Origin of the sequence: Corallibacter sp., from assembly GCF_048381695.1 — a bacterium.
Taxonomy (GTDB): domain Bacteria; phylum Bacteroidota; class Bacteroidia; order Flavobacteriales; family Flavobacteriaceae; genus Corallibacter; species Corallibacter vietnamensis.
In genome coordinates, this window is record NZ_JBLXHI010000012.1 from 1 (window position 1) to 57,671 (window position 57,671).

58 protein-coding genes are annotated in these 57,671 nt (G+C 31.8%); 27 read left to right on the plus strand and 31 right to left on the minus strand.

Features of this window, described 5'->3' with window-relative positions; translation table 11 throughout:
• From ACN5J3_RS12775 to ACN5J3_RS12800, 6 genes are all read right to left on the minus strand, one after another.
• On the minus strand, window positions 1-1,482 hold a 1,482-nt coding region (locus tag ACN5J3_RS12775), incomplete at its 3' end, for a DUF3987 domain-containing protein (protein WP_418511985.1).
• Window positions 1,479-2,387, minus strand: coding sequence for a BT4734/BF3469 family protein (locus ACN5J3_RS12780; protein WP_418511986.1), 909 nt, complete (start codon window positions 2,385-2,387; stop codon window positions 1,479-1,481). The genes ACN5J3_RS12775 and ACN5J3_RS12780, both read right to left, overlap by 4 nt.
• Window positions 2,374-2,670 carry a helix-turn-helix domain-containing protein gene (locus ACN5J3_RS12785; RefSeq protein ID WP_072349425.1) on the minus strand — a complete coding sequence of 99 codons (297 nt, stop codon included), beginning with the start codon at window positions 2,668-2,670 and terminating at the stop codon, window positions 2,374-2,376. The genes ACN5J3_RS12780 and ACN5J3_RS12785 overlap by 14 nt, the downstream gene beginning before the upstream one ends.
• A 2-nt stretch (window positions 2,671-2,672) precedes the next feature.
• Entirely contained in the window at window positions 2,673-2,969 is a 297-nt protein-coding gene (locus ACN5J3_RS12790) for a helix-turn-helix domain-containing protein (RefSeq protein WP_093026613.1), read from the minus strand.
• 211 nt (window positions 2,970-3,180) lie between these two features.
• On the minus strand, window positions 3,181-4,185 hold the full coding sequence (locus ACN5J3_RS12795) for a DUF6617 family protein (protein WP_418511987.1): 1,005 nt from the start codon (window positions 4,183-4,185) through the stop codon (window positions 3,181-3,183).
• Entirely contained in the window at window positions 4,178-5,290 is a 1,113-nt protein-coding gene (locus tag ACN5J3_RS12800; protein ID WP_125466316.1) for a site-specific integrase, read from the minus strand. Before ACN5J3_RS12800 ends, ACN5J3_RS12795 begins: the two co-directional genes overlap by 8 nt.
• A gap of 1,010 nt (window positions 5,291-6,300) precedes the next feature.
• On the opposite strand from ACN5J3_RS12800, the gene ACN5J3_RS12805 reads away from it, so the two are divergent.
• The 3 genes from ACN5J3_RS12805 to ACN5J3_RS12815 all read left to right on the plus strand — a co-directional run bounded on the left by ACN5J3_RS12805 (window position 6,301) and on the right by ACN5J3_RS12815 (window position 9,051).
• Window positions 6,301-6,480, plus strand: a complete 180-nt coding sequence (locus ACN5J3_RS12805; protein WP_418511988.1) for a hypothetical protein — start codon at window positions 6,301-6,303, stop codon at window positions 6,478-6,480.
• Window positions 6,481-6,990: 510 nt separating this feature from the next.
• Entirely contained in the window at window positions 6,991-7,854 is an 864-nt protein-coding gene (locus ACN5J3_RS12810; RefSeq protein ID WP_417291185.1) for a DUF5694 domain-containing protein, read from the plus strand.
• A 54-nt stretch (window positions 7,855-7,908) separates the two neighbouring features.
• Window positions 7,909-9,051 (plus strand): alpha/beta hydrolase-fold protein, encoded by a 1,143-nt coding sequence (locus ACN5J3_RS12815; RefSeq protein ID WP_418511989.1) that lies wholly within the window; start codon window positions 7,909-7,911, stop codon window positions 9,049-9,051.
• Between the two features lie 83 nt (window positions 9,052-9,134).
• Here ACN5J3_RS12815 and ACN5J3_RS12820 read toward each other — a convergent pair whose 3' ends face one another.
• From ACN5J3_RS12820 to ACN5J3_RS12830, 3 genes are all read right to left on the minus strand, one after another.
• Window positions 9,135-9,716 carry an MCP four helix bundle domain-containing protein gene (locus ACN5J3_RS12820; RefSeq protein WP_417291187.1) on the minus strand — a complete coding sequence of 194 codons (582 nt, stop codon included), beginning with the start codon at window positions 9,714-9,716 and terminating at the stop codon, window positions 9,135-9,137.
• A 174-nt stretch (window positions 9,717-9,890) separates the two neighbouring features.
• Window positions 9,891-10,517: a PAQR family membrane homeostasis protein TrhA gene (trhA, locus tag ACN5J3_RS12825; RefSeq protein ID WP_344730749.1), complete on the minus strand. Its 627-nt coding sequence runs from the start codon at window positions 10,515-10,517 to the stop codon at window positions 9,891-9,893.
• Window positions 10,517-11,194 (minus strand): DUF4294 domain-containing protein, encoded by a 678-nt coding sequence (locus ACN5J3_RS12830; RefSeq protein ID WP_417291188.1) that lies wholly within the window; start codon window positions 11,192-11,194, stop codon window positions 10,517-10,519. Before ACN5J3_RS12830 ends, trhA begins: the two co-directional genes overlap by 1 nt.
• 114 nt (window positions 11,195-11,308) lie before the next feature.
• On the opposite strand from ACN5J3_RS12830, the gene ACN5J3_RS12835 reads away from it, so the two are divergent.
• The 9 genes from ACN5J3_RS12835 (at window position 11,309) to ACN5J3_RS12875 (ending at window position 20,529) form a co-directional block, all read left to right on the plus strand.
• Window positions 11,309-12,397: a M42 family metallopeptidase gene (locus tag ACN5J3_RS12835; protein ID WP_418511990.1), complete on the plus strand. Its 1,089-nt coding sequence runs from the start codon at window positions 11,309-11,311 to the stop codon at window positions 12,395-12,397.
• A gap of 43 nt (window positions 12,398-12,440) precedes the next feature.
• Window positions 12,441-12,995, plus strand: coding sequence for an NUDIX hydrolase (locus ACN5J3_RS12840; protein WP_418511991.1), 555 nt, complete (start codon window positions 12,441-12,443; stop codon window positions 12,993-12,995).
• A 24-nt stretch (window positions 12,996-13,019) separates the two neighbouring features.
• Window positions 13,020-13,703: a PrsW family intramembrane metalloprotease gene (locus ACN5J3_RS12845; protein WP_418511992.1), complete on the plus strand. Its 684-nt coding sequence runs from the start codon at window positions 13,020-13,022 to the stop codon at window positions 13,701-13,703.
• A gap of 40 nt (window positions 13,704-13,743) precedes the next feature.
• The gene (locus tag ACN5J3_RS12850) at window positions 13,744-15,663 is read left to right on the plus strand and encodes a DUF294 nucleotidyltransferase-like domain-containing protein (protein ID WP_418511993.1); all 1,920 of its coding nucleotides are present in this window, start codon (window positions 13,744-13,746) and stop codon (window positions 15,661-15,663) included.
• Entirely contained in the window at window positions 15,663-16,328 is a 666-nt protein-coding gene (locus ACN5J3_RS12855; protein ID WP_418511994.1) for a PolC-type DNA polymerase III, read from the plus strand. The genes ACN5J3_RS12850 and ACN5J3_RS12855 overlap by 1 nt, the downstream gene beginning before the upstream one ends.
• 75 nt (window positions 16,329-16,403) lie before the next feature.
• Complete coding sequence (locus ACN5J3_RS12860; RefSeq protein WP_417291200.1) at window positions 16,404-16,886, plus strand: biotin/lipoyl-containing protein; 483 nt, start codon at window positions 16,404-16,406, stop codon at window positions 16,884-16,886.
• 1 nt (window position 16,887) lies between these two features.
• On the plus strand, window positions 16,888-18,357 hold the full coding sequence (gene accC / locus ACN5J3_RS12865) for an acetyl-CoA carboxylase biotin carboxylase subunit (RefSeq protein WP_418511995.1): 1,470 nt from the start codon (window positions 16,888-16,890) through the stop codon (window positions 18,355-18,357).
• A gap of 203 nt (window positions 18,358-18,560) precedes the next feature.
• Window positions 18,561-18,863: a GIY-YIG nuclease family protein gene (locus ACN5J3_RS12870; RefSeq protein ID WP_418511996.1), complete on the plus strand. Its 303-nt coding sequence runs from the start codon at window positions 18,561-18,563 to the stop codon at window positions 18,861-18,863.
• A 124-nt stretch (window positions 18,864-18,987) separates the two neighbouring features.
• Complete coding sequence (locus tag ACN5J3_RS12875) at window positions 18,988-20,529, plus strand: acyl-CoA carboxylase subunit beta (RefSeq protein ID WP_418511997.1); 1,542 nt, start codon at window positions 18,988-18,990, stop codon at window positions 20,527-20,529.
• Between the two features lie 92 nt (window positions 20,530-20,621).
• Here the strand turns inward: ACN5J3_RS12875 and ACN5J3_RS12880 are convergent, their stop codons facing one another.
• The 6 genes from ACN5J3_RS12880 to ACN5J3_RS12905 all read right to left on the minus strand — a co-directional run bounded on the left by ACN5J3_RS12880 (window position 20,622) and on the right by ACN5J3_RS12905 (window position 25,504).
• Window positions 20,622-21,002, minus strand: coding sequence for a hypothetical protein (locus ACN5J3_RS12880; RefSeq protein ID WP_418511998.1), 381 nt, complete (start codon window positions 21,000-21,002; stop codon window positions 20,622-20,624).
• 8 nt (window positions 21,003-21,010) lie between these two features.
• Entirely contained in the window at window positions 21,011-21,403 is a 393-nt protein-coding gene (locus ACN5J3_RS12885; protein WP_418510092.1) for a GreA/GreB family elongation factor, read from the minus strand.
• 16 nt (window positions 21,404-21,419) lie between these two features.
• On the minus strand, window positions 21,420-22,715 hold the full coding sequence (locus ACN5J3_RS12890; RefSeq protein ID WP_418511999.1) for a Glu/Leu/Phe/Val family dehydrogenase: 1,296 nt from the start codon (window positions 22,713-22,715) through the stop codon (window positions 21,420-21,422).
• A 12-nt stretch (window positions 22,716-22,727) separates the two neighbouring features.
• Window positions 22,728-22,907, minus strand: a complete 180-nt coding sequence (locus ACN5J3_RS12895) for a hypothetical protein (protein ID WP_344730760.1) — start codon at window positions 22,905-22,907, stop codon at window positions 22,728-22,730.
• A 186-nt stretch (window positions 22,908-23,093) separates the two neighbouring features.
• Window positions 23,094-24,407 carry a sigma-54-dependent transcriptional regulator gene (locus tag ACN5J3_RS12900; protein WP_417291205.1) on the minus strand — a complete coding sequence of 438 codons (1,314 nt, stop codon included), beginning with the start codon at window positions 24,405-24,407 and terminating at the stop codon, window positions 23,094-23,096.
• Window positions 24,404-25,504: a sensor histidine kinase gene (locus ACN5J3_RS12905; protein WP_418512000.1), complete on the minus strand. Its 1,101-nt coding sequence runs from the start codon at window positions 25,502-25,504 to the stop codon at window positions 24,404-24,406. Before ACN5J3_RS12905 ends, ACN5J3_RS12900 begins: the two co-directional genes overlap by 4 nt.
• 98 nt (window positions 25,505-25,602) lie before the next feature.
• On the opposite strand from ACN5J3_RS12905, the gene ACN5J3_RS12910 reads away from it, so the two are divergent.
• The gene (locus ACN5J3_RS12910; protein ID WP_418512001.1) at window positions 25,603-26,829 is read left to right on the plus strand and encodes a multidrug effflux MFS transporter; all 1,227 of its coding nucleotides are present in this window, start codon (window positions 25,603-25,605) and stop codon (window positions 26,827-26,829) included.
• On the opposite strand, the gene ACN5J3_RS12915 is transcribed toward ACN5J3_RS12910, so the two are convergent.
• On the minus strand, window positions 26,804-27,436 hold the full coding sequence (locus tag ACN5J3_RS12915; protein WP_418512002.1) for a MarC family NAAT transporter: 633 nt from the start codon (window positions 27,434-27,436) through the stop codon (window positions 26,804-26,806). The two genes, ACN5J3_RS12910 and ACN5J3_RS12915, sit on opposite strands and share 26 nt — an antisense overlap.
• 133 nt (window positions 27,437-27,569) lie before the next feature.
• On the opposite strand from ACN5J3_RS12915, the gene ACN5J3_RS12920 reads away from it, so the two are divergent.
• The 4 genes from ACN5J3_RS12920 to ACN5J3_RS12935 all read left to right on the plus strand — a co-directional run bounded on the left by ACN5J3_RS12920 (window position 27,570) and on the right by ACN5J3_RS12935 (window position 31,048).
• A complete protein-coding gene (locus ACN5J3_RS12920; RefSeq protein WP_418512003.1) occupies window positions 27,570-28,202 on the plus strand; it encodes a hypothetical protein in 633 nt (210 codons plus the stop codon).
• Window positions 28,203-28,284: 82 nt separating this feature from the next.
• Window positions 28,285-29,052, plus strand: a complete 768-nt coding sequence (locus ACN5J3_RS12925) for a TIGR02757 family protein (RefSeq protein WP_418512032.1) — start codon at window positions 28,285-28,287, stop codon at window positions 29,050-29,052.
• A gap of 120 nt (window positions 29,053-29,172) precedes the next feature.
• Window positions 29,173-29,469 carry a hypothetical protein gene (locus ACN5J3_RS12930; RefSeq protein ID WP_418512004.1) on the plus strand — a complete coding sequence of 99 codons (297 nt, stop codon included), beginning with the start codon at window positions 29,173-29,175 and terminating at the stop codon, window positions 29,467-29,469.
• Window positions 29,470-29,560: 91 nt separating this feature from the next.
• On the plus strand, window positions 29,561-31,048 hold the full coding sequence (locus ACN5J3_RS12935; protein ID WP_418512005.1) for a S10 family peptidase: 1,488 nt from the start codon (window positions 29,561-29,563) through the stop codon (window positions 31,046-31,048).
• 52 nt (window positions 31,049-31,100) lie between these two features.
• Here ACN5J3_RS12935 and ACN5J3_RS12940 read toward each other — a convergent pair whose 3' ends face one another.
• A complete protein-coding gene (locus tag ACN5J3_RS12940; RefSeq protein WP_418512006.1) occupies window positions 31,101-32,993 on the minus strand; it encodes a peptidase M61 in 1,893 nt (630 codons plus the stop codon).
• A 103-nt stretch (window positions 32,994-33,096) separates the two neighbouring features.
• Between ACN5J3_RS12940 and ACN5J3_RS12945 the strand changes: the two genes are divergently transcribed.
• The 5 genes from ACN5J3_RS12945 (at window position 33,097) to ACN5J3_RS12965 (ending at window position 38,341) form a co-directional block, all read left to right on the plus strand.
• Complete coding sequence (locus tag ACN5J3_RS12945; RefSeq protein ID WP_418512008.1) at window positions 33,097-34,104, plus strand: glycosyltransferase family 2 protein; 1,008 nt, start codon at window positions 33,097-33,099, stop codon at window positions 34,102-34,104.
• A gap of 72 nt (window positions 34,105-34,176) precedes the next feature.
• Entirely contained in the window at window positions 34,177-36,099 is a 1,923-nt protein-coding gene (locus tag ACN5J3_RS12950; RefSeq protein ID WP_418512009.1) for a vWA domain-containing protein, read from the plus strand.
• Window positions 36,096-37,349 carry a dihydroorotase gene (locus ACN5J3_RS12955; RefSeq protein ID WP_418512010.1) on the plus strand — a complete coding sequence of 418 codons (1,254 nt, stop codon included), beginning with the start codon at window positions 36,096-36,098 and terminating at the stop codon, window positions 37,347-37,349. The genes ACN5J3_RS12950 and ACN5J3_RS12955 overlap by 4 nt, the downstream gene beginning before the upstream one ends.
• A gap of 5 nt (window positions 37,350-37,354) precedes the next feature.
• The gene (locus ACN5J3_RS12960) at window positions 37,355-37,681 is read left to right on the plus strand and encodes a DUF4870 domain-containing protein (protein WP_417291216.1); all 327 of its coding nucleotides are present in this window, start codon (window positions 37,355-37,357) and stop codon (window positions 37,679-37,681) included.
• A gap of 9 nt (window positions 37,682-37,690) precedes the next feature.
• A complete protein-coding gene (locus ACN5J3_RS12965) occupies window positions 37,691-38,341 on the plus strand; it encodes an alpha/beta hydrolase (protein ID WP_417291217.1) in 651 nt (216 codons plus the stop codon).
• Here the strand turns inward: ACN5J3_RS12965 and ACN5J3_RS12970 are convergent.
• Window positions 38,338-38,847 carry a hydrolase gene (locus ACN5J3_RS12970; RefSeq protein WP_418512011.1) on the minus strand — a complete coding sequence of 170 codons (510 nt, stop codon included), beginning with the start codon at window positions 38,845-38,847 and terminating at the stop codon, window positions 38,338-38,340. The two genes, ACN5J3_RS12965 and ACN5J3_RS12970, sit on opposite strands and share 4 nt — an antisense overlap.
• A complete protein-coding gene (locus ACN5J3_RS12975; protein ID WP_418512012.1) occupies window positions 38,847-39,608 on the minus strand; it encodes an MBL fold metallo-hydrolase in 762 nt (253 codons plus the stop codon). The genes ACN5J3_RS12970 and ACN5J3_RS12975 overlap by 1 nt, the downstream gene beginning before the upstream one ends.
• A 92-nt stretch (window positions 39,609-39,700) precedes the next feature.
• On the opposite strand from ACN5J3_RS12975, the gene ACN5J3_RS12980 reads away from it, so the two are divergent.
• A complete protein-coding gene (locus ACN5J3_RS12980) occupies window positions 39,701-41,155 on the plus strand; it encodes a TonB-dependent receptor (RefSeq protein WP_417291220.1) in 1,455 nt (484 codons plus the stop codon).
• A 34-nt stretch (window positions 41,156-41,189) separates the two neighbouring features.
• On the opposite strand, the gene bcp is transcribed toward ACN5J3_RS12980, so the two are convergent.
• The gene (gene bcp, locus ACN5J3_RS12985; RefSeq protein WP_418512013.1) at window positions 41,190-41,642 is read right to left on the minus strand and encodes a thioredoxin-dependent thiol peroxidase; all 453 of its coding nucleotides are present in this window, start codon (window positions 41,640-41,642) and stop codon (window positions 41,190-41,192) included.
• A 125-nt stretch (window positions 41,643-41,767) separates the two neighbouring features.
• On the opposite strand from bcp, the gene ACN5J3_RS12990 reads away from it, so the two are divergent.
• Window positions 41,768-42,424, plus strand: a complete 657-nt coding sequence (locus ACN5J3_RS12990) for an endonuclease III domain-containing protein (protein ID WP_418512014.1) — start codon at window positions 41,768-41,770, stop codon at window positions 42,422-42,424.
• Between the two features lie 248 nt (window positions 42,425-42,672).
• Here the strand turns inward: ACN5J3_RS12990 and ACN5J3_RS12995 are convergent, their stop codons facing one another.
• On the minus strand, window positions 42,673-43,257 hold the full coding sequence (locus ACN5J3_RS12995) for an RNA polymerase sigma factor (RefSeq protein ID WP_417291223.1): 585 nt from the start codon (window positions 43,255-43,257) through the stop codon (window positions 42,673-42,675).
• Window positions 43,258-43,496: 239 nt separating this feature from the next.
• On the opposite strand from ACN5J3_RS12995, the gene uvrA reads away from it, so the two are divergent.
• A complete protein-coding gene (gene uvrA, locus ACN5J3_RS13000; protein WP_418512015.1) occupies window positions 43,497-46,277 on the plus strand; it encodes an excinuclease ABC subunit UvrA in 2,781 nt (926 codons plus the stop codon).
• Here uvrA and ACN5J3_RS13005 read toward each other — a convergent pair.
• Window positions 46,274-47,359 carry a DUF3667 domain-containing protein gene (locus ACN5J3_RS13005; RefSeq protein WP_418512016.1) on the minus strand — a complete coding sequence of 362 codons (1,086 nt, stop codon included), beginning with the start codon at window positions 47,357-47,359 and terminating at the stop codon, window positions 46,274-46,276. The two genes, uvrA and ACN5J3_RS13005, sit on opposite strands and share 4 nt — an antisense overlap.
• Before the next feature lie 170 nt (window positions 47,360-47,529).
• Here ACN5J3_RS13005 and ACN5J3_RS13010 point away from each other — a divergent pair, with 170 nt between their 5' ends.
• Entirely contained in the window at window positions 47,530-48,204 is a 675-nt protein-coding gene (locus tag ACN5J3_RS13010) for a hypothetical protein (protein WP_418512017.1), read from the plus strand.
• A 104-nt stretch (window positions 48,205-48,308) separates the two neighbouring features.
• On the opposite strand, the gene ACN5J3_RS13015 is transcribed toward ACN5J3_RS13010, so the two are convergent.
• The 3 genes from ACN5J3_RS13015 to ACN5J3_RS13025 all read right to left on the minus strand — a co-directional run bounded on the left by ACN5J3_RS13015 (window position 48,309) and on the right by ACN5J3_RS13025 (window position 50,306).
• Window positions 48,309-49,124, minus strand: a complete 816-nt coding sequence (locus tag ACN5J3_RS13015; protein ID WP_418512018.1) for an alpha/beta hydrolase — start codon at window positions 49,122-49,124, stop codon at window positions 48,309-48,311.
• A gap of 63 nt (window positions 49,125-49,187) precedes the next feature.
• A complete protein-coding gene (locus ACN5J3_RS13020; protein WP_417291228.1) occupies window positions 49,188-49,760 on the minus strand; it encodes a sugar O-acetyltransferase in 573 nt (190 codons plus the stop codon).
• A 159-nt stretch (window positions 49,761-49,919) separates the two neighbouring features.
• Window positions 49,920-50,306, minus strand: a complete 387-nt coding sequence (locus ACN5J3_RS13025; protein ID WP_418512019.1) for a VOC family protein — start codon at window positions 50,304-50,306, stop codon at window positions 49,920-49,922.
• Window positions 50,307-50,492: 186 nt separating this feature from the next.
• Here ACN5J3_RS13025 and ACN5J3_RS13030 point away from each other — a divergent pair, with 186 nt between their 5' ends.
• Window positions 50,493-51,512 carry a hypothetical protein gene (locus ACN5J3_RS13030; protein ID WP_418512020.1) on the plus strand — a complete coding sequence of 340 codons (1,020 nt, stop codon included), beginning with the start codon at window positions 50,493-50,495 and terminating at the stop codon, window positions 51,510-51,512.
• 46 nt (window positions 51,513-51,558) lie between these two features.
• Here the strand turns inward: ACN5J3_RS13030 and ACN5J3_RS13035 are convergent, their stop codons facing one another.
• The 6 genes from ACN5J3_RS13035 to ACN5J3_RS13060 form a co-directional block, all read right to left on the minus strand.
• Window positions 51,559-52,164 carry a hypothetical protein gene (locus tag ACN5J3_RS13035; protein ID WP_418512021.1) on the minus strand — a complete coding sequence of 202 codons (606 nt, stop codon included), beginning with the start codon at window positions 52,162-52,164 and terminating at the stop codon, window positions 51,559-51,561.
• A 141-nt stretch (window positions 52,165-52,305) separates the two neighbouring features.
• Window positions 52,306-52,560 carry a hypothetical protein gene (locus ACN5J3_RS13040; protein WP_418512023.1) on the minus strand — a complete coding sequence of 85 codons (255 nt, stop codon included), beginning with the start codon at window positions 52,558-52,560 and terminating at the stop codon, window positions 52,306-52,308.
• A gap of 65 nt (window positions 52,561-52,625) precedes the next feature.
• A complete protein-coding gene (locus ACN5J3_RS13045; protein WP_418512024.1) occupies window positions 52,626-53,030 on the minus strand; it encodes a hypothetical protein in 405 nt (134 codons plus the stop codon).
• 170 nt (window positions 53,031-53,200) lie between these two features.
• Window positions 53,201-55,156, minus strand: a complete 1,956-nt coding sequence (locus tag ACN5J3_RS13050) for an ATP-binding protein (RefSeq protein WP_418512025.1) — start codon at window positions 55,154-55,156, stop codon at window positions 53,201-53,203.
• Window positions 55,157-55,321: 165 nt separating this feature from the next.
• Complete coding sequence (locus ACN5J3_RS13055; RefSeq protein WP_418512026.1) at window positions 55,322-55,783, minus strand: hypothetical protein; 462 nt, start codon at window positions 55,781-55,783, stop codon at window positions 55,322-55,324.
• Between the two features lie 763 nt (window positions 55,784-56,546).
• On the minus strand, window positions 56,547-57,659 hold the full coding sequence (locus ACN5J3_RS13060; protein ID WP_418512027.1) for a hypothetical protein: 1,113 nt from the start codon (window positions 57,657-57,659) through the stop codon (window positions 56,547-56,549).
• Between the last annotated feature and the right edge of the window lie 12 nt (window positions 57,660-57,671).

Genomic DNA, 57,671 nt, shown 5'->3' on the forward strand with positions numbered 1-57,671 from the left:
TATCATTTCCAATGTATTTTCAAAATCTATATCCTCACAATATCTTACTTGGTTTACATCACCATCTTCCATAATGCGAAATACAGAAAACAACATTATAATTCTAAATGCTATTAACCCCAAACGTCTAACAGTTGCTATATAGTCATCGGGTTGAAGATTGAGGTATTTGGTTTGAAGCTTCTCAAAAAACACATTAAACTTTTGTTGTTGCTCGGTTGTTAGCCTTACTTCAATATCAGGATTGTTTTTTAGGGTTTTGTATAACCCAAAAAATTCTTTTCCTAATTGGTCGTAATATTCATCTAAACCATTGGTTGTATCAGTTTGAAAAACGTTCTTCCAAGTAGGTTTGATATTCATATAATAAAACATAAAACGACTAAACAATCCATTTTCAGCACTTGGAACCAATGCCTGAATCTGCTTTGGTGTACCAGACAACACCGTTGACAAACAAGGTCTTTCAATATCTACATACTCTCTGTCCGTTCTACGATAGTAACTAATGGTTTCGTGGTGGAATGCTTTACGAAAACCATCGGAATAATTACCGTAATCACTTTTAAAAGCTTGTGCTAAAGTATCTCCTTCGGTTTCAAAAATTAACCCTCTACCTTCATTATCCGATATTAATTGATAAACACCTGTTACACTATTGTTAGCCGGAATAAACAGCATTCTTTCAGGTGGTTTACTCGGTTTTTCCATAGTTTCACTTTTGCCCTTATTCATATTATAAGTAGCCATTTCAACTTGATGCTGTTGTTTTAGGGTTTTGGATTGTTCGCGCTTTTCTTTGTGAACAGGATTTACCAAATTTTTAATTTGGTTTAATCTCCCTTTTCCTGCTGAAGCAGGTGCAGTAACAAATAAATACAAGTTGCTAAACACTTTCCGTTGGTCGTACACACCAAACAATTTAGGAAAACAAGCACTAAATGCTGTTAATGCACCCAACAACAAAATATCACGTTCTTCATTACTGTCTGATGGTTTTACTACTTGTTGCAAAAATGTTGGGATGTTGTTGTAAACTGTTGTAGGTATTGTTGGCAATGGTTGTTTTTCTTCCTCTGGATGTTGCGATACTTCAACAACTTGTTGTTGCTGTTTTGGTTTAATACCAACTTGATGCAAATGGTGGTATAAGGTTGCTATGCTTATACCGTGTCCTTTTGCTTGTAAGCATTTATTATACTGTTCGTCGCATTCTTTATGGTCGTAACCTGAATAATTTCTGCTAATTCTATGGTAGTAATCACGTCCAGCTTCACCGTATTCCTCTGAAATAGCAAAACCAATATCACGCCACTTTTCATACGTATCTGTAATGTCTATACCTGATTGTTCTAATGCGCTGACATATGATTCAATATCATTTGCAACAACTGTTGTTGGGTTGTTGTTGATTGGTTTTTTAGGTACTTCTTTTTGCTCTGGAACAGCTAACCAATCTTTTGGGTTAAATATTTTTGTCATAACTTTTGATGTCTTTTATGTAGGTATGCCAATGGATCGTGGGATAAAAAACACGCTCTGGAAATGTCTTTACCTGATTGGTCTACCTCAATGTTATATGTTTGCTTTATGTAATTGGCCACCGCAATAAAATATTCATTGTGTGACACTTTGGATAAATCGATTCTAATTATCCATTTTAAACCTTCTCCTGAAGGTGATGTAAACAACAATTCGGTTTCAAAATATTCATCGTTCAATAATTGTTGTTTTAGTTCTTCAAGATTCTGCAAATGGTCAAAATCGATTGTCAATAATGATGAATGCTCAATTAAGCTAGCATCATTTCGTTTAGAAAACACGCCTGAAAATGTTACATAATCAAAATGATTTGCTTTAAATTTTCGTGCTTCTTTAGGGTTTTTAATCGCTCTAAATTGCTCTGTGATACTTTTATACTTATCGCTTGTAATACGCTCAAATATTTGGTGTAATCTTACTTTTTCAGTTGGAAAAACATTTCTAATTGGTGCTTTGTAAAAACTGCTGTAAGCATACCAAGTATCATCAGGTGCATCTAACCAGGATAATTCATCTTCTTTTTTAACTTCAAAATTTAGATGCAGTACCTCATTGATTTTTAGTAACAATTCTTCTTCATTAATGATTTTAAAATGATAGGATGCAAAATCGAATACATCACCTTTAAAATCGGTTAATTCTATGTCGTAATGCATTGCCTTATTTTCAACAACATTAATTTGTAATGTTGATTTACCACCATTAAAAGGATTTCGGGTTATCCCGCAGTCCCTTCCTTTTAAGGAAAGGACTGTTGATTTAGGATAATACTGCCTTAATACATAAGCATAAATATTTAACCCGTAATGCGTTTTCTTTAAGATGCTTTCTTTACTTATTTCCATCGCATTTAAAATTTGGGTTATAATAATTGCTTTGTAATAGTTCCTCTATATCAGATACTTTGTAATAAAATTTACCTTGTATCTTGCTATATGGAATCGTACCATTTGAACGGAATGTTTGCAATGTCCGTTGGCTAATATGTAGCGTTTGCATTACGTCCTGATTGTCAATCCACGTATCTTTTAAGCGTTCTGCTCTCGTAGCTCTTATTAATTCGATACGTGCCTTTAAGTCCTTAATCTCTTGTGAGAGTGCCAAGAGTAAATCGATGATTTCAGTCATAACTAAATCCTTCCTTTTTTGATTAAGTAATTAGCTGCCTGTTGCTCGATTTCGTCTTGGGAATCCATACGGTTACGCAATAACCATTGGTCTAATTCCTGACGTTGGAAATAGATTTTTTTACCATTCGGTTTATAGTGTGGAATGGCTCCCGTACTTGTAAGTTTATACAAGTGCGATTGTGATAGTTCTAAATACTGACAAGTTTCATTGAAATTCAATACTTGCTTTTGCAACGTTTGTTGTTCTACTAACAACTTTTCGATGCGTTCTAAACGTTCAATTATTTTAACGTCCATCTTATTATAAATTTTAATTAAAAAATGGACTTCTGCGCAAAAGTCATCCTTGATTGTCAAGGACATAACAAATATTGAAAAAGGTGTTTGGTATAACAGAAAAGAGAAAAAATGGTATTATTAAACCATTGTAAAACAATGATTTACACCGTTTTTGGTATTATCTATTTGGTATTAAGTAGAGAAAATACCACTTTTAAAAAGTGAAGTTTTATTTGATTTGGTCAAGCCAAAAATTGGCTTCAACTAATTTTTGATAGGCTCTTTTTTTAGCACCTAAAAAATTACGGTATTCTTTATCGGCATTACTACCTGGTCCATAACGATGAGCAAAAAATTTATGAATATGTTTACGCTCTATTTTTTTTGATGGTTTATCTTCAAAAAATATCCTTTCATTAAAGTATTTTGCTTCCGTTAGTTTTACCATAAAAGCTGCAAGTAATATTTTTTTGCCCCTTTTTTTAGTATAATTATATTTATCATCAATGATACCTTTTTCATTTAACAACTCCTCTAATTTTGCAAATTCCCTTTGTTTAGTCTTGTTAATAAGTTCGTTATAGGATAAGACATCATTGTTTTCCTCTCTAAAATCACCTTGTATAGCGTTGAAAATTGAACTTTGTTTTACTTGTTTCCTGACCGTTTTTATTTCTGCACCGGTATAGGATTTTACAATTAACTCTTGAGGTGGTTCTTCATTAAAAAATACTTCGTGCAGTTCTTCTATTGTATAAATTTCAGCATCACTTAATTCTGAAAATCGTTCTTGAAGTTCCATAAAAAGCATCATCGCATTAGCCTTTAAAAATGAAATAATATAAGCTTCATCAGATTTATCATTTTGAATTGGCTTTAAAGACAAACTTTCATCAAGATCATTATCCGAAATATAGATGCTAATTTGGTTTAGGTAGTTTTTGATGCGGTTGTATTCTTTATCATACAAGAAAGATAAATGACCAGGTGTCGTATTGATTTCAAGTGCATCATTAATTTGATTAAAATTTTTGATGTACTCGTTTTCTATTAACTTTAAATAGTATTTACGCTTGTTAGAATACGCCTTTTTGAAGTCGATTTCATATTTAGGCGTTGTATTGAGGTATTGCTTTTTAAAGCCTTTTAAAAGCTCTTTAAATTGGTTTTCGGTTCTTTTATCATCAGTAACCTTTTCCACATACAGTAAGTCGATAAATAGGTCTTTAGCCATTTGGGTTAAGGTTTATTCTGTACGCTGCTTGTTTCTTTTTGTCGTCAATTACTTTAGCGTAAATTTGAGTTGTTTTCAAATTCTTATGACCTAACATTTTTGATACTGTATAAATATCAGTACCCAAAGTCAGTTGTAATGTTGCAAAAGAATGACGCGCACAATGGAACGTGATATTCTTCTTAATTTCTGCCTCACCAACCCATTCTTTTAGTAGGTCATAATTTCTCTGAACGTTATTAATATTCTCGAAAACTTTTTTAGTCGATTCGCCTTTTTCTCCTAACAATTCAAATGCTTGTTCGGAAATTGGTAAGGTTTCAGCTCCTTTAGTTTTCTTTTGCTTAAATCTAATAAAATTTCCATAGGTTTCTGAATATTGGATTTCAGACCATTGAAGTTTTGTAATATCTGACCAACGCAAACCTGTAAGGCAGGAAAAAAGAAACGCATTTTTTAATTGTGGATGTCGGCTATCTGTGTTAAAAAGCTTTCTAACTTCTTCTAAAGTTAAAAATTCCATATGTGTATCTTCTTCTTTAAAGTTTTCAACTGAAATAGCAGGATTGTATTGTATTACCTTTTCTTTAACAGCTTGTCGTAATACCGCTAAAAGTTTTTTAAAATATGCTGATTTTGTGTTTTGGCTTAATGGTCTTTTACTTCTGGAAAGTGCTTTTTTGTCTAAATACTCTTTAAAACCTTCTACCCATTCTTCATCTATTCTTTCAAAAGAAATACCTATTGGGTGATAATCTTTTAAATGTTTTAGTGTGCTATTCCATACACCTAAATTGCCTTTACTTTCTGAACGTCTTTCAATCCATTGTTCTAAATACACGAAAAAATTTCCTTGTTTCTTTTCTTTATTTTCAAAACCATAAATATTATTCTGTACCTCTAAATGTCTTTTGGCTCTGATGCTTTCAGCAAGTTGTAAGATTTTCTTGTTTTCTAATTTCTGTGCTTTAGTTAAGGACCCTTTGTCGGGTTCTGGCGTTAAATATAATTTCAAGTACTCGTACTTACGATTTCCGTTTTCGTAATAATCAAGATATAAACTAATTCGTTTCCCTTTTCTACGTTGGCGTAAAGTAACTTTCATTTTCCTTATATTTACTGTGTTAGACTGTGCGTTTTATGAGTGTTGTATGGGCAACAATACGGCAACAAATATAAGCAAAAAAGGGTAGTTTGGCAACAAAAAAGAATGTAAACATTTACATAAACTAATGATTAATAGGTAGATAACAAACAAAAGAAAGATAATGAATTTCCTATCGGAAAGTCCTCGCAAATTTGCTATCTTCGGTTCACGGCGGAAAATCCTCGCGGATTTTCACGCAACGAAACTATACACAAACCGTTAGCTGCAAGCTGAATCAAACCTTGAATTATTATTTTTTTAAAATAAAAATGAAAAGCGATAATTATATTTTTAATTGTCGCTTTTTTTTTATAATTTTATGCTAAATAAGGCACAAACTTTATTTAATCAGTAACTTCAGATAGAAACACAACAAAAAAATCTGAATTACAAATCAAAATAAACACTTTTCTTTTAGTGCCGTAAGCAAAAGTGTAATCAATAAGTTTTTAACTCATTCATTACACTATGCTAAATTTCCAAATTACATTATATAACAAAAACACAGAAGAATTCTTCTTAACCTCAATAAATATTGACTTGAATTGGGTTATCGCTTGTGTGTCTTCTAACGAAATCAAAAAGAATTCAATTAAATTGTTTTTAGATAAGACTAAAATATCAGGTGAACCAATTAAAAAGTTTCAATCGGACAAATATGACTTAATTTTAACACAAACAACTTTAATGAGTATATTAAAAACTAACTTTAATTTCTTTAGTCTTGGAAAAAGACTAATTATTAATAAAGCATACGCACCTGTATTAATATATAATAATTATAAAATCATAATAGATGATCTGTCCTTGGAAACACCAAAATGGTCGAAGAAAAGAATTATTAGAACAATTAATTCATCCTAAAATAAGTTAATACATCCTAGGATTTAGTCTTTTGTCCTAGAATTCAAAAAAAATGCATTAAATAATTTATATTGAGTCAGTTATAAACCTTAAAAATTTTTATTATGAGTAGAAAAAAGTACATACAAGGACAAAAAGATGCCGCTTCAAGAAAAGGATATAATGACGGCACGAACATAGGAACTGATATTTTTGATTGGATTTCTGGCCCAACTCAAAAAGAGCTGAAAGAAAGAAAAGCCTATAGAGATGGGTATAATAATGGAAAAAAACAAAGAAACTAATCTTTATACTTGAATTTTAAAAGCCATTCTATTTAGGATGGCTTTTTTATATTTATGTAAATTATTGTCTTCATAAAATAAGCCAGCAGCTAACACCGTATATAATTTATTGCTAGTTCTAGCTTACTTCTGTAAAAATTAGCTACGCACAGTTCATTGCGCTTATGTACATTCGGTTTGTATTTGCTAAATTACTTGTTAAACCACGCAATAAGTCATACACAAATCCCTTGCAGCATAAACAAAAGAAATGCTGGGCTTAAATTCAATAATATGAAAAAAGATAAAAACGTTAGATAACGTAAAGGCGAAATTGAGTACCGAACTTCTTTCAATCAAGAACAAGCAGATTTGACTGATGACGAAAAAGTTACTCGAATTTATACAACCAAATAATACACGTATCTTTAGACTATAAAACACTGAATATGGTCTATAAATTAACAGCATATATCATTTTTTAACTTATAGCTATATTTCAGGATGAAATTGTCAAACAAAATTTTAAATATGAAGCAAACCTTACTACTGTTATGTATTTTATTCATCAGCTGTAATACAGAAAATAAACAAGATGAGTTAAAACCAGAAAAACCAACAGAACAAAAAAATAATAAAATCAAAGTTTTAAACTTCGGAACATTTCACTTTGGTTATACCCCTGATGCTAACAAAACAGAGTTTGACGAACATAGCGAAAAAGCACAAAAAGAAATTAGAGAAATCTCAAAAATGTTAGCACAGTTTAAGCCTACAATAATATGTATTGAAAACCTACCAAAATTTAATACTGAAATTAATAAAGCCTATCAAGATTTTTTAGATAACCCTTCTACATTAAATACTAATTATGGAGAAAGTAGTATGATTGGTTTTGATGTAGGTAGATTGAGTGGTGTAAAAAAAATATATGGCATAGATAACCATATGGGCTATAATTATAGTGTTGGAGATTTTATAGAAAACAGTCCTGAATATACAAATAGCATCGATTCAAAAACATATTTACAACTAACAAATGAGCCATTTAAAGATTATCCTGAAATGGCTAAACGCGAAAAAAATTATGATAAATTATCATTACTTGAGAAATTAAAATTAATTAATGAACCTTTACATCTTGATTATTCAATAAATACCAATGCTGATAAATTACTTTATGTAGGCATAGAAGACGGCTTTGAAGGTGCTGATAATGCAGCTATCTTCTATCATAGAAATATGAAGATATATTCTAACCTAAATAGGATTCCAATGACAAAAAACGACAGGGTATTTATAATTATGGGGACTGCTCATACTGCTTTTTTAAGGGAGTTTATGAGAAGAAGCCCCAAATTTGAAATGGTAAACACATTAGAATATCTAAAATAAAAAACTAGCTACAACACAACACCATATAAAATTAATTGTAAGAGAAAACCATTAATGAAAAAAATAAGCTTTCTTTTTTTAGTTATAATTTCAACTCTAGCATACAGCCAGGAAATAGATACGCTTTCATTCTATTCAAAAGCATTTAAAGAAGAAAGAACTGTTTACATATACAAACCTGAATTTTATAAATACAAATCAGACACTGTTAAACTCCCTGTAATATATCTACTTGATGGTCAGAACAAATGGTTTATTGACCCTGCAATTTCTGATATTCAGTTTCTACGATTTACAAAAGAGATTCCGAGTGCTATTGTCGTTGTCATTCCTTTAAAAAATAGAATAAAAGAATGCGCTCTTGCGGATTTAGGAACCAGATTGCCACTAGACGAATTTATTACCAAAGAGCTAGACGAAGCGTTAAAAAAATATAATCCCAATGACTTTAAAATAAGTATTGGGCACTCTTTTTCAGCGTCATTTTTATTGTACTCATTTTACAAACACCCCGATTATTATACAGCTGTAATTGCAAATTCGCCATTTGATCACATGAAAATGCTTGTTGATGGTTTTGAGCAGGTAAAAACAATCGATAAATCAAAAATTTCAATCGCCATAGGCAGTGTCGAAAAAGATGGTGCACACAGAAAAAAATATGACCAATTGAAAAATCAATATGCATCATTTTTTAGTTCAATTAATACGTTTGAAGCCAATTATTCTGCGCACAATTCAGTACCAATTGCTGCAAACCCAACATTACTGACAAAAGTATTTGCCGATTTTAGAAATCGCTACTCCGAAATTGCAAAAGTAGATATGGCATATAAACTTGTAGCGAATCCCGGTTCAATAGCTGAAGAATTGAATAAAATAGCGCTAGCTTCAAAAGTTGGGAATTATAATTATCCACCTGAAATTTCTGATATAAATGGAATAGCTTCTCGCTATTGGAACAACAAACTTAACGACTATGCTACTAAAGTGTATGAACTTGGGGTTAAATATTATCCCAATTATTATGAGTTTTATATATCACTTTACGAGTTAACACATGACAAGGACAGCGCTAGTGCAAAAAATCACTTAAATAAAGCACTATTTCTATTAGAAACGGTTGAGGACAATTGGGCAGGAAAACATGAGTTAATTGAAGAAATAAAAGTCGAAAAAACAAAAAACGGCTGGTAATAGACCTTTAAAAAAAAAATTGATTTAAATACTTATAAGTTAATAACAGTATTTTTCACTCTAAAAATGCTAGACTATGAAGGTTATGCTTTTTCTTTAGGCTTGTACATTACAATGATTTGAATAATAATAGCCAGGAAAACAAGCATATAAATTTCTATTTGTGTAAAAAGTTCTACGGTATCAACGGCACGCTTGCTTATAGACATTTGCCTGCTACCTTCGTTGAGTTGAATTTTTGAGAGATCGTTTAAATTTGCTTTTACGCGTTCAAAATGCTTTATTAATTTGGTACTAGAAGCGTTGTTTTCAGAATCAATCAAGCCTTGAATATTGGCTTTAAAATCGGTAAAAACTTGCGCTTCTTTTTGTGTTAATTTAGTTTCTTCAAATCTTGATATTAAAGCTTGTAATGACGTATTTACAGCTGCATTTTTCACCTTAAAAAAAGTAGTATCTGCCATAGCTACAGCAAGTTCTTTTTCTTGAACTAGTTTTAGCATGTCAAATATTAAGTCGTTTGCAATGAGTCTGTCTTCGTAAATAGTTACAACCGAATCACGAACACGAACAAAGTTGTTTTTATCAATAAGATTTGTTGTAATGATAAGAACAAAAATCATTAATATACCTAGCACCCACTTTATTTTATTATACAATGTCATACTTACAAGGTTTGAAAAAATTTAATTACGAAGATACAAAAAACCTTGCTTAACAACATTGATAGTCTTGTAATAGAGATGGTAAAACTTACAAAAAATCTGTTTGAAAAAGCATATCAAGCATGTTATCACACTAATTAATAATAGAAAGCTGAAGACATTTATGCCCTAGTGCTAAATAACGTACCAGAGTGTCATAAAAAAATGGCTTACAGCGCCAGCCAAAACAAATAAATGCCAAATAACATGATTGTAAGGTATGCGTTCTATAGCATAAAACACAATACCTATGGTGTAAAAGAAGCCACCTGCAAACAAATAAAACAAACCGTTTGTGCCAAGTATTTGAGCAAGATAAGTATAGTCAAAAACTACTAACCAACCCATTGCTAGATATAATACAACAGAAAATGCTTCGTACTTACCGGTAAAAAATAGTTTTAAAATGAGTCCGAATGCAGCAATAGCCCAAACCGTATAAAACAATACCCAACCGTTGCTTTGCTCTAAAGCTATTAAAGAAACTGGCGTGTAAGTACCAGCTATAAGCAAGTAAATACTTACGTGGTCTAAAATTCTAAAATAATGTTTTTGCTTTTGGTTACTAACGGCGTGATATAATGTAGATGAAAGAAATAAAATGATTATAGTGGCTCCATAAACAGCAACACTAAACACGCTATAAGGTGTTTTGTGTGTGTTATACATAATGAGTAATACCAAAGCTACAACACCAAAAATAGCTCCTATTGCATGAGTTGCTGTGTTAAGACGTTCTTCAAAAGGTGTTTGAATGCGCATTATTCAGGTTTATTACTATTAAGCCACTTATCAGAAAGCTTTAAAAAATCAATATCTAAAGCCGGATCTTGTTTTTCTAATAATCCGCTTTGAAAATTACGTTGTAAAATATCTTCAATAAGATAGTCTTCTTTATTGTTTTCAGGATCAAAAACCTCTTTTAGCGAAATATCAAACAAGTTTGCTGTGCCATTATACCAAAAAGCACGCCAACCGCTACGCAATTCTTTTATTAAATCGAATGTTGTAATACCTGTTTGCCTATGTACTAATTTCACTAATATTTGTCCTTCGGTACGTGTTAGTTTTTTAAGCTGTTCAGAGAACTCATCTTCAATATACTCTTGTATAATTTTTGTATATCGTTTTCTGTCGCGCTTACTTGTCATCAAATCCAAACGCTGATTTAATGACTCTAACCGTTCTGCAGCTAATTTGGCATACGGATATACTTTTATGGTTTTTCTTCTTAAAATAAGATAGCGTTTACGTTCTTCTCTACTATCAAACTTTAATCTATGTAATACCAAAACCTCATCAAGATCTATAGCTGTATGCGGTATAGAGTCGCCTTCTATAATAATATAAGCGACTTCGGTAGAGTCTTTTATAACAGGTGCCGTTTGGCCAATAGCCAATATGGGTAACAAAAACAATATGTAACGTAATGTATGCATATATAATAAACGTGCTAAAACTGTTTTAAAATAGACATTTCAAAATTAATAATTTACAAAAGCATTAACCTTAAAATACTATTAATATTATTATTTTAGTGAAAAATTTAAAACATGGCAAAAAAGAGTATACTCAATAAAAAGTCTATGGACTTTTTAGAAACATATTTAAACAATGCAGCTCCAACCGGTTATGAATGGGATGGACAAAAAATATGGATGGATTATTTAAAACCTTATGTAGATGAATTTATTACAGATACATACGGAACCGCTGTTGGTGTAATAAATCCAGAAGCAAAATACAAAGTGGTAATTGAAGGACATGCTGATGAAATTTCGTGGTATGTAAATTATATTACCGACAACGGATTAATTCATGTAATAAGAAATGGTGGTAGTGATCATCAAATAGCACCTAGTAAAATAGTAAATATTCATACTAAAAAAGGGATTGTAAAAGGTGTTTTTGGTTGGCCTGCTATACACACTAGAAACAAAGCTAAAGAGCAAGCTCCTACTCTAGAAAACATTACTATAGATGTTGGTGCGAAAGATAAAGAAGAAGTTGAAAAAATGGGTGTTCATGTTGGTTGCGTAATTACGTATCCTGATGAGTTTCATATTTTAAACGAAGACAAGTTTGTATGTCGTGCATTAGATAACCGTATGGGTGGTTTTATGATTGCTGAAGTAGCGCGTTTGCTTCATGAAAACAAAAAGAAATTGCCTTTTGGACTTTACATAACAAACTCGGTACAAGAAGAAATAGGCTTACGTGGTGCTGAAATGATAACGCAAACCATAAAACCAAATGTAGCCATAGTTACTGATGTAACTCATGACACCACAACGCCTATGATTGATAAAAAGAAAGAAGGCCATTTAGAACTTGGTTTAGGTCCTGTTGTGGCTTATGCTCCTGCTGTACAGCAAAAATTACGTGACTTAATTACTGAAACAGCCGAAGAAAAAAATATCCCGTTTCAGCGTTCAGCCTTATCAAGAGCCACAGGAACTGACACAGATGCTTTTGCTTATAGCAATGGTGGTGTTGCCTCTGCATTAATTTCATTACCATTACGCTATATGCATACTACGGTAGAAATGGTACATCGTGAAGATGTAGAGAATGTTATAAAATTGATTTACGAATCGTTGCTTAAAATTGAAGATGGCGAGACGTTTTCATATTTTAGCTAATAATAAAGCCTCTTAATAAAAGAGGCTTTTTTTAATTTTTATAATGACTGAAGAACTTATAGATATTGTTAGCGAAAACGGTAAGCCCACTGGAAAAACTGCTTTAAAGTCAGTAATACACCGTGAAGGCCATTATCACAATACAGCGCATATTTGGCTATACACTAATAACCATGAGATTTTATTAGCGCAACGCAGTTTTAAAAAAGCTATTTGCCCGGGACTTTGGGATGTTTCAGTTGCTGGACATGTTGATGCTGGAGAAACCATAAAACAAGCTGCCATTCGAGAAACACAAGAAGAAATTAGTCTAAATATTAAGCAAGAAGATTTACATCAAATTGGTGTGTTTCCTTGTTTTCAAAGCTATGATAATGGTATTATTGATAACGAGTTTCATCATACTTTTATAGCTAAACTTAAAGTTTCTATAGAAGAGTTAAAGCCTCAACCAAATGAGGTTGAAGCCTTAAAACTTGTCCCGATTGATACGTGTTTCTCCCTACTAATTAATAGCTATACTAATAATCATTTTGTTGCATCAAACCGAGCTTATTATGAAATGGTTTTTGATTCAATTAAAAAGTACTTAATTTAATAAACATTTACAGCAAAAAACACAATGGACCTTCTCTTATCAGCAATAGCGCCTGTTTTTATAATTATCATCTACATTTATGTAAAAGACAAATACGAGAAAGAACCTAAACTTCTACTCTTTTATTGTTTTTTATTCGGTGCTTTTATAAGCATTTTTATTACTACTATTATGTATGTAATATTTGATATGATATTGCCACTAGATAGCGCCAGTGTTTTACAGCAATTTATAAAAGCCTTCTTTGTGGTTGGCTTTACTGAAGAGTTTAGTAAATATATCATTGTCAGGTTTTTTGCCCAACCAAAAAAAGATTTTAACGAACCCTTTGATGGTATTGTTTACGCCGTTATGGTATCAATGGGTTTTGCTGCTACAGAAAATATTATGTATGTATTGCAAGCCGGACAAGGTGGATACCAAGTTGCTTTTTTAAGAGCTTTTACAGCAGTTCCTGCTCATGCTACATTTGCTATTTTAATGGGATATTTCATGGGGAAAGCTAAATTCTCAAATAACAGAGTAAAGCTTAATTTAATAGGGCTTTTACTCGCCATATTATTTCATGGTGCTTATGATTTCTTTTTGTTTATAGATTTCATTCCTGGTATTTGGGTTGGCGCATTTGTATCTCTTGCTATTGGATTAATTTTGGCTAGAAAGGCTATAAAGCGCCATCAAAACAATTCGCATTTTAAAATAGAATAATTCATTTTACACAATATACTTTTGCCTTGATATGAATCTCATGAAAAATACAATTGCCGAAAGAATTGCAGATTTTTTAAAACGTTTTCCTCCTTTTGATTTGCTTAAAAAAGTTCAATTATTAGAGATTGCCAAGCAAGTATCAATAAAATACCTAGATAAAGGTCAGGTTATTTACAATCAAAACGACGCTCTTCACGAACATTTTTATATGATTCATAAAGGAGCAGTCTCACTATCTAAAACAATAGATAACACTTCAGAAGTTATTGATAAGTTTGATGAAGGTGATATTTTTGGTTTACGCCCACTTTTTGCCCAAGAAAACTATGCTATTACATCTATAACCGAAGAAGAATGTATTCTTTACAGTATTCCTATTGCTGTTTTTAAACCTATTGCAGAAAAAAATAAAAACATAGGCAAATACCTTTTAGAAAGTTTTGCATCAAATACCGAAAACCCTTTTTCTAAAGAGCACCAATTACGCTTTTTTTCTGATACCGAAGTTGTCATTAATCAACCAGACAATCTTTATGAACTTCAACCAGTTAGATACATAAAAAAAGTTGTCACTGCAAAGCCAAAATCAAAAATAAAAACCATTGCCAAACTAATGAGCTCTAAAAACATAAGCTCTATTATCATTATTGAAGATGACTATCCTATTGGCATTGTTACTGACAAAGATTTGAGAAACAAAGTAGCTACAGGCATACATACTATAGGAGAATCTGTAACAAATATTATGAATTCACCTGTGCTTTGCTATCCCAAAAACCTAACTATAGCACAAGCCCAAATCACAATGATGAAACATAAAATTGGGCATTTGTGTATTACTGAAGACGGCACGCCTAACTCAAAACTTGTAGGCCTTGTATCTGATCACGATATAACTCTCATGAAAGGCAGTAATCCATCTGTACTCATGAAAGCTATAAAACGCTCTAACACAACCAAAGATTTAAAACGCATTAGAGAAAAAATCACTGTATTACTTAAAGGGTATATTATGCAAAATATACCGCTTACACATACAAGTAAAATTATATTTGAACTGAATGATGCTACCATAAAAAGAGTCATAGAGCGATGCATTGAAAAAATGAAAGAAGAACCACCTGTTAGCTTTGCTTGGATGTCTTTAGGTAGTCAAGGACGAAAAGAACAACTTTTGCAAACTGATCAGGATAATGCTATTGTTTTTGAAAACGTTCCTGAAGAAGAGCTTGAACAAGTAAGAGCCTATTTTTTAAAACTCGCTAAAAAAGTAAATAAACGATTAAATACCATTGGGTTTGAATTTTGTAATGCCGATATGATGGCAAAAAATCCAAAATGGTGTTTAAGTCTCAATGAGTGGAAAACACAATTCAGTAGTTGGACAACAAATACAGGTAATGATGAAATCTTATTAGCCTCTATCCTATTCGATTTTGATATTAGCTATGGTAACGCTGCACTTACTAACGAACTTTCAGAACATGTATTAAGTATTACAAAAGACAACTCTTTATTTTTAAGCAAACTTGGTATTAGTGCTTTAAGAAGCGCATCGCCGTTAGGATTTTTTAGGCAGTTTCTTGTTGAAAGTGATGGTAAACACAAGGATTTCTTCGATTTAAAAAAACGTGCGCTTATGCCATTAATAGATGCCGGTCGTTTACTTGCATTAACTTATCAAATAAAAAACATTAATAACACAGCAGAACGTTTTGAGAAATTAGCCGAACTTTTCCCTGTCAATAAAGAACTTTATTTAGCGTGTTCTTACGCCTTTAAAGCGTTGTTAAAATTCAGAACAAAGCATGGTCTCATCAATAATGATAATGGTAGATTTATTGAATTAGAAATTATGACCAAAGAAGAAAAAATGAAGCTAAAACGATGTTTTAAAACTATAGCATCACTACAAGAGTTTATTAAAGTTAGGTTTAATTTAAATACCTTAATGTAATGATTAGGCAGTTTTTTAATAAAAAACCAACACCGGAATATCCAAAGTATTGGTTAGACTATGAGGCTTTGTTTGCTACCACTAAACGCAGTGAATTGCACAATACACGCTTTGTTGTTCTTGATACTGAAACTACGGGTTTTGATTATGAAAAAGACCGTGTACTATGCATTGGTGCCGTTGATGTTTTTAATAATGAAATCAATGTTGCCAACGCCTTTGAAGTATATATTAAACAAGAACATTTTAATGAAAACACCGTAGAGATTCACGGAATCATAAAAAATGAACGTATTGAAACCACAACCGAAGAAGATGCCTTAAAGCTGTTCTTAAACTATATTGGCAATAGCATTTTAGTGGCACATCATGCTCGGTTTGACATCACTATGATTAATAAAATGCTTCTGCGTCATAACTTACCCAAACTTAAAAACAGCGTTTTAGATACCGTAAATTTATATCGCGCGACACGCATTAAATCTAACCTTATCAAACAAGATAAATACACCCTTGACGAAATTGCAGAAAATTATGTGCTTGATGTTTCTGATAGACATACAGCTGCTGGAGATGCACTTCTCACTGCCATTATATTCTTAAAAACAACAACAATATTAAAGAATAACAAAGGGTTAACTCTAAAAAAAATGTTCAAACTATAAGCTTTCGTTAAAAAACTAGTAGCTTTTCTCAAACGTTTTAGTTTATGTATCTTTACGGCTCTAAAACATCATTTCATGAAAACATTTAAAGCATCTGTAAACAATACAGATCATTTTGAAATTTCAAACGAAAGCATCCAAAACCTTGATGTCGTTCCTACAAAAGCAAATACATTTCACATTCTAAAAAATAATCAATCTTTTAATGCTGAAATCATAGAAAAAGATTTCAATAACAAAACCTATGCTGTGAAAGTAAACAACACAGTATATAATGTTGCAATTGCTGATTATTTAGATCAACTTATTAAAGACATGGGATTTGAAGTAGGTGCTTCTAAACATGTAAACGATATAAAAGCGCCAATGCCAGGGCTTATCCTAGATATTAGCGTATCACAAGGTCAAGAAGTTAAAGAAAATGACACATTGCTTATCCTTGAAGCTATGAAGATGGAAAACGTATTAACATCTCCACGTGATGGTGTTATAAAAACCATTTCTGTAGCAAAAGGCGATGCTGTTGACAAAAACCAACTATTAATAGAATTTGAATAATATGAAGAAGATTTTAGTAGCAAACCGAGGCGAAATTGCCATTCGTGTGATGCGAACTGCAAAAAAAATGGGTATAAAAACGGTTGCCGTTTATTCCAATATAGATAGACATGCGCCACATGTAAAATATGCTGATGAAGCTGTTTTAATTGGTGAAGCACCTTCTAATCAATCGTACTTATTAGGTGATAAAATTATACAAGTCGCTAAAGACCTTAACGTAGATGCCATTCATCCTGGTTATGGGTTCCTTTCTGAAAATGCTGACTTTGCCGAATTATGCGAAGCCAACAACATTACCTTTATAGGGCCAAAAAGCAAAGCCATAAAAATCATGGGAAGCAAGCTAGCAGCCAAAGACGCTGTTAAAGCTTATGATATTCCTATGGTTCCAGGAACCGACGAAGCTATTACAGATATTGCTGAAGCCAAAAACATTGCCACAGGCATTGGATTTCCTATCTTAATAAAAGCCTCTGCTGGTGGTGGCGGAAAAGGCATGCGTATTGTTGAAAAAGAAGCCGATTTTGAATCGCAAATGGATCGTGCCATTAGTGAAGCTGTTAATGCTTTTGGTGATGGTTCGGTATTTATTGAGAAATATGTAGCATCGCCACGTCATATTGAAATTCAGGTGATGGCAGATACACATGGTAACGTGATTCATTTATTTGAGCGCGAATGTAGTATTCAACGTCGTCATCAAAAAGTGGTTGAAGAAGCGCCATCGTCTGTACTAACTCCAGAGTTACGTGCTAAAATGGGTGAAGCTGCTGTAAAAGTGGCAAAAGCCTGCGATTATATTGGTGCTGGAACAGTTGAGTTTTTGTTAGATGAAAACCACAACTTTTACTTCTTGGAAATGAATACGCGTTTGCAAGTAGAACATCCTGTTACCGAATTAATCACAAAAACCGATTTGGTTGAACAACAAATTCGTGTGGCTCGTGGTGAAGTTTTAGCTATAAAGCAAGCCGATTTAAGCATTCATGGTCACGCATTGGAGCTACGTGTTTATGCTGAAGATCCGCTGAACGATTTCTTACCAAGTGTTGGTCATTTAGATGTGTATCAATTGCCTGTTGGTAAAAACATTCGTGTAGATAACGGTTTTGAGCAAGGTATGGATATTCCTATTTATTATGACCCTATGCTTTCCAAATTAATCACTTACGGAACTACGCGTGATGAGGCTATTCAACTTATGATAAAAGCGATAGAAAACTATCAAATTGAAGGTATTCAAACCACTCTTCCATTCGGAACGTTTGTTTGTGAACACGATGCTTTCCGTTCAGGTGATTTTGACACGCATTTTGTTAAAAAACATTACTCTCCAGAAGCCATTAAAGCCAAACAAGAAACTGAAGCAAACATTGCAGCACTTATTGCTGTAAAACAGTATCTGGAAGACCAAAACGTATTACGAACTTGTCATTCCGCACTTGATGCGGAATACAAGAGAAATTGACAAAGTGGATCCTGCGTCGTAGCGTAGGATGACAAAAAATCAACAATACTGTCATTCCGCACAGAACCTGTACTAAACTTGATTTGATAATCCGGAATATATATAAAATAATTAATAGTGAAACATTTTAAAAAACACGCCAACTTTTGTCATTCCGTGCTACGACACGGAATCCATAAAAAATCATTTATATGTTTTAAAAAATGAAAGGAAATTATTACCAATTTTATGTTTACATATTAACAAATAAAAAGAACGGAACACTTTACATTGGTATGACAAATGATTTAGAACGAAGAGTATTTGAGCACAAAGCAAAACTTATAGAAGGTTTTACTAAAAATTATGGATTAGACAAATTAGTGTACTTTGAACAATTTCAATATGTAAATGATGCAATAAAAAGAGAAAAGCAATTAAAAAATTGGAATAGACAATGGAAGATTGACCTAATTGAAGCTGAAAATAAAAACTGGAATGATTTAACAGAAGATTGGATATATTAAATGGATCCTGAATCAAGTTCAGGATGACAAAGAAAATGACACAGGTACAACGAAATAAAATTAGAACAATTACTTGTCATTCCACACTTGATGCGGAATCCAAAAAAACAAAAACATACATGCTATGCAAGACAAAATAAAAGACTTAAACGAAAAATTAGCCCAAGCCTATTTAGGTGGTGGCGAAAAACGTATAGAAAAACAACATGCCAACAAGAAACTAACGGCTCGCGAACGCGTGCAATATGTATTAGATGAAGGCTCGTTTGAAGAAATTGGTGCTTTAGTTACGCATCGTACCAAGGACTTTGGTATGGACAAACAACAGTTTTATGGCGATGGCGTTGTAACAGGTTATGGTACTATTCATGGTCGCTTGGTGTACATCTTTGCACAAGACTTCACCGTATTTGGTGGTTCGCTTTCTGAAACTCACGCCGAAAAGATTTGTAAAATTATGGACCTTGCTGTAAAAGTTGGTGCGCCATTAATTGGATTGAATGATTCTGGTGGTGCACGTATTCAAGAAGGTGTGCGCTCGCTTGGTGGTTATGCAGATATTTTTTACAGAAATGTACAAGCATCTGGTGTTATTCCGCAGTTATCTGCCATTATGGGACCTTGTGCTGGTGGTGCTGTATATTCTCCTGCCATGACCGATTTCACCCTTATGGTTGAAAACACCAGTTATATGTTTGTAACTGGACCAAATGTGGTTAAAACTGTGACGAATGAAACTGTAACTTCTGAAGAACTTGGTGGTGCATCTACACACGCATCAAAATCTGGTGTGGCGCATAAAACGTCAACAAATGATGTGGAATGTTTAGAAGACGTCAAAAAACTATTGAGTTACTTACCTCAAAACAACCAAGAAAAGCCAAAAGCCTTACCGTTTGAATTAGGTGATGAATTGAGAGAACAATTATCTGACATTGTCCCTGATAATGCCAACAAGCCTTATGATATGCATGAGGTAATTTCTGGTATTATTGACGAAGATTCATTTTACGAGATGCATAAAGACCATGCCGAAAACATTATTGTTGGTTTTGCGAGATTAGGCGGAAAATCTATTGGTATTGTTGCCAACCAACCTATGTTTCTCGCAGGTGTATTAGATGTCAACAGCTCTAAAAAAGCAGCACGATTTGTACGTTTTTGTGACGCTTTCAACATTCCACTGTTAACGCTAGAAGATGTTCCTGGATTCTTACCTGGAACTGACCAAGAATGGAATGGTATTATTGTTCATGGTGCTAAATTATTGTATGCTTTTAGCGAAGCCACTGTACCAAGAATAACGGTTATCACCCGAAAAGCTTATGGTGGTGCTTATGACGTAATGAACTCTAAACACATTGGTTCTGATATGAACTTTGCATGGCCTAGTGCTGAAATCGCTGTAATGGGAGCCAAAGGTGCTGCCGAAATTATCTTTAGAAAAGAGATAAAAGACGCTGATGACCCTGAAGCAAAATGGAAAGAAAAAGAAGCTGAATATGCTGAAAAATTTGCTAATCCTTACAGTGCTACAGAACGTGGTTTTATTGATGAAGTGATTTTACCAAAGGATACACGACGTAAATTGATAAAAGCCTTTGCGATGCTTGAGGACAAACATGTAGATACGCCAAAACGTAAACATGGTAATATTCCGTTGTAAGATATATTATTATTTTAAATAAAAAAGCCAAAACATTTTGTTTTGGCTTTTTTAATAGCTCATTAAGAAATTATATAAAAAGCAACATGGAATTATCGTAATACATCGTTGAAAAAAAGCAGTTTAAGATTTCGATAAGTTAATAAGTTATTGTGATAATGATTTCGAATACTTTCATGTTTATTTATATAAAATAAATCACAAGCTAAATCATTACACTCTTTGTACTTTGGAATTTCATTTTTATAGGCATCTAACTGATTTCTAAATGCATAATTAACATCTATCATTTCTAAAAAACGATCTCTTAATTCTCTTTTTTTAAAGGAGTTAGATGCTAGCTTTGCAAATTTATCACATTCTTCAATTAAGTAGTTTACTTCTGAAATCCACAGTTCTAATTCTTTAATACTGCGTTTCAAAATTAATTCTTCATCTGTATCATGATCAAATAAAGTATCTTGATTTGTCATTTCTTTAATTAGTTTTTTTGTTTAACACGTTTGATATGTAGTGACTTTTTACCTCCAGGAAACTCCCAATCTATAATATCACTTTCAGCATATCCTATGACAGCTAATCCCATAGGAGTTAATATTGAAATTTTGTTAGTTTTTAAATCACTTTCTTCTGGAAGCACTAATTCAAATGAATTTTCCCAACCATCATTTGTAGCCACTGTAACCAAAGAGTTAAACCTTATAACATCTACAGGCACATCTTTATCTTCAGCTACAATTGCTTGATTTAGTTCTTCTTTTAATCTATCTATAGAATATTTTCTTGTGTTCTCTTTATATCCTTCAGATAAATTTAGTAGTCGCTTTAAATCAACATAATCTTTTTTTTCTAAAATTATACTTCCATATTTCATATTTCATAAGTTTTAATTATGGAAAAATTCCGCGTTGGATATAAGCTTTTTCAATACGTTCAATCGCTATAACATAAGCCGCTGAACGTAAGTCTAAAGCTTTACTTTCTGAAGTTTCTAAAACTTTTCTAAAGACTTCTTTTAATTTTTTATCAAGTTTGATTAAGATTTCATCAAGTTCCCATAATTCGCCATTTCTATTTTGTAGCCATTCAAAATAACTACCAATAACACCGCCAGAGTTGCATAAAATATCTGGTATAATATCAATACCTTTATTAAGTAACATTTCCTCTGCTTCTACAGTCGTTGGTCCATTTGCGCCTTCTGCTATTAAAAAAGCTTTAATATCATTTGCGTTATATTTGGTTATTTGATTTCCTAAAGCTGCTGGAATAAAAATATCGCAATTAATACCAAAAAACGCCTCTTTATCTATAGTTGATGTGTTTGGAAACCCTTCTATACGGCCTTGGTTATTTTTTGTGTGAATGAATAAATTCTCAACACTTATTCCTTCAGCATTTGTTATGCTTCCAAATGCATCTTGAACACCTACCATTTTAGCGCCTTCCTTTTCTAGAAAGTGTGCTGCCCAATATCCTACATTACCAAATCCTTGTACTATAAAAGTTTTGTCTTTTAGGCTCACGTTTTTATGTGCTGCCCAATATTTTATTGTTAGATAAACACCAAAGCCTGTAGCTCTGTCTCTTCCTTCTAACCCACCAGATCCAATTGGTTTACCTGTAACAACATGCTGATTTTTAGATCGTTCAGACGGTGCTTTAGTAGACATGTATGTATCAGCTATCCAGGCCATAGTTTGGGCATTAGTATTTACATCTGGCGCTGGAATATCATGCTCTGGACCAATATTTTCACCTAGTGCATAAGCAAATCGTCTTGTAATACGCTCTAATTCTGCATTTGAATATTTACTCGGGTCTAACTGAATGCCGCCTTTAGCACCACCATAAGGTAAACCTGCTAAAGAGGTTTTCCATGTCATCCACATAGCTAATGCTTTTACAGCATCAATATCTATTGTAGGATGATAACGCAAACCACCCTTGTAAGGTCCTAATGCATTATTGTGTTGAACACGATACCCTTTAAAAATTTCAACATTTCCATTGTCCATACGAACTGGGAAATGAATAATTAATTCATTATTTGTAACTGCTAATATCTTCTTTATATTAGGGTTTAAATTTACCAAACTAGCTGCTGCATCAAATTGCTTCATTACATTTTCCAGCATACCTTGTTTTGGTTGTTTTTTATTGTTTACTGTTTCTGCTATTGCCATTTTACTTATAAATTACATATACGTTTCTAAAACACGTTTTTTTTGTGCTGTACTTAATTTAGGTTTATTGTTACTAGTAGTGGTTGTAGCTACTTCGTATTCGCTACAAGACCAGATAAGTGTTTTGTCTGACGTTAAGCTACAGTCTATTGTATGCTTACAGTCATAACATAAGCTTTTGGTATGATTCATAAATTAATATTTTTTTTGAATCATACTTTTGCAAGGTGTATGCCAGAAATATGAGACTGCTTTAAAAAAATAAAATAAAACGCTAACAAACAACGGTTTAAATCAATACCTTGTTTTTATGAGAGGGAATATAACTGAGTAAAAATTACTCAACGGTGTAAAAATTACACATCAATATTAAAAAAATCACTTAATTTTTTGACTTAAAGTTTTTCGATCTATCTCAAGTATTTTTGCTGCTTGAGATTTATTATTATTAGTAGCTTTTAGAACTTTTAAAATATGATTTTTTTCAACAACTTTTAAAGGAAGTAGTGATTCTGTTTCTGAAGAAAATGTTATATTGTATTTTAAGTGATCAGGTAAATCTTGTATTGAGATTTGTTTATCGCACATGATAACTGCTCTTTGAATAATATTTTCTAATTCTCTAATGTTTCCTGGCCAGTTATATCGCTGTAAAACCTCTAATGCTTCAGGAGTAATAGGTAATACTCTATCTTTGTATTCAATACCATATTTGAATATAAATTTATCTACTAATAGTTTTATATCTTCAGATCTTTGTCTTAAAGGTGGTACAGGTAACTCTACAACAGTTAGCCTATAGTATAAATCCTCTCGAAAGCGTTTTTTAGCTATTAAATCTTTAAGATTTATGTTTGTTGCGGCAATTATACGCACATCTATTGATTCAGTTTTTTGTGAACCTACACGTGTTATTTCTTTTTCTTGTAACACTCTTAAAAGTCGTAATTGTGTAGCCATAGAGGCATTTCCTATTTCATCGAGAAATATGGTTCCTTTGTTTGCTGCTTGAAAAAAGCCTGTTCTACTATCATTTGCCCCTGTAAATGCGCCTTTTGTATAACCAAATAATTCTGACTCTAATAAGTTTTCTGGTATTGCTCCACAATTAACAGCAATAAAAGGCGCTGTCTTATACTTGCCCATATAATGTATGGCTCGCGCAACCAGCTCTTTTCCTGTTCCGCTTTCTCCTGAAATAAAAACGGTTGCCTTATTGTTTTTTACACGGTCAATTATTTCTATAACCTTTTTGATTGCTATAGACTGACCAACAATATCACCATAAGAATCTGTTTTATCTGGTAAAGACACTTTTTTCTTTTGAGATAAGGCTTTTAAAACAGCAGATTTTAATGCTTCTTTTGTAAAAGGCTTTGTTAAATAGTCTACAGCTCCTGTTTTCATGACCTCTAAAACACCATCAACAGAAGGATATCCTGTGACTACAAGTTTAGGGATATTAGGAAAATGCTCTGTTGCATATTTTACAAGTTCATGGCCATCTACTCCAGGCATTTTTAAATCTGTAATTAACAAATCTATGGTATTATCTTTTAGAATGATCAATGCCTCTTTTACAGATATGGCTTTATAAACATGATAATTAAGCGCTTGTAAATGGCGTTGCATTAATTCTAAAATATGAATATCATCATCAACTATTAAAATATTTTCGTTGTAAAGGCTCATGGTTTTGGAAAATGGATTGTAAAAATAGTACCTTTTGGAGAATTTGCTTTATGATTTATAGTTCCTTTATGACTTTTTACAATGCCGTGTACAACACTTAAACCTAAACCAGAGCCTTCTCCTAATGGTTTTGTTGTATAAAAAGGCGTAAATATAGCATCTGCATCACTTTTTTTAATTCCTGAACCTTGGTCTTTAATTTTAATAACTATTTTATTTTTTTCGTCTTTGACTTGTATCCAAATTTGTCCTTTTTCTGGAGAGAAATAAATAGCATTAATCACTAAATTAAAAATCACTTGAGTGAGTTGTATACTGTCTACTCTTAATAGAATAGATTCTTTAGAAATGCTTAAATGATACTGTATGTTTTTCTTTAAAAAGTTTGGTTTTAGTAAACTAATTGCATTTGATATTATAGGTGTTATATTACTTAATTCCATTTGTTGAGGCATATCACAAGAAAAAAACATTAATTTTTTTACAACCTCACTACAAAACACAGCACTGTTTATAATTTTATTTAAATCACTTGTTATGTTTGGGTGATCTTTAAATTGTTCTTTAAGTAATTCAGAATACCCTAAAATGTTTGCTAAAGGTGTATTCAATTCGTGAGCAATACCAGCAGTAATCTCTCCTAAAATGGTAAGTCTATCTGCTCGTTCTACTTGTCTTTTTGATAATGCTTCATTCTCTAATATTTTTTTTCGCTCAAAAAGACCTCCTATTTCAAGTGCTATCTTACTTAATAACAATTCTTCTTCTTTTAAAAAACTATTGCTTGTATAATCCTTTTTTAAATAACCAACTTTTATACTTCCTATGAGTTCATTAAAACCTTTTATAGCACTAATAATATAAACTGTATTTTCTTGTACATTACCGGCAGTAACCTTCATATTTTCAACACTAATAGATACATAAGCATCATTAGAATATTGGATAGCCTTTTTAAGACTACTTGCTATAGCTAAAAGTGTAGGTTTTAAGTTATTTAAGCTGCTATTAGATATATAAGAACTTACTTCATACAAACAAGTCAGCTCTTTTATTCGTTCTTTTAATTTCTTTTCCGTTGAATTTATATTAACCATAGCATGCTTTATTTAAAATTAAAATTACAAACATTTTTTAAGATAGCTTTAATACAATCTTTTATTTACTTTACAGACGAACGCAGTAACTTTGCATAATGCAAAAACCAACAACCTCTCAAAAAGATAAAGTAAACATAGAATTTATAGCATTAATGGCATCTTTAATGGCTATTGTAGCTTTATCTATTGATGCACTTTTACCTGCCTTACCTGATATAGGAACCGATTTAGGAGTTATTGATGTTTCTAGAAATCAGCTTTTGATAACTATGATTTTTTTAGGCCTTGGTATTGGACAATTAATTTTTGGTCCATTGTCTGATGCCTTTGGAAGAAAACCAATTATTTATACCGGTTTTATTCTTTTTGTTATCGCAAGTATTATTTGTGTTACAACATCAAGTTTTGAAATGATGATATTAGGTAGAATTATACAAGGTGTTGGACTTTCTGCTCCTAGAACTATAAGTATAGCTATGGTAAGAGACACTTACAGTGGTGATTATATGGCAAAAGTGATGTCGTTTGTTGTTATGGTTTTTATTCTTGTACCTGTTATAGCTCCTACTTTAGGGCAATTTCTTATTACTTTTTATGATTGGCATTCTATTTTTTATGTAAACCTAATTTTTGGCATTTTTGTCATGCTATGGTTTTGGAAAAAACAACCTGAAACATTACGTCAAGAACACAAAAGAGACTTATCAATAAATAGGATTGTAAAAGGTACACAGGAATTTTTCAGACACAAAACTGCTGTAACTTATACATTTGTATCTGGCCTTATAACCGGTTCTTTTATGGTGTATTTAAGCACTTCGCAACAAATATTTGAACACCAATATCATTTAGCTGATTTGTTTCCATACATATTTGCTAGTTTGGCTATCGCTATAGGTTTTTCAACATTTATAAATAGTACTTTGGTACTTCGTTTTGGTATGAAACGTATTGCTTATACCGCAGCAATAGCTTACAGCGCAGTTTCTATTTTATATGTGATTCTTTTTTCATCAGGAGAAAATCCTGATTTATCTGTACTGGTTATCTTTTTTGGGTTACAGTTTACTTCTATCGGATTTTTATTTGGAAACTTACGATCTCTAGCGATGGAACCAATTGGTCATATTGCTGGAATTGGTGCTGCAATCAATGGTTTTATTTCAACAATAATGGCTGTTCCTATTGCTAACTATATTGGTAGTTTTGTAACCAATAGCGTATTACCATTATTTATTGGGTTTTCAGTTTGTGGTTTTATTTCAATTATCTTTTTTGCTTTTTTAAACAGAAAGACTAAAACCCAAGTGATAGAACAATAGATGTAACTGAAGAAATAATATATTCTACGCCTATTGCTATAACAACAAAGCCTATAATACGAGATAAGGCGTTTATACCGGAAGCTCCTAGAATTTTAACAATATAATGCGAGCTTTTTAAAATCACATATATCGCTATTGTTACCAGTAGCATAGCGCCTAAAATTATCATTATTTGGTCTGTTGATTGGTACTCTTGATTATACGCTATTAATAGTGAAATAGTTCCTGGTCCTGCTAGCATCGGAATTGCTAATGGTGTTAATGAAATTGCGTCTCTATTTTCAATATCTTGTTGTACACGCTCACGTTTCATCCCTTTGTGCTCCTTAAACTTACCTGTAAGTAAAGCAAATCCTGAAGACGCTATAATCATACCGCCTGCAATTTTAAGCGCATTTAAACTTATTCCGAAAAAAGATAAAATATATTTCCCGGCAAATAATGACAAAAGCAATATAATAAAAACATCTATTGCTGTCCAAAACGCTGTAATAGCACGCTCTTTTTTACTGTTTTCTTGAGTTAAACCAACAAAAACAGGTACTGTTCCTAATGGGTTCATGATAGAGAATAAAGCCCCGAAACTCGTTAAAAATAACTCCATAGTTTTTTTTGCAAATTCACTACATTTTCACGTATTAAGTGTTACGAAATACTTAAGTAATAATTAAAACACTGTGAAATTTACACTCATAAACTTACTTGCTAAAACATCCTAAAATGTGTATCTTTAAAATATGTACTCAAAATGTAAAATCATTCTTTTTTTAGGGTTTGTTATCCTGTTATTTTCTTGTGCTTCTGTAAGCTATACAGATAAGCATCAACTTGTATCAGAAATACAAACTCTTGATAAAAAAACATATGTTTCAAAAAAAGACTCACAATTATTATTAAAACACGACATTTTGCATTTCACAAAAAACGGCCGTGTAAAATCATCTATCAGTCTTGACAATAATAATGATACACTTGTAACAACCAAAAAAAAATTATGGTTTACAAAACAATCTTATCCTGACAAAGATCCTTACTACTGCAAGACTCGCTGGAAACCTAAAAACAGAGAACGTATAAGCTGTTATACTCAAAAACAGTATAAAAAAAATGAAGCTATTTATTATTACCACAAAAATGGAAGTATTAATAAAATTGAAGATAATTTCTCCAACTTTTATACAAAGCACTATACTTACAAAAACAATGATGTATCAAAAATCACTATTGTAAACAAAGCAAATGACACCATTGAAGTAATAAAAATAAATTGTCTTAAAAAAGACACATCTGGAACCTGCCTTGAAGAAGTACAAACTTATACACAAACAGATAGTGTTATTACTATTTACAGATATCCAAAGTATTTTTAGTGATAATAATGTTATTCTACAAGCTTGTAATTTCTAATAATTAGTTCTTAATTTTGAATTCGAAAACAAAAGCCTACAAGTGATTAAAACAGAGAGCATACTAGAAATTAAAGATTTTCTAGACACAAAAGTTATTGAATATAACAACCCCAAATTTATTGAGTCAGATCCTATTCAAATACCTCATCAATTTAGCATAAAAGAAGATATAGAAGTTTCTAGCTTTTTGGTTGCAACTATTGCGTGGGGAAATAGAAAAATGATTATAAAAAACGGCCAAAGAATGATGGAATTAATGGGCAATGCGCCATATGATTTTATCATGAATCATCAAGAGAAAGATTTAGACAATCTAACCGGGTTTGTTCATAGAACCTTTAATGATGTAGATTTTAAATACTTTATAAAATCACTAAAAAACATATATACAAACCATAACGGACTAGAAGCTATTTTTATCACAAAAGATAATACACTACAAAATACAATTTCAGAGTTTAAAGATATCTTTTTTGAATTAGAACATCCTTTAAGAACTCAAAAACATATTTCAAACCCATTAAAAGGTTCTGCCGCAAAACGCATAAATATGTGGTTAAGATGGTTATGTAGAAAAGATTCTGCTGGCGTAGACTTTGGCATTTGGCAACAAATAAAACCATCACAATTGTCATGTCCGTTAGATGTTCATTCCGGTAATGTTGCAAGAAAACTAGGGTTATTAACAAGAAAGCAAAACGATGCAAAAGCTTTACTTGAGTTGGACACTAACTTACGCATATTAGACCCAAACGATCCTGTAAAATACGATTTTGCTCTTTTTGGATTAGGGGTTTTCGAAAGCTTTTAAAAATATTCTATAAACAACCTGTTTATTTAATAATTTGACAAAAAAAATCTGGGTTTTACTATTTTATTTTGAACAGTATTTCTAGTTTATTATATTTGTTTAACCTAATTAACCTATCTTATGAAACATTCATTTAAATTAAGAAAGAGCCTACTAAAAAACATATACACCGAAAGATTAGGCTTTAGCAACATTACCTTAGAAAACAAAAAAGACGTAGAAAATACTATTAACACAATACTTAATTTTATTGGTTTAGAAACCTCATTAATTCCTATAAATTGTTCTTACAATTTTATAAATAGTACAGCTTATTTTCAATTAGAGTTAATAAATGGTGTTAATAAATTAGAGTTTTTTGAATCTATCAAAAAATTTGAAGAGTACGTAGAAGTTATTGATGCTCAAGCTGTTTAAATAGCTTTTTTTCGTTTAAAAAAATACTATAATCTATAAACTTTAATTAGATAGATTAGTTACGTATATTTATAAAGAAAAATTAAATATAATGAAACAATTTATTTTTAGTATTCTTTTAGTATACTCATTTACTTCATTTTCTCAATCAATTAAAGTTCCTATTGACACTTTAATAACAACAAAAAATCAAGTTGTTATTAAAGGACAAACAATCACTTACGAAGCGCAAACAGGCACACAACCTGTATGGAATGATAATGGTGATGTTATAGCGTCCTTATTTTACACATACTACAAACGTACAAATGCTCAAAACAACGAAAGCAGACCTCTTATTTTCTCTTTTAATGGTGGTCCTGGTTCTGCTTCTGTATGGATGCATATAGCGTATACTGGTCCTAAAATTTTAAATATAGATGAAGAAGGTTATCCTGTACAACCATATGGAATAAAAGATAATCCTCACTCAATATTAGATGTTGCTGATATAGTATTTATTAATCCTGTAAATACTGGCTACTCTAGAATGGTTGCTGACAAAGATGGAAAAATGCCAGATAAAGCCACATTTTTTGGTATTAATGCTGATATTGCTTACCTCTCAAAATGGATGAATACATTTGTTTCAAGAAACAACCGTTGGAAATCGCCAAAATATATTATAGGTGAAAGCTATGGCGGAACCCGTGTAATGGGATTAGCTCACAGACTACAAAACAGCCAATGGATGTATTTAAATGGTGTTATCATGGTATCTCCTGCCGATTACAAAGTATTACGTGTTGGTGGTCCTGTAGCAACAGCTTTAAATTTACCATATTACACAGCCACAGCTTGGTATCACAATATGCTACCTGCTGAACTACAACAAAAAGATTTGCTTGAAATACTACCCGAATCTGAAAAATATACTGTAAACACTCTTATTCCAGCCTTGGCAAAAGGCGGCTTTATTAGTGAGTCTGAACGTAATAACGTTGCAGATAAAATGGCCTATTATTCAGGAATAAGTAAAAAGGCTATTCTACAGCATAATTTAAGTGTTCCAACAAACTTTTTCTGGAAAGATTTACTTCGTGAAAAAACAGGGCAAACTATTGGTAGACTAGACTCTAGATATTTAGGTTTTGATAAAATAGAAGCTGGTACTCGCCCAGATTATAATGCCGAACTAACATCATGGTTGCACTCATTTACTCCTGCAATAAACTACTATTTAAGAGAGCATTTAAACTTTAAAACAGATATGCCTTATAATATGTTTGGCCCAGTTCATCCTTGGGATAACGATCATGATAATGTTCGTGAGCAATTACGCGAAGCTATGGCGCAAAATCCATATCTTAAAGTATTGATTCAATCTGGTTATTATGATGGTGCTACAACGTATTTTAATGCTAAATACACCATGTGGCAAATTGATCCTAGTGGAAAAATGAAAGATCGTTTTACTTTTAAAGGTTACCGAAGTGGACACATGATGTATCTGCGCAACGAAGACCTTAAAACGGCTAATGAAGACATTAGAGTTTTTATAAATAATTCACTCTCTAATGGAAAATCTGCAAAATATTAAACAAAAAAGCCCGCTTTTTAGCGGGCTTTTTTGTTATTGATAAATTAAAAGATTAACCTTTTAACCAAGCTTCTCTTAATGTTTTTTGTGCTTCTGTAGCTTCTGGATTTGCCATTAGTGTTGTTCCTGTTGTATAAGATTGCGTCAACGTTGTTTTAATTTCAACATCTTTACCATCTCTAGTTAAAACAACATCTATATCTGTTCCTGGTTGCCACATAAATACTTTTTGGAAAACTGTATTAGCATTAAGCAAATTAACTTCTACTCCATCTACTGATTTGATAATATCATTTGGTTGAACTCCTTGCTCATTCCAAAAACTATTATTCTTTACAGCATTACTAAAATATATGCTTCCATCAGTTTGGTTAGCTCCTACTATAAGTACTCCTGCATTTTGGATGTAGTTAGTCTTCACTCTACTTTCTCCAAATTGTAAGCCAACTTTTTCAAAAAACGTATTATAGTCAATTGGCACATCACCTACAACATGTGTTTGTAAAAACTCACCTATAGAAGGATATGTCATTGCTGTTATTTCTTCAATAATACTGTCATCATCAAAAGGTTTATTTTTACCATATTTTGTTGATAATTCTTTCATTAAAGATAAAATACCACGATTACCATTACTCTCTTCACGCATTAAAATATCAATACACATACCTATTAATGCTCCTTTTTGATACACATTATAGTATTGGCTAGCATAAGGCTCTTCTAGAATGTTTTCACTCATCACTGTGAAACTCATCGTGTCATTCATTCCTGAAGCTGTTTTTATTTTGTCGTTGATTTTAGCATAAAAATCGTCTTCGCTTACCAATCCTTGATCTACTTGAAACAACGTTGCAAAATATTCGGTTACACCTTCATACATCCATAAATGCTTTGAAAATGTTGGTTGATTATAATCAAAGTAATGCACATCTTCAGAATGAACACTTAATGGTGTTACTATATGAAAAAACTCATGAGAAACTACATCTACCATACTTTCATCTAAAGCTGAAGCTGGCATAGACTCTGGCATAACTACAACTGTAGATGTATGGTGTTCTAATGCTCCAAAACCTTTAGGTGCAGTTTCATCTCCTTTTGATAAATACACATATATATCATATCGAGGTGTACTATTTATGTCTCCTAAATATGTTTTTTGAGCTTGCATCATTTTCTCCATGGCAGCACGCATTGTTTTTGCACTATGTATTCCGTTTGGAGAATAAACACTTAATACAATTTTTATATCACCTACTTGAAATTCTTCAACATCAAGTTTTCCGTACATCATTGGGTTATCAGTAATATCAAAATAACGTGGTGCAAAATAAGATGTTGTTACTGTTTTACCATCTTCGCTTGTTTTGTCTGACGTATGTTGTAATGCAGATGTACGAACAAAATCCGTTGGTGCTGTAACGTCTAATTTATATTGGCTGTTTTTTAATGAATCAAAATACCCTATAAATCCATGAAGGTTTAAGACGTAGTTATCAGCTTCTATATTTGTTCCTGCTGGTGAAAATGGCACATCGCCTCCAATACCTCCTGTAACTTCTTGATCAAAAGTATCATTAACATTATAGGTAATATAATCAAGAGTAGTTGCATTTGCTATTGTCCAAGTATTGGTATCTGCTTTTGTAGCTTGTAGCTCGTTTCCATTATAATCAAAGGCTTTAAAATCGTCTACATATTTACCAAAATCACTTACAGAATATGTTCCTTGAACAACTCTAGGTAATCTATAAGTAACTGTTTCACTTGTAAAACGTCCTGGATTTATTACTACAGGAGCTTTATCATTAACGACTTTTGTTAAATCTATTGATGTCTCAATAGGATTGCTTACTGCTAAATCATTGCTACCTGTTTTTGAGGACGTACCACAAGCAACTAATAACGTTGAGAAGCCTACAATGGCTAGTGCTTTTTTCATTATTTTTTGTTTAAGTTATTTCTAAATTGACGCTCAAAAGTACAATGTGTTACATTTTAATTCCTTAAGGTTTTGTTAAAAGCGTAATTAGTATATTCGCAATATGTCAGAACCTTTAATAAGTATACTTACACCTTTTAAAAATACGCAAGATTTTCTAGACGATTGTATACAATCTATTATTAACCAAACACATAACCAGTGGGAGCTCATTATTATTGATGACCATTCTACAGACAACAGTTATGAGCTTGTAAAAAAATATGCTGATATTGACTCGAGAATAAAACTTTTTAAAAATTCAGGTAGCGGAATAATAGAAGCTTTACGCTATGCCTTTTCTAAAAGTTCTGGAGACTTTATAACCCGAATGGATAGTGATGATATTATGCCGCAAAACAAACTAGATGTTTTACTTAAAAATCTCCTACATCACGGCAAAGGTTATGTAGCAACAGGATTGGTTAAATATTTTAGTAAACACGGAATTAGCGATGGTTATGAACGTTATGAAGCGTGGTTAAACAATTTAACTATTACTGGTAAAAACTATTCCGAAATCTATAAAGAATGTGTGATCGCTTCTCCTTGTTGGATGGTTCATAAAGACGACTTAATTGCCTGCGATGCTTTTAACCCAAACAACTATCCTGAAGATTACGACTTGGTATTTAGGTTTTACAAAAAAGGATTAAAGTGTATTCCTTGTAACGAAATACTGCATTACTGGCGCGATTATAGCTACAGAACTTCTAGAACGCATGAGCATTATGCTCAAAATTATTTTCTAGAAATAAAGCTTCGTTACTTTTTAGAGTTAGATTATGATAGCAAACGCCCGCTTACTATTTGGGGTGCTGGGTTTAAAGGAAAAACTATAGCAAAGTTTTTAATAGAAAAAAAAGTTCCCTTTTACTGGATATGTAACAATCCTAAAAAAATTGGTAAAGCTATCTATGAACAAACGCTACTTGCTTTTAATGAATTAGAAAACATATCAAACCCTCAAACCATTGTTACTGTAGCTAACACAAAATCTCAAAAAAGAATAAAAGAATATTTTAGTAACCAAAATATGCATCCGGTTACAGATTATTTTTTCTTTTGTTGATACATTAATTTGTTGTTAAAAGGTTTGCATTTCAACTGTAAACCTTATTTTTGTAAATAAACCCATTTAGGAATGCAGTTTAAACATCCCGAACTTCTCTATGCGCTATTTTTGCTCATCATTCCAATAATTATTCATTTATTTCAACTACGCCGATTCAAAAAAGTAGCCTTTACCAATGTTGCTTTTTTAAAAAATGTAAAACAACAAACCAGAAAAAGCTCACAAATAAAAAAGTGGCTTACCCTTATTACTCGTTTATTGCTTTTTGCTTGTATCATATTGGCTTTTTCGCAACCTTACACATCAAATAAAAACAGTTTTAACACAACTAACGAGACTGTTATTTATTTAGACAATTCCTTTAGCATGCAGGCCAAAGGAAAGCAAGGTGAACTTTTAAAACGTGCTGTTCAAGATATTATAGACAATACACCAGATAATGAAAACATTACTCTGATAACAAACAATGAAACGTTTAGAAACACACAAATAAAAACCATTAAAAACGATTTACTTCAGCTTAATTACACACCAAATCAACTAACTTATGAAGCTGCTTTATTAAAGAGTAAAAATGCGTTTAGTAAAAACAGTAATAGTCTAAAACATCTCATATTTATTTCTGATTTTCAAGAAAAAGACAAAGCTTTTATCCCTGTAAAAGACTCTTTAATCAATATTCATGCTGTTCAACTAAAACCTGAAACCATTAATAATGTCAGCATAGATAGTTTATACATTTCAAAAACTACAGCTACCAATACCACACTAACAGTTACACTAAAAAACTCTGGTTCAGAAATTGAAAATTTACCAGTATCATTATATAATGATACGATGCTTATTGCAAAAACATCGGTATCTATTAAAAATGAAGCTACTACTACTTTTGAAATCCCTAACAACACAACCATAAAAGGCCATATTACAATAGACGATACAGCGCTTCAATTTGATAACAGTTGTTATTTCAGCATTAATAAACCTTCAAAAATACAAGTGCTAGCTATTAGTGATGTTACAGATAGTTTTTTGAGTCGTATTTACTCTGATGATGAATTTAACTACACGAATGCCAGTTTAGGTTCATTAAATTATAGCAACATCACCAAGCAAAATCTTATTATTTTAAACGAATTAAAAACCATACCTGAAGCACTATCTAGAGCATTAAACGAGTTTCAAAACAATGGTGGGTTTGTGGTTGTTATAAATTCTAAAAATGCTGAAATTCCAAGTTACAACACATTTTTAGCTACCAACAATATTAAACTAAATGCATTAGGAAATTATGAAAAACGCGTTACTACAATAAATTATGTGCATCCGCTGTTTGGAAATGTATTTGACAATAAAGTTGATAATTTTCAATACCCTAAAGTTTCTAGTTTTTATACTGTAGCTTCCGGTAGCACTACTTCAGCACTTTCTTTTGAAGATGGACAACCATTTTTAGTACAACAAAACAATCTGTTTTTATTCACTGCGGCTTTAAACACTGAAAACTCTAATTTTTCTAGTTCGCCACTTATAGTGCCTACATTTTACAACATTGGTAAACAAAGCTTAAAAACACCAAACATATATTATACCATAGGAAAAGAAAACACCTACGACGTTGCAGTAAACTTATCTCAAGATGCTGTTTTAAAACTAGAGCAAGAGTCTATAAGCATTATTCCGCAGCAACAATATTATAATAACAAAGTAGCTGTTACTACTTACGAAACCCCAGATGTATCTGGAGTTTATAATTTAATGAATAATAAAGAGCTAGTTAAATATGTGAGTTATAATTATGATAGAAACGAAAGTAATATGACTTATCAAAACCTATCTGCTTTAGAGCAAATAAATATCTCTCACGATTTAACAAATGTATTTAACACGATAAAAAGTAATTCAAAAGTTAACGAGCTATGGAAATGGTTTGTTATTTTTGCATTAGCTTTTTTAATTTTTGAAATGCTCATCTTAAAATATTTTAAATGAACGTACTCTTAAAATCTGCCACTATAGTTGATTCTAAAAGTGACTATCACAATGAAACTGTTGATATCTTAATTGAAAATGGTACAATTACCAATATTTCAAAAACCATAAAAAACAAGAATAACTACAAAGAAATTTCTTTAGATAATTTACATGTTTCTCAAGGTTGGTTTGACAGCAGTGTTAGTTTTGGTGAGCCAGGCTATGAAGAGCGCGAAACTATTGCAAACGGATTAAAAACAGCTGCTCATTCCGGATTTACAAATGTTGTTGTAAACACCAATACAAATCCAGTTATAGATAGCTATGCCGATATTTCTTTTTTAAAATCAAAATCTCAAGGGCATGCTGTAAACTTGCATCCACTTGGCGCTTTAACAAAGAATAGTCAAGGTGAAGCATTAGCTGAATTGTATGACATGACAACAGCTGGTGCTATTGGTTTTTATGACTACCAAAAGCCTATTAGTGATCCTAACCTTATGAAAATTGCACTTCAATATGCAAGTAATTTTGGTGGTTTGGTATTTGCTTTTCCTCAAGAATCTAAAATTTCTAGAGATGGCGTTATGAATGAACACATAACAAGTACTACTTTAGGACTCAATGGAAATCCTGCTTTAGCTGAAGAGCTTCAAATAGCTAGAGACTTATTTTTACTAGAATACACAGGTGGTAAATTACATATACCTACTATTTCAACCGCAAAATCTGTAGCTCTTATCAGAGATGCAAAAAAGAAAAAACTTGATGTAAGTTGTAGTGTGGCAATTCATAATATCGTTTTAACAGATAGCGTTTTAGAATCTTTTGATACGCGTTATAAAGTATTACCTCCCTTACGAACAGAAACAGATACTTTAGCGCTTATTGAAGGTTTAAAAGACGGTACCATAGATATGGTGACAAGCGACCACAACCCTATTGACGTAGAACACAAAAAAATTGAGTTTGATTATGCTGCTTATGGAACCATTGGTTTAGAATCTGCTTTTGGTGCGTTACAATCTGTTTTCACAACAAAAAAATCAATCGATTTACTTACAAAAGGCAGTGAACGTTTTGGTATAGAAACAGCTCCTATACAAGTAGGAAACAAAGCTAATATTACACTATTTAATCCAACTACAGTGTATACTTTTAGTAAAGAGGATATGTTATCTACATCAAAAAATGCCATTTTTGAAAACTACAAACTCAAAGGAAAAACTTACGGTATTATTTCAAATAATAAACTTGTTTTAAATTAATAATCATGACAGAACAAACTATAAACAATGGTCGCACACTGGCTATTGTTAGCTATTTCACTTTCATTGGTTTAATTGTAGCTATAATTATGAATTTAGAAAAACGCAACCCGTTTACTTATTTTCATATTAGGCAAATGCTAGGCTTGATTTTAATGTTAATAACATCTAACATTGTTGAGAAATACGTGAATAGTTGGTTAGGCACTACATTTTGGACTATAACCTTTGTTTGTTGGCTATTTGGCATATATCATGCTATAAGCAAACAGGCAAAACCCATTCCTTATATAGGTGACTATTTTCAAGACTGGTTTAAAAACATAAACTAAACTATTACAATGGCAGATTTATCATTATTTCATATCACAAGACCTTCAACTTTAAAAGAAAATGCACCACTACTTATTATGTGTCATGGTTATGGTAGTGACGAAAACGATTTATTTTCGTTTGCATCAGAATTACCTGAAGAGTTATTTATCATTTCAGTTCGCGCTCCTTATCCTTTAGAGCCTTACGGAAATGCTTGGTATGCCATAAATTTTGATGCCGAACAAGGAAAATGGAGTGATGATGAACAAGCTAAAACCTCGCGTGATGCTATTGCTACTTTTATAGAAGAAGCCTGTAATGCGTATCCTGTAAATAAAAACAATGTATCGCTTTTAGGGTTTAGTCAAGGTACTATTTTAAGTTATGCAGTAGCACTTACCTACCCTGAAAAAATAAAAAATATTGTTGCTTTAAGCGGCTATATAAACCCTAATATAATTCCTGATAACCCACAAGATTACGACTACAGTCAATTAAATTTTTACTGTTCGCATGGTAGTGTAGACCAAGTAATTCCAGTAGATTGGGCTCGTAAAGCACCCAAGTTTTTAGATGCTTTATCTATTAAACATACCTACTCTGAATTTCCTGTGGGACATGGTGTTGCCCCTCAAAATTTTTATGAACTTAAAGATTGGTTGGTTTCAAAAATTTAATTAGTTGGATATAAAAATGAATCCAATACATTAAATTTTAATTGCTTATCGTCTGTAAGCTCATATTTTACAAGAAGTTCTCCCCAATATTTTCCATCAGAAAAATTGGCTATAATCCACTCATGATTTAATAGTCTAATATGATCTATTAGCATTCGTCCGCCATTACCAGACATAGCAGCATAAGGTATTAATGGGTGTTCATCACCTTTTACCGTATTCAAATCATACATTTGATCTTTTATAAAAGGCACTAACTCATCTATTCTATACCCTTTATTTTCATAAAAAGTCATAGCTTGTTCGCTATTTTCAATAGAAAATTCTGAAGCGACTAAAATTTTATCACGCAATTGATTAATGGTATCTGCGTATTTTTCTTCTCGTAATACTTTTCTATCAAGCTTTTTCTCGTAGTCTTCTAAAATATGTTTTGCGTTTACATACTGAAACAATACTAGTAACAGTGAAAAAATAAACAAGTACATAAATATTCTATTCTTCATTATATGGTAATTTGTAAATTATCGTAAGCTAAAAAAACGTTTTCTGGCAACTTTTGTTGTACCTCATCATGGAAACCTAACAAGTGACTTATATGCGTTAAATAAGCACGTTTGGGTTTTACTTTATCTATAAATTCTAGGGCTTCACTTAAACTAAAATGAGATATATGCTCGGTTTCTCTCAATGCATTTATTACTAAAACATCTACGCCTTTTAGTTTTTCAATTTCTACTTCTTCAACAAACTTCATATCTGTTAAATAAGCAAATTTGTCAAACCTAAAACCAAACACTTGTATTTGATAATGTGTTCCCTCAATTGGAATAACATTCATATTTCCTAACTGAAAAGGCTTATTTTCTATAACATGTGGCAGCACACTTGGTGCTCCAGGATATCTGTTTTCAGTTTCAAATATATAATTAAATCGAGTTTCTAGTGCTTTTAAAACACGCTCATGAACATAAATTGGTAAATCTCCTTGCTTAAACACAAACGGTCTAATATCATCTAAACCTGCTGTATGGTCTGCATGTTCGTGCGTAAAAATAATTCCATTTATATTGCTACAATTAGCACGTAACATTTGTTGCCTAAAATCTGGACCACAATCTATTACATAAGCAAAATTTTCCCATTCTATCAATACAGAAACTCGTAAGCGTTTATCTTTTGGATTTTCGCTTAAACATACTGGGTGAGAGCTTCCAATAACTGGAATCCCTTGAGATGTTCCTGTTCCTAAAAAAGTAACTTTCAAACGTGTTAATTTTGTAACAAAAATAAACTATTTATTTTGTTTCACCTGCTATTTTAATACCTTTGTGATAAAGATTTAATCCCGGTTTACATATGGAAATTACCTTAAAAGGAGACAGAGAATTTGATCAGATTCCTTCGCTTAAAACAAAAGCACTTCGTATTAACCTAAACGAAAACATCTATGGTACCTTTGCCGAAATAGGTGCAGGTCAAGAAACTGTACGTCAGTTTTTTAGAGCTGGTGGTGCGTCAGGAACTATCGCAAAAGCAATGTCTGCTTATGATAAAGATTTTAGTGATGCTATTTATGGTATTGAAGATGATAAACGCTATGTAACTGAAGCGCGATTACGAAAAATGCTAATTCATGAAATCAATCTTATTGAACAACGATTAATTCGTGAAAAACATCCTAATAAATTATATTTCTCATATGCTAACACTGTAGCAACCATAGACTTTGCTAAAAAATACAAAGGTCATGGTTGGGTTGGAATTCGTTATCAAATTGATCCTAACGAAAAAGAATATAACGAAATCATTCTTCATATTCGTTTTAAAGAAAATGATGCAAGACTACAACAAGAAACGTTAGGTATTTTAGGTACAAACCTAATCTATGGTGCTTTTTATAAGTATAATGAGCCTAAAAAGCTTTTACGATATTTATATGATCACCTTGATAAAGATCAATTAGAAATTGATACAATAAATTTTTCTGGACCTGTTTTTGAAGATGTAGATAACCGTTTAATGAGTTTACAACTTGTTAAAAATGGTATGACAGATGCCGTAATGTTTGCTCCAGATGGTAACAACGTACTTCCTGCTGCTGTACTTTACAAAAGAAACATATTAGCATTAAGAGGAAGTTTTAGACCTGTAACCAAAGTCAATATGGACATGTTTAAGAAATCTTATGACATGTTTATAAAAGAAAATAAAGTAGATGAAGAAAAAACACAAGTTGTGTTTGAAATTACACTTTCAAACCTTCGTGCTGAAGGAGAGATTGACGAGCAAGACTTTATGGATCGTGCCAAACTACTTTGTTCTTTAGGTCAAACCGTATTAATTTCAAACTTTCAAGAATATTACAAACTGGTTGAGTACTTCTCTCAATACACAAAAAGTCGTATGGGACTTGCTATGGGTGTAAACAATTTAGTTGATATTTTTGATGAAAAATATTATCGCCATTTAAGTGGTGGTATTCTTGAAGCCTTTGGTAAACTCTTCTTTAAAGACTTACGCGTGTACTTATACCCAATGCAAAATGATGATGGTACCATTACAAATAGTGAGAATTTAAAAGTGCATCCACGTATGAAAGAATTATATAAATTCTTTAAATACAATGGAAAAGTAGTAGATATTAGCGATTATAATATGTCTAACCTTACTGTTTTTTCTAGAACAGTTTTAAAAATGATAAATGAAGGTGAAGACGGATGGGAAGCTATGCTACCAGAAGGTGTTTCTAAATTAATTAAAGAAAAAAGCCTCTTTGGTTGCGAAACTGAAGAAGTTTTTAGAGATGAATAAAACAATAAAAAAAGCGACCAAAAGGTCGCTTTTTTTATTTTAATATTTGGCTTGTATGCTCTTTGGTTTTTACTTTAGAAATTATATCCTCAATAACACCTTGTTCATCAATAATAAAAGTTGTTCTGTGAATACCATCATATTCACGTCCCATAAACTTTTTAGGCCCCCAAACACCAAAAGCATTAATTACCGTTTTATCTTCATCTGCTAAAAGCGGATAAGGAAAACCATATTTGTTTTTAAAATTAGATTGACGTTTAGCACTATCTGCACTTACGCCTATTATATCATAACCTTCTGTTTTAAAACGCTCGTAGTTATCACTTAAATTACATGCCTCTGCTATACATCCAGGTGTACTTGCTTTAGGATAAAAGAAAACTACTAATTTTTTTCCTTTGTAATCACTTAATGAAATTGTATTTCCATCTTGATCTTGTGCTGAAAACTCTGGAGCCTTATCTCCTATTTTTAAACTTGTCATATTTATGTAACTTTGATTTTTTATTATAAATAGCCTTGAAATACACAAGGCATTGTAAAAATATTATAACTATAGTAATAGCTCTGTAGTTATAAAAATCTCTATTATTGAGTAAAAATACAACTATGACCAAACAAGAAAAAGTAGATTTTGTTATAAATACGTTAAAGGAATTATATCCTACCATTCCTATTCCTTTAGACCATAAAGATCCTTACACCTTATTAATAGCTGTTTTAATGTCTGCTCAAAGCACAGATGTTCGTGTTAACCAAATAACACCACTACTATTTGAAAAGGCAGATAATCCTTATGACATGATAAAATTAACTGTGGATGAGATAAGAGAGATTATAAAACCCGTAGGATTATCTCCTATGAAAAGTAAAGGCATTCATGGTTTATCACAAATTTTAATTGATAAACATAACGGTGAAGTCCCAAAAACATATGAAGCACTTGAGGCTTTGCCTGCGGTAGGACATAAAACTGCAGCCGTTGTTTTATCTCAAGCTTTTGGTATTCCTGCTTTTCCTGTAGACACTCACATTCATAGACTTATGTATCGTTGGGGATTTACCAATGGTAAAAACGTTATACAAACTGAAAAAGATGCTAAACGCTTATTTCCTGAAGCATTATGGAACGACTTGCATTTACAAATTATTTGGTATGGTCGTGAGTATTCGCCTGCTCGTGGTTGGGATCTTGATAAGGATATTATTACAAAAACGATAGGTCGTAAAACTGTGATAAATGATTATTACAAAAAAAAGTCCTGACGACTAATCAGGACTTTTTCAAAGTTTAGTTGAGAAGTGCTTCAAACTTCATCTTATTACAATTTATAACACTTAAAGCCTTCGAATAATTAAGAAGAAAATTAACCGTTTCTTCTTTTGGGTTTAAATTAGTTTGACTTTGAGGAGTTTTTTTTGAGTAAAGTTTTGCCATCTATATAATTATTTGGTTATACACTTTACTTAACGCCTATAAATTTTGATTATTGTATTTAAAATCAAAAAAATTATTAATTCGTCAATATAATATTGTGTTTATCTATTATCTTTCTCATATTAATTAATGCATAACGCATTCTTCCTAGCGCAGTATTAATGCTTACACCTGTTTTCTCTGATATTTCTTTAAAGCTCATATCATTATACATACGCATTACCAAAACTTCTTTTTGATCTTCTGGCAATTCTTCTATAACACGACGCACATGACTTTCTACTTGATTTTTTATAATACTTTTCTCTGCATCTAATGCACTATCACTTATCACCGAAAAAATATTAAAATCTCCAGTATTGCTAAATTTTGGCATTCTATTATTTTTTCTAAAATAATCTATAACCAAATTGTGAGATATACGCATTACCCAAGGTAAAAACTTCCCTTCTTCATTATACTTCCCTAATTTTAAAGTCTTTATAACCTTAATAAAAGTATCCTGAAAAATATCTTCAGCAATATCTCTGTCATAAACTTTTGAGTAAATAAAGCTATAAATACGTTGTTTGTGTCTAGTAATAAGAATTTCTAAAGCTTTTTCATCACCTCTAAGGTAATTACTAACTAAAGTAGCGTCTGAGATAAGTTCGTTGTGCATAATCATTACTTTTTAAACATAGATATACATCTATGGCTTGGGTTAAAAATGTCAAAAAAAAGTAATTGTATGCTATAGGCTACTTATATGATTTTTAGATTTATATGTTCCAAATATAACAACATTCATTTCTAAAAAGCAAAAATTATTTAAATTTTTCTTAAAAAAAATGCTAATCTATCTATTTTTTAAGCTAATAATCTTGTAGTATCTTTGCGCAATTATCTTCTATAATTACTATGGCTACAAATATTTCTGAAGTAAACCCTAAAACCAATATTATCATTAAAGGTGCTAAACTGCACAACCTTAAAAATATTGATGTTGTTATTCCTAGAAATAAATTAGTGGTTATTACTGGGCTTTCTGGTTCTGGTAAATCTAGTTTAGCTTTTGATACGTTATATGCTGAAGGACAACGCCGTTATGTTGAAAGTTTATCTAGTTATGCGCGTCAGTTTTTAGGGCGTCTTAATAAACCAAAAGTTGATTACATAAAAGGAATTGCTCCCGCCATTGCCATAGAGCAAAAAGTAAACTCTACAAATCCAAGATCTACAGTAGGTACGACTACAGAGATTTACGATTATCTAAAACTATTATTTGCTAGAATTGGTAAAACATACTCTCCAAAATCTGGTGACGAAGTAAAAAAAGATACGGTTGCAGATGTATTAGCTTTTGTTAAAACATTTACTGAAAGAGAAAAGCTACTACTACTCGCACCTATTCATCTTGAAGAAGGTCGTACCATGCCTGAAAAATTAAAGGTATTACAACAACAAGGCTATGCAAGAATACAAGTAAATAATGAGGTTTTAAGAATTGAAGATGCTACAGATAAACCCCTTGAAAATGTGTTTCTTGTAGTTGATAGGATTATTACAAAAAACGAAGAAGATTTTTATAACAGACTAGCTGACGCCATACAAACTGCCTTTTTTGAAGGTAAAGGCGAATGCTATATTGAACAGTTAAGTAACAATAAAAAACGTCATTTCAGTAACAAATTTGAACTAGATGGTATAGATTTTTTAGAACCTAATATTCATCTATTTAGTTTTAACAACCCTTACGGAGCGTGTCCTAAATGCGAGGGTTATGGAGATATTATTGGTATTGATGAAGATTTAGTAATACCTAATACAGCGCTTTCTGTATATGAAAATGCTATTTTTCCTTGGCGCGGAGATAGTATGAGCTGGTACAGAGATATGCTTGTAAACAACTCTCATAAATTTGATTTCCCTATTCATAAACCTTATTTTGAGTTAAGCGAAAATCATAAACAGCTCATTTGGGATGGTAATGAGTTTTTTGAAGGTTTAAACAGTTTTTTTGCTGAATTAGAATCTAAAGCATACAAAATTCAAAATCGTGTTATGTTATCACGATACCGTGGTAAAACAAAATGTAAAGCCTGTCAAGGCAAGCGTTTACGTCCTGAAGCAAATTATGTTAAAATTGGTAGTAAAACCATTACCGATTTAGTAGACATGCCTTTAGATAAACTAATTACATTTTTTAAAAACCTAGAGCTAAACTCACACGAATTAAAAATTGCTGAACGCTTACTTAAAGAGATAAACAATCGTTTAAGCTATCTTGAAAATGTAGGTTTAAATTACTTAACACTAAACAGAAAATCAAACACGCTTTCTGGTGGTGAGAGTCAGCGTATTAACCTAGCTACCTCTTTAGGCAGTAGTTTAGTAGGTTCTATGTATATTCTTGACGAGCCTAGTATTGGCTTACACCCAAAAGACACCGAAAAACTTATAGATGTTTTAAAAGCATTACGAGATTTAGGAAATACCGTAATTGTTGTAGAGCATGATGAAGATATTATGCTACATGCTGATGAAATCATAGACATTGGTCCAGAAGCAGGTACTTTTGGTGGTGAAGTTGTTGCCGCTGGAACATATAGCGATATGCTTGCATCAAACTCACTAACAGCACAATACCTAAATGGTAATTTACAAATTGATGTTCCTAAAAAACGCCGTGTATCAAAATATCATATAGACATAATAGGCGCAAGAGAAAATAATTTACAAAACATTAATGTTACACTTCCTCTTAACATGCTTACTGTTGTTACAGGTGTTTCTGGTAGCGGAAAAAGTACACTTATTAAAAAAATCGTATATCCGGCGTTACAAAAAAAACTTACCGATTTTGGAGATAAACCTGGACAGTTTAGTGAACTAAAAGGCAACTTTAGTAACATAAAGCACATAGAATTTGTAGATCAAAACCCTATTGGGAGATCTTCTCGTTCTAATCCAGTAACATATATTAAAGCTTATGATGATATCCGCTCGTTATTTGCTAGTCAAAAATTGAGTAAAATACGAAACTACCAAGCAAAACATTTCTCTTTTAATGTTGATGGTGGCCGCTGCGAAACTTGTAAAGGAGAAGGCGAAGTAACTATTGAAATGCAGTTTATGGCAGACGTTCACCTTACTTGTGAAACTTGTAATGGTAAAAGGTTTAAAAAGGAAGTTTTAGAAGTTACATTTCATGATAAATCTATTGATGATATTTTAAATATGACAATAGACGACGCCATAACGTTCTTCAACAATCACGATCAAAGTAAAATACACAGCAAGCTTAAGCCTTTACAAGATGTTGGTTTAGGCTACGTTACATTGGGGCAAAGTTCATCAACACTTTCTGGTGGTGAAGCGCAACGTATTAAGCTTGCATCATTTTTAGGAAAAGGTAGCAAAAGTGATAATGCGCTGTTTATCTTTGATGAACCTACAACTGGTCTACATTTTCATGATATTCAAAAGTTATTAAAATCGTTTAATGCTTTAATTGAAAAAGGACACTCTATTATTGTTATCGAGCACAACCTTGAACTTATCAAATGTGCCGACTATATTATAGATCTAGGTCCTGAAGGAGGCGAAAACGGTGGTAAACTTATGGCTAGCGGAACTCCTGAAGAAATTGTTGCCAATGCAAATTCCATCACAGGTAGTTACCTTAAAGAAAAGCTCTAATAATATAAAAAAGCAAAAAAGGCTAAAAAGAGTGTTATTGGAATAAGTATTGTAAAAAAACTTAATACAATAACATTACTTTTTACAAAGCTTATAAACCAACCTTGTTCATAAAAACGTTTTAGGCCTATAAATAAGTATATAAAGGTAGATAACATAGTTAGTACTGTTATCCAAACAGGAAAATTTGACCATATAAAGTTACAGGCTACCAAAATACTAAATACTGTAAATAGATAAGCAAAAAAGTAAAAGCTAAACACCAAATGATAGGCATAAGCTCCTTTTCTAAAATACATTAGCTTTAGTAACAATGCAAATATTGGTAGTAAAAAAAACATGGCTATCGGAATGGTATCATAAAAACGTTTTAGAATAGAACCGCCACTTTTATATTTATAAAATTTTAAAAACTGTTCATAAAATTTTCTTTTTAAATAACCCGCATCATCATCAAGGCCCATATACTTATAAATAACTTGATCTGAAGCTCCTGCTTGCAATAATGAATCTACGCCTGTTTGATTAAAACCAGCAAAATTATACGACCTTTTAGAACTTGAACTTGAACTTGAGCTTGAACTTGTTTTTATAATAGAGTCTAGCGATTTTATTTCTGCATTTGTCAACTCTAAATCTTCATTGTTTTTTATATAAGGTGCCATATACTGCTTAAACTGAACAGAATCTAAAGGCTTTTGGTACATAGAGTCCATAACAACTTTAGCTCTTTCAAAATCTTTCTTAATAGAAGCATCAAAAAGAGTTGCTTGCCTATTTGCTATAAATGAAAACAAGAAGAAAAGTACAACCGAAATAAACAAATACATTTGAGCCGGATGCAAATACAGCAAACGTTTACCTTCTAAAAAACGCTTTGCCAAATACCCAGGTCTTGTCATTAACGGAATAAAGCTTTTAAAAAAACGTGCATCTACAGAAAAGTAGTTACTAATAGTATTACTAAACAGAATTCCCAGTGTTAATTCATCTTTAGATTTTTGCCCGCAATAAGGACAAAACTTATAAGTTACATCAAAAGATTTTTCACAGTTTTTACAAGTGTATTGGTTAGTTGGCATAATTAGCATAGTTGGTACTCATAAAAGTATAAAAAAAAATCGTTCGCATAAACAACACAAACAACTAACAATCAGCTTGTTATTTTTTTGGCACGCAAATTGAAAAGGATAAAACAAATAGCGTAAGCCGAAAAGCTAATGAGTAGGCATCATCTAAAAACCTAAATATTATGAAAAAACTAGGACTTTTATTTACAGCATTACTAATAGGATTGGTAACTGTATCAGCAGCAGAAAAAACGTCTGAAAAATTGGTAAACAATTTAGAGATCAACACGCGCTATAATTATACACAACCTATAAGGTTTGTAGAGCGTGGTGTAGAATTCTTAATCTTTCCTGACGGAAGTTTTGATTTTAACACGCATACCCAATCACCATACTATTCTGGTAATCTTTATTACAGAACATCTACAACTACTAGACGTAGTTCTGTAAACAGAACATTTGGCGCTCCAAGAACTACGGTTATAAATCGTGTGCAGTATTCTCAACCTAGAAATACAGGTGTACTTATAGAACATGATACAGATGGTAAAGTAAGACGTATTGGTAATGTATTTATTAATTATGATAGAACAGGAAAAATAAAACGTGCAGGATCTGTTTATATGAGCTATAATCGTATTAATGGCTTATTGTCTCAAGTAGGTGGTTTATATATACATTACAATAATTGGGGTCAGGTAATTAATACCAGCGGATTTATAAACCAAACAAATAATACAACTTTTGGGTATAACTCACCGCAAAACGGCACAGTTTATGATACTAATAATTGGTATGGAAGTGATGAAGATTTCTATTACTACAAACAAAACGGAAAAACACCAAGTAAAAAGTAGGTATTAGATTTAATATATTTTGTTAGTTAATTTGATAAATCCCAGACAATCTTTTGATTAAGACTGTTTGGGATTTTGTTTTGCATAAAGAAACAAACCTGTTTCTAATTATCATTTAGTGTCCAAATAAGCGCTTTTTCTTTAGTAGCTCTAAAAATAGTATGGTGTTTTTCTTTTGGTTCATCAGCGTATTTCCATGTAAGTGTTTCTGGCGCATGGCTTATTAAGGCCTTTTCAACACTGCGAGTGTATTGCGAGATATCTTCAACACTAGAACCTGCAAACCAAAGTTTTAACTCTGTGCCAGGCAATTTAGAAAGTAACGTTTCTGCATGGCTTGATAAATAATGATTATTCCACCAAAGCGACGGGTCCATAGCTATATAAAAATCAAATGCTGTTGGTTGCACAAAAAACGTTTCCATAACAAATAGTCCAGCAAGCGACTCTCCTATTATACCTTTTTCTTTAGTAGTTCGGTAAGTTGCGTTTATTTCAGGCATTAACTCTTCTGTAATAAATGCTCTAAAGTTTTTAGCGCCATCTGTTATAGGACAATATTGTTTATCGTCCTCTGCCTCTGAAGCTCCTGTTAAATCTCTTCCGCGTTCAGTATTCTCAATACCAACCAATATAAACGGTGGTATTTTATTTTCTGATAACAGTTTGCTTAATGTATTAGCAATATGCGGAAAATCTTCTTTTACGCCTCCATCTGGCATATACAACACCGGAAAACTATCTGTTGATGTATCATAACCTGGTGGTGTCCAAATATTAATAATACGTGTTTCATTTACATGTTTTGAAACAACTGTTATACTATCATGATCTGGTACCGGATCATTATAAGCAACCTGCTTACTTTTACAATTTGCGAGCAAAACCAAAATACCAATAAATGCATATATTTTTTTCATAAGTCTATCTTTTAAGCTTACTTATTTATAAGAGAATCTCTTTATAGTTTATCATCCTAAAAACTACAAAATTTTAATTACTTTACAAGGATTTCCATAAGCTAAAACATTGTCAGGCACATCTTTAGTCACTACACTTCCTGCACCTATAGTTACATTATTACCTATAGTAACTCCAGGAAAAATCACAGAGTTACCTCCTACCCAAACATTGTCTCCTATAGTTACAGGTTTTGTTGATGTCAGGTAGCGTGATGTATTGCCTTCTGTAATGATTCTTTCTGAAGCTTTTAAAGGATGTGTTGCCGTGTAAATTTGTACATATGGTGCTATTAAACCGTTTTTTCCAATGGTTATTTTGTTATTGTCTAAAAACATACAATTGGTATTCACAAAGGTATTTGCGCCTATAGAAATATTCTTGCCATAGTCACAAAAAAAGGGCGTTTCAATCCAAACATCAGGACCCTTATACTCAAAAAGAGCACGTAGTATGTCCTCTCGTGTTTCTACTAATTCTGAATCTAAATTATTGTATTGTTTTAAAAGTTTTCTGGCATTGTGGTACATAGCAATCAACTCTGGGTCTCTAGAATTGTAATGATCGCCATTTAGCATTTTTTCTTTTTCTGTCACCTTATTATTAAAAATTTATTTATTTCTTATTTTTCTCCTATCACTGCAAGTAACTAGTTCTCTTCTTATTAACAAGCACGTTATTCTTGTTGCTTTGTTAATATCGGCCTATATTTTTTGAATTATTATTACTCAAATCTTAATAATACGTTATTGGCATTATAATTCATAAATCTCAATAGGCAAATCATCAGGATCACTAAAAAACGTAAACCGCTTTCCTGTAAACTCATCAATCCTGACAGGCTCTGAATCAACACCTCTTAATGCCAAAAAATCTCTTGTTCCATCAACATCTTTCACGCCAAATGATATATGGCGCAAGCCTGTTGCTTCAGGTCTTGATACGCGTTGTGGCGGATTTGGAAAAGAAAATAACTCAATCAGGTACACGCCGTTTAGAGATAAATCTAGCTTGTATGAGTCTCGCTCTGCTCTATAAACTTCATGACTAATTTCAAATCCTAAAACCTCTGTATAAAAACGTTTTGATTTTTCATAATCTGAACAAATAATTGCAATATGATGTAACCGTTCTATCTTCATTTTTTTGTGCCTAGTTTCTTATTCTTAACTATTGTGGTTATTATTTACTACACCCGAAAGATAACGAACGTTTTTATATTGGTTTATATGCTGCGACCATTTGTTTGTTATTATTAGTAAGGTTGCCTAGATGTTGCATGAATACTGTATGAAATTCAGTACAGGATTGAGCATGACAAGTTTGTGGTGGTCAATCAGAACTTTGTACCAGTCAATCAGAACTTTGTACCACCTAATCAGAACTTTGTACCAATCAATCAGAACTTTGTACCACCTAATCAGAACTTTGCGGTGAGCAATCAGAACTTTGTGGTGAGCAATCAGAACTTTATGGTGAGCAATCAGAACTTTGCGGTGGTTAATCAGAACTTTGTGGTGGTCAATCAGAACTTTGCGGTGAGCAATCAGAACTTTGTGGTGAGCAATCAGAACTTTGTGGTGGTTAATCAGAACTTTGCGGTGGTCAATCAGAACTTTGCGGTGGTCAATCAGAACTTTGTGGTGAGCAATCAGAACTTTGTGGTGGTCAATCAGAACTTTGCGGTGAGCAATCAGAACTTTGTGGTGAGCAATCAGAACTTTGTACCACCTAATCAGAACTTTGTACCACCTAATCATAACTTTGTACTAGTCAATCAGAACTTTGTACCAGTCAATCAGAACTTTGTACCACCTAATCACAACTTTGTACCACCTAATCATAACTTTGTACTAGTCAATCAGAACTTTGTGGTGAGCAATCAGAACTTTGTACCAATCAATCAGAACTCTGGAACGGTTAATCAGAACTCTGGAACGACTAATCAGAACTCTGGAATGGTTAATCAGAACTCTGGAATGGTTAATCAGAACTCTGGAATGGCTAATCAGAACTCTGGAATGGCTAATCAGAACTCTGGAATGGCTAATCAGAACTCTGGAATGGCTAATCAGAACTCTGGAATGGTTAATCAGAACTCTGGAATGGCTAATCAAAAGTCTGGAATGGCTAATCAGAACTCTGGAACGGTTAATCAGAACTCTGGAACGGTTAATCAGAACTCTGGAATGGCTAATCAGAACTCTGGAACGGTTAATCAGAACTCTGGAACGGTTAATCAGAACTCTGGAATGGTTAATCAGAACTCTGGAACGACTAATCAGAACTCTGGAATGGTTAATCAGAACTCTGGAATGGCTAATCACAGAACCGGAATGGCTGATTAGGAGTAGGTGAGGACTGGGAATGGATTATAGCCGTTGTTGCCCACAGTTATTTTTTAAAATTCTTTAATATGTACTGGTAATCACTGTCCGATTCACTTGCAACAATAATTCCGAATGTTTTTAATTTATATGTCACCAAATATTGGGTCAGAAATATTTTTTCTTCTCCAAATGTTTGCAAGTATTTTACTTTTACGACTTTGGAAATTCCATATGTCAAAAATTTACTTTCAAGTCTTTTTCTTTCTACTCCAAAAGATTCAGATTCAACAAAAAGATGGTTTTCAAGCAAATCAACATAAACTTCAACTGCTTCTTTGGTCAGTTCCACGTAATTTCCAGATTGAAACGATATATTGTTTTTATAGTTACCATCTTTAATAAACATTTCAACCGTTTGTCCCATTTTTTTGAAATTCTCCAATTTCTGAAATTCATATTCCGAGAGTTCATTTAGGTCAGGTGAATTTTTAATTAATTCTGCGACTGTTTCAATACTTGTTTTTTTAAAATCTTTAGGTATATAAATTTTCTTTTCAAGAAATTCGACTAGTTGTAAGTTACTGTCTTTAAATTCAGGTGGAATTTCATTTTTGTCCGATTTACAACTTAAAAAAATCAGTATAATAAATGTCAGCAGGATGTTTTTCATAATTGTGGGCAACGTGTTTGTATATGGTTTGTTGCGTGGTTAAGCAATTAAGTTAACAAATAAAAACCGAATAGAAAATCCGCCAGGATTTTCGTAAGTAGGCTAGAACAAGCAATAAATTATATACGGTGTTAGCAGCTGTTATTTTAATTCAAAATTCTTGTAAACACAAATAAGGTCAGTAACTCTGTAATTTGTTTTTTCAAATTCAATAGTTAGTTGTTTGTATTCATTTGGATTTAAACCGTAATAACGTAGTACGTCTAATCCATTGACTCCTATGTTGTTGCTGTTTCTGACATCCATAACTTTTTCTCCAATTGTAGAAAATTCGGATTCGAATAGAAATCCCTTAAATTTAATTTCTGTTGAATATCCATTATCATCAAATATCAATGTGAAATTTTGATAATTTTTTATAATTGATTTAAGTCTTTTTCTAAATAATTTTTCAATTAATATCATATCATTAAAATTAGTCCATTTTTAAGTAAAATTAATTCATTCGCTCCATTATGAAAAATGGTACTCTTATAATATTCGTCATCGTTTATAATAATTGATAGTTCCCATTCTGTAATCATTTTTTTATTGTTAGCTTCATTAAATGACGTGAAACCTTCTATGGATTTTTGAATATTGACGAAAGATATATTAAATAGTATTAACCCTCCATTCTTTATTGTGTTTGTAAGTACAGAATAAAGTTGACTACTTAAAGGAATTGACGGTGGAACATCTTTGTAAAAAACAGTTGGATGATGCATACAATATGATTTCAGTTGTTCACTGACAATTTTAAAATTGTCAAGATTTTTTCCCAATGAAATTTTATGATTATTAATGTCTCTTATTCTCTGAATCATTTATGTTTTTTGCGTCAGATATAATTGCTGCTAACGTGTTTGTATATGGTTTGTTGCGTGGTGTAGGCACTAAAGTTAGCAAATAAAAACCGAATAGAAAATCCGCGAGGATTTTCGTAAGTAGGCTAGAACCAGCAATAAATTATATACGGTGTTATGTGCAGGCTTTTTTATAGTTCGTTAGGTAAATATTCGCTGTATTTCGATTTAAGATAATCTAAATTTTTCTCATTATCCATTAAATTTAAATTCAATTTGTCCTTTATAAATTCATATCTAGTTCTAGCTTCATTAAGAATATGTCCCCAAGTTAAAACATAAACATCATATAAATCTGTAGCGACTACGTGTCCATATTTCCTGTCGGTTTGTTCTAATTCTGGTTCAATATCTTGTTTTATGTCTTTTGTTATTAGAAGAAATTTCCATTTAGTTTTTTCTTTTGGAAATCTTTTGTCGTTACATATTCTAGAAGCGTAAAGTTTAATTTGCATAAGTTCTTCAACTCCTGCATCAACTTTAGGTTTTTTTAATTCAATTATCAAATTAGTTTTGTGTCCTGGAAGACCTTGAGGGAATTGTCTCCAAAGACAAACATCAGGAATAATTTGTAATTCTGTATTTGATTCGCTTGTTACAATTTCTTCAAAATCTGTTCTACCCAAATGTTTTAAATATTCTTTTAGAACATTTTTTAATGTAATATCATCAACTCCATAAGTATATTCGTCTCCAAATAGCCAAGTTTCGTTAATTAGTATTTTATGTAAATGTTTTCTTTCTAAAACATTTTTATTTAAACTTTTATTATAAATTAATTCTTCTAAACCATTGATAAAACGCAATCTATTCTTTATTTCTGTCATAGTATCTATAATACTAGACAAGGAAGTTTCTTCTAAGATTTCAACAAGCTCTTCTCTTTTTTCATCTGGTAATTCAATTACTTCTGTTAAAATTCTTTGAAGAGAAGTGGAATCTTTCTCTAAAGCTTCTTTTATTAATGAAAGTGTGAATTTTTTACTTTTATTGTCTTGATTTTCAAAGTCTGGCAAATATTCATTCACTTGAAGTGCAACTATATCAAATACTTGTCTTTTACTTTTTTCTATAAGTGAGTCTGCATTTTCTTTATAAGGATAGAGTCCTTTTGACTTTAATTCATTAATGAATTCTCCAGAATATAAATGAAGTCTTTTTCTAACATATTCACGAGCGAATTTTTTTGCTTCTCCGTAAGCATTTTGTAAAATATCATCAAAATTTTCTAAATCGATTAGATTTTCTCGATGTAGTTTTTCTACATAAATTGATTGTATAAAGATTGAAATAGGAATAGTGGAACGAATACCAAGATTTAATTCTTTAAATGGAACACCTTTGGTGTTACATAAATATGTTTTCTTTTTTATATCAAAACTCCATTCTATTACTTTAATGACAAAACGATATGATAATTCTCCGTCTTCTATTAAAAAGTTTGTTTCGTCTGTATTTTTTATTAATGACTCAAATTGTAATTTATTGCCATTGAAATAAATATTGAAATCGTTATAATTTATCCAATAAGAAGCAAATTTTTGTTCTATTTCCTTTCTGAATTTAAAGTCGAGTGCTTGATTTACATTTTCTTGATTTAAATTCAGAATTTCAACTTTAAAACCTGTTTCTGTTTCTCCTTTTGGAAGTGTTTTTAAATCACTAAAATTTGAATGAGATAAATTATTTCGGTCAAATGTTATTGTAAATTCTTTTAATGATTCACCATTTTTATAAACACTTGTAAACTTTACTAAATCTCCTAAAGCAAGTGATTTATATCTTCCTTTTCCTTCTTTTCCGTGATAATGACGACCATTTGGACTTGTGTTAATATGTTTCTTTTCAGAACCTCCTAATCTACCAAATACATTTTGAGCTTTTGTATAATCAATACCAAGTCCGTTATCAATAATTGTAAGGTTTTCATATCCTCCAAGTTTATTTTTATCGTATTCGATTTTAATTTCTGATGAATCTGCATCAAGAGAATTCCACAAAAGTTCAGAAATTGCAGTTATTCCACTCGCTCTTGTTAGAGATTCGATATGGTCTTGTTCAACTCCAATATCAATTATTTTTGCCATATTTTATGTTTTTTTCAGCTTGCACATAACGGTTATGTGTAAGGAACGTTGCGTGTTTGCGTGCGAGGATTTTCCGAAGGAAAATCAGAAGCTAGCAAACAAAGCAACGACCAAACGATTGAACTAAAATAAGCAATGTTTTTTACACGGTGTTGCCAACCGTTTTTATTTAATTAAACTTTTAATTATGAACTCATATATAGCAATTCCAGCAGCAATTATTCCGATAATCCAAGATACAATTTCAAGGACAGATTTTGTTTTAGGAATTTTATCAGTATTGTTTTTTATATTTTGTTTAATCGGGCTTTTTAAATCTATATTTCCAGATGACTGATTTACTTGTCCAATTGTTGAACCCGAAAAATTATTAGAAATGTTTGATTCCGTATTTTGTCCGTCTAACCAGTTTAAAAATTCCGTCCACGATTTTAATTCAATTAGTTTGGTTAGATATTTACGGTTTTTAAAATCGGAAGCAAAACCATATTTAGTCGGCTTATGTAAAAGTCCAAGATTTTTAAGATTTATAATCAATTCAGAAATTTCATCAGGACTATCTTTTGTTAAGGTAATTGATTCACCATTTTTTAAATCCTCTAAATATTTTAACGTTTCGTCTGTCATAAGTTTGAGTGAGTTCAAATGGTTGGCAACGGTTTAGTATATGATTTGTAGCGTTGTTTCAGCGAGTAAGTTAGCAAATAAAAACCGAAATAGAAAAACCGCGAGGTTTTTCGTAAGTAGGCGAGAAGCAGCTATAAATTATATACATTGTTAGCTGCCGGTTTTTCTTTTTAACGTTATATTCTCACGTAAACTGTTCGTACGTTATGTAATTTTACACTTGTTTTCCTTTTTTACTTAAAAATCTCAAAAAAAACTCCGATTTATTATTCCGTTTTTTTCACGTTTTGATTTTCAGTCAAAAGTTCTACGATTTCAATTTTCATAAAGTTCAGCCGAACGATTTGCCATTCCGCTTATCAGCCAAAAGTTGAGGATTGTTATATTTTCGAAATGTAGATCTGAAGTTGGGCTAGCCGAAATTCGTGCGTAAAATTCCGTTTGAGTAAGAAATCCAGCGTAAAGTTCCATATGAGTGAAAAGTCAAACGTAATGCTCCAAATGAGTGGAAAATCAAGCGTAATATTTTATTTGTTCAGTTTAAAATTCCAGCGTCATTTTTTTAATGCAAACAATAACAAAATAGAGTAAAAGCCTTATAACTGTTGGTCTGCACCAAAATGGCTGCTAACGGTCTCGTATAACCGTCAGTTACGGGTTAAAGTACGCAAATTTTTCGGTTTAGCACTGACGTTAGCAATTCCGAGTGGATTCGGACGTAGTCGAATCCGCCGTAATTGCGGTTATACATTGTTGCCACCAGTTATTTTTCTATGACATATTTAGTTTCCATTTCCTGTAATTTGCTTTCTAAAATTCCAAATTTTGTTTCTGAATAATCGGTTCTGTTCCCTTTAATTAATTCAATAGTTTTTTTGTCTTTTTTAGAATTCCAAATAGACTTTTTCTGTTTTGACTTAATTTCTGAATTAGTTAAGTCCAAAAGATTATATGAAATAGGCTGTGTCAATTTTATTTTTGAAGATAAAACAGGGCAATAACCTTTATCCTTAAATTCTTTTATTGGGATAACTATGTTCGTTTCACTCTCAAAAGTTACAGGCTTTATCGAATATTTTGTTTTATTAGAAATATATTGAATTCCGTCAATGTGTTCGCTGTTCGTAACCCATTGCAATAATAATTGAGGTATTATATATTCAGGCACGAAATCACTTTCATAATTTTCTACTTTGATTGATGAAGCTAATAATAGAGGAAATGAAACTATGAAATTTTTAATATGTCGTTTTACTCCATCTTCGCATTCCTCAAATGGTTTTTCTGCCCATTTTCTAATTATATCGCTACGTTGATCAAGAAATAAAAAATTAAAATCACTTTCGTTTAGGTCAAATCTGGAAATGTGAATTTTGTTTATATCTGGTCGGTTTAGTTCTTCCCAACAAGTATAAATTGAAGTACCTAAATATAAGCACGGCACACCTGAAAGACTAAATCTTTGCCGTCTAACAAGATTTCTTAATTCAAAAGGAATGTGGAATAAATCTTTCCTTTCTAATTCAGTACTATCGCCAGTTCTAACACGATATAGTTTATCTCTTCCTTCAGTAACTTGCTCGGTTTGTATCCAAAGATGACAACAAACATTTTCCAAACAATTAACTAATTGATTATATGCTGTTGCAGTTTTTCCTTCATAATAAGAATGTAAGGCACTAAATATACAATTTAGTTGAGATGATATTATTTCTGAATTTTCTTTAATATAATCGCCAAGTTCTCCGTCAAATTCTGAAAGCGTAGAATGAAATTCATTAAATTTATTTTCCAAATATTTAATGAAATCTCCTTTCTCTCTTTTTACAGGAAGATTAAATATTGGTTTATTAAGTATTTCTAAATTCTTGTTCATTTCTCTAATTGG

What these genes read in the sequence shown, in the direction of transcription:
- ACN5J3_RS12960 (WP_417291216.1), top strand. Translation starts at nt 37,355, where the DNA reads ATGACAGAACAAACTATAAACAATGGTCGCACACTGGCTATTGTTAGC.
- ACN5J3_RS12955 (WP_418512010.1), top strand. Translation starts at nt 36,096, where the DNA reads ATGAACGTACTCTTAAAATCTGCCACTATAGTTGATTCTAAAAGTGAC.
- ACN5J3_RS13035 (WP_418512021.1), bottom strand. Translation starts at nt 52,164, where the DNA reads ATGAAAAACATCCTGCTGACATTTATTATACTGATTTTTTTAAGTTGT.
- ACN5J3_RS12950 (WP_418512009.1), top strand. Translation starts at nt 34,177, where the DNA reads ATGCAGTTTAAACATCCCGAACTTCTCTATGCGCTATTTTTGCTCATC.
- ACN5J3_RS12835 (WP_418511990.1), top strand. Translation starts at nt 11,309, where the DNA reads ATGGCAAAAAAGAGTATACTCAATAAAAAGTCTATGGACTTTTTAGAA.
- ACN5J3_RS13015 (WP_418512018.1), bottom strand. Translation starts at nt 49,124, where the DNA reads ATGAAAAAAATATATGCATTTATTGGTATTTTGGTTTTGCTCGCAAAT.
- ACN5J3_RS12860 (WP_417291200.1), top strand. Translation starts at nt 16,404, where the DNA reads ATGAAAACATTTAAAGCATCTGTAAACAATACAGATCATTTTGAAATT.
- ACN5J3_RS12915 (WP_418512002.1), bottom strand. Translation starts at nt 27,436, where the DNA reads ATGGAGTTATTTTTAACGAGTTTCGGGGCTTTATTCTCTATCATGAAC.
- ACN5J3_RS12900 (WP_417291205.1), bottom strand. Translation starts at nt 24,407, where the DNA reads ATGAGCCTTTACAACGAAAATATTTTAATAGTTGATGATGATATTCAT.
- ACN5J3_RS12830 (WP_417291188.1), bottom strand. Translation starts at nt 11,194, where the DNA reads ATGCATACATTACGTTACATATTGTTTTTGTTACCCATATTGGCTATT.
- ACN5J3_RS12990 (WP_418512014.1), top strand. Translation starts at nt 41,768, where the DNA reads ATGACCAAACAAGAAAAAGTAGATTTTGTTATAAATACGTTAAAGGAA.
- bcp (WP_418512013.1), bottom strand. Translation starts at nt 41,642, where the DNA reads ATGACAAGTTTAAAAATAGGAGATAAGGCTCCAGAGTTTTCAGCACAA.
- accC (WP_418511995.1), top strand. Translation starts at nt 16,888, where the DNA reads ATGAAGAAGATTTTAGTAGCAAACCGAGGCGAAATTGCCATTCGTGTG.
- ACN5J3_RS13045 (WP_418512024.1), bottom strand. Translation starts at nt 53,030, where the DNA reads ATGATTCAGAGAATAAGAGACATTAATAATCATAAAATTTCATTGGGA.
- ACN5J3_RS13005 (WP_418512016.1), bottom strand. Translation starts at nt 47,359, where the DNA reads ATGCCAACTAACCAATACACTTGTAAAAACTGTGAAAAATCTTTTGAT.
- ACN5J3_RS12800 (WP_125466316.1), bottom strand. Translation starts at nt 5,290, where the DNA reads ATGAAAGTTACTTTACGCCAACGTAGAAAAGGGAAACGAATTAGTTTA.
- ACN5J3_RS12940 (WP_418512006.1), bottom strand. Translation starts at nt 32,993, where the DNA reads ATGAAAAAAGCACTAGCCATTGTAGGCTTCTCAACGTTATTAGTTGCT.
- ACN5J3_RS12850 (WP_418511993.1), top strand. Translation starts at nt 13,744, where the DNA reads ATGAAAAATACAATTGCCGAAAGAATTGCAGATTTTTTAAAACGTTTT.
- ACN5J3_RS12885 (WP_418510092.1), bottom strand. Translation starts at nt 21,403, where the DNA reads ATGAAATATGGAAGTATAATTTTAGAAAAAAAAGATTATGTTGATTTA.
- ACN5J3_RS12905 (WP_418512000.1), bottom strand. Translation starts at nt 25,504, where the DNA reads ATGGTTAATATAAATTCAACGGAAAAGAAATTAAAAGAACGAATAAAA.
- ACN5J3_RS13010 (WP_418512017.1), top strand. Translation starts at nt 47,530, where the DNA reads ATGAAAAAACTAGGACTTTTATTTACAGCATTACTAATAGGATTGGTA.
- ACN5J3_RS13050 (WP_418512025.1), bottom strand. Translation starts at nt 55,156, where the DNA reads ATGGCAAAAATAATTGATATTGGAGTTGAACAAGACCATATCGAATCT.
- ACN5J3_RS12945 (WP_418512008.1), top strand. Translation starts at nt 33,097, where the DNA reads ATGTCAGAACCTTTAATAAGTATACTTACACCTTTTAAAAATACGCAA.
- ACN5J3_RS12965 (WP_417291217.1), top strand. Translation starts at nt 37,691, where the DNA reads ATGGCAGATTTATCATTATTTCATATCACAAGACCTTCAACTTTAAAA.
- ACN5J3_RS12970 (WP_418512011.1), bottom strand. Translation starts at nt 38,847, where the DNA reads ATGAAGAATAGAATATTTATGTACTTGTTTATTTTTTCACTGTTACTA.
- ACN5J3_RS12875 (WP_418511997.1), top strand. Translation starts at nt 18,988, where the DNA reads ATGCAAGACAAAATAAAAGACTTAAACGAAAAATTAGCCCAAGCCTAT.
- ACN5J3_RS12935 (WP_418512005.1), top strand. Translation starts at nt 29,561, where the DNA reads ATGAAACAATTTATTTTTAGTATTCTTTTAGTATACTCATTTACTTCA.
- ACN5J3_RS12855 (WP_418511994.1), top strand. Translation starts at nt 15,663, where the DNA reads ATGATTAGGCAGTTTTTTAATAAAAAACCAACACCGGAATATCCAAAG.
- ACN5J3_RS12920 (WP_418512003.1), top strand. Translation starts at nt 27,570, where the DNA reads ATGTACTCAAAATGTAAAATCATTCTTTTTTTAGGGTTTGTTATCCTG.
- ACN5J3_RS12785 (WP_072349425.1), bottom strand. Translation starts at nt 2,670, where the DNA reads ATGACTGAAATCATCGATTTACTCTTGGCACTCTCACAAGAGATTAAG.
- ACN5J3_RS12845 (WP_418511992.1), top strand. Translation starts at nt 13,020, where the DNA reads ATGGACCTTCTCTTATCAGCAATAGCGCCTGTTTTTATAATTATCATC.
- ACN5J3_RS12870 (WP_418511996.1), top strand. Translation starts at nt 18,561, where the DNA reads ATGAAAGGAAATTATTACCAATTTTATGTTTACATATTAACAAATAAA.
- ACN5J3_RS12880 (WP_418511998.1), bottom strand. Translation starts at nt 21,002, where the DNA reads ATGACAAATCAAGATACTTTATTTGATCATGATACAGATGAAGAATTA.
- ACN5J3_RS13055 (WP_418512026.1), bottom strand. Translation starts at nt 55,783, where the DNA reads ATGACAGACGAAACGTTAAAATATTTAGAGGATTTAAAAAATGGTGAA.
- ACN5J3_RS12840 (WP_418511991.1), top strand. Translation starts at nt 12,441, where the DNA reads ATGACTGAAGAACTTATAGATATTGTTAGCGAAAACGGTAAGCCCACT.
- uvrA (WP_418512015.1), top strand. Translation starts at nt 43,497, where the DNA reads ATGGCTACAAATATTTCTGAAGTAAACCCTAAAACCAATATTATCATT.
- ACN5J3_RS12995 (WP_417291223.1), bottom strand. Translation starts at nt 43,257, where the DNA reads ATGCACAACGAACTTATCTCAGACGCTACTTTAGTTAGTAATTACCTT.
- ACN5J3_RS12890 (WP_418511999.1), bottom strand. Translation starts at nt 22,715, where the DNA reads ATGGCAATAGCAGAAACAGTAAACAATAAAAAACAACCAAAACAAGGT.
- ACN5J3_RS12910 (WP_418512001.1), top strand. Translation starts at nt 25,603, where the DNA reads ATGCAAAAACCAACAACCTCTCAAAAAGATAAAGTAAACATAGAATTT.
- ACN5J3_RS13060 (WP_418512027.1), bottom strand. Translation starts at nt 57,659, where the DNA reads ATGAACAAGAATTTAGAAATACTTAATAAACCAATATTTAATCTTCCT.
- ACN5J3_RS13025 (WP_418512019.1), bottom strand. Translation starts at nt 50,306, where the DNA reads ATGAAGATAGAACGGTTACATCATATTGCAATTATTTGTTCAGATTAT.
- ACN5J3_RS12820 (WP_417291187.1), bottom strand. Translation starts at nt 9,716, where the DNA reads ATGACATTGTATAATAAAATAAAGTGGGTGCTAGGTATATTAATGATT.
- trhA (WP_344730749.1), bottom strand. Translation starts at nt 10,517, where the DNA reads ATGCGCATTCAAACACCTTTTGAAGAACGTCTTAACACAGCAACTCAT.
- ACN5J3_RS12980 (WP_417291220.1), top strand. Translation starts at nt 39,701, where the DNA reads ATGGAAATTACCTTAAAAGGAGACAGAGAATTTGATCAGATTCCTTCG.
- ACN5J3_RS12795 (WP_418511987.1), bottom strand. Translation starts at nt 4,185, where the DNA reads ATGGCTAAAGACCTATTTATCGACTTACTGTATGTGGAAAAGGTTACT.
- ACN5J3_RS12815 (WP_418511989.1), top strand. Translation starts at nt 7,909, where the DNA reads ATGAAAAAAATAAGCTTTCTTTTTTTAGTTATAATTTCAACTCTAGCA.
- ACN5J3_RS12895 (WP_344730760.1), bottom strand. Translation starts at nt 22,907, where the DNA reads ATGAATCATACCAAAAGCTTATGTTATGACTGTAAGCATACAATAGAC.
- ACN5J3_RS12810 (WP_417291185.1), top strand. Translation starts at nt 6,991, where the DNA reads ATGAAGCAAACCTTACTACTGTTATGTATTTTATTCATCAGCTGTAAT.
- ACN5J3_RS12790 (WP_093026613.1), bottom strand. Translation starts at nt 2,969, where the DNA reads ATGGACGTTAAAATAATTGAACGTTTAGAACGCATCGAAAAGTTGTTA.
- ACN5J3_RS12930 (WP_418512004.1), top strand. Translation starts at nt 29,173, where the DNA reads ATGAAACATTCATTTAAATTAAGAAAGAGCCTACTAAAAAACATATAC.
- ACN5J3_RS12780 (WP_418511986.1), bottom strand. Translation starts at nt 2,387, where the DNA reads ATGGAAATAAGTAAAGAAAGCATCTTAAAGAAAACGCATTACGGGTTA.
- ACN5J3_RS12805 (WP_418511988.1), top strand. Translation starts at nt 6,301, where the DNA reads ATGAGTAGAAAAAAGTACATACAAGGACAAAAAGATGCCGCTTCAAGA.